This window comes from Neptuniibacter sp. QD37_11, assembly GCF_047778105.1.
In the GTDB taxonomy this organism is placed as follows: domain Bacteria; phylum Pseudomonadota; class Gammaproteobacteria; order Pseudomonadales; family Balneatricaceae; genus Neptuniibacter.
The window spans coordinates 2,536,172-2,593,842 of record NZ_CP180552.1; the positions used below are offsets into that span (position 1 = coordinate 2,536,172).

At 43.7% G+C, this 57,671-nt stretch carries 49 protein-coding genes and 1 riboswitch (1 of these 50 cut by a window edge); of the genes, 20 read left to right on the forward strand and 29 right to left on the reverse strand.

Going from position 1 to position 57,671, the window contains the following annotated elements:
• Both cbiM and ACMXYT_RS11770 read right to left on the reverse strand, forming a co-directional pair.
• Positions 1-283, reverse strand: the 5' end (the start) of a protein-coding gene (cbiM, locus tag ACMXYT_RS11765; protein WP_415898831.1) for a cobalt transporter CbiM. Its footprint begins 338 nt before the window's first position; only the first 283 of its 621 coding nucleotides appear in the window; the start codon lies at positions 281-283; its stop codon lies off the left edge, out of view.
• A gap of 15 nt (positions 284-298) precedes the next feature.
• Positions 299-1,099, reverse strand: coding sequence for a DUF4198 domain-containing protein (locus tag ACMXYT_RS11770; protein WP_415893796.1), 801 nt, complete (start codon positions 1,097-1,099; stop codon positions 299-301).
• Positions 1,100-1,192: 93 nt separating this feature from the next.
• A riboswitch (cobalamin riboswitch) is annotated at positions 1,193-1,416 on the reverse strand.
• A gap of 187 nt (positions 1,417-1,603) precedes the next feature.
• Here ACMXYT_RS11770 and ACMXYT_RS11775 point away from each other — a divergent pair.
• The gene (locus ACMXYT_RS11775; RefSeq protein ID WP_415898832.1) at positions 1,604-2,299 is read left to right on the forward strand and encodes a hypothetical protein; all 696 of its coding nucleotides are present in this window, start codon (positions 1,604-1,606) and stop codon (positions 2,297-2,299) included.
• Between the two features lie 50 nt (positions 2,300-2,349).
• Entirely contained in the window at positions 2,350-2,760 is a 411-nt protein-coding gene (locus ACMXYT_RS11780) for an STAS/SEC14 domain-containing protein (protein WP_415911465.1), read from the forward strand.
• A 57-nt stretch (positions 2,761-2,817) separates the two neighbouring features.
• Here ACMXYT_RS11780 and ACMXYT_RS11785 read toward each other — a convergent pair whose 3' ends face one another.
• From ACMXYT_RS11785 to ACMXYT_RS11795, 3 genes are all read right to left on the reverse strand, one after another.
• Complete coding sequence (locus tag ACMXYT_RS11785; protein WP_415898834.1) at positions 2,818-3,039, reverse strand: hypothetical protein; 222 nt, start codon at positions 3,037-3,039, stop codon at positions 2,818-2,820.
• A 124-nt stretch (positions 3,040-3,163) separates the two neighbouring features.
• A complete protein-coding gene (locus ACMXYT_RS11790) occupies positions 3,164-4,537 on the reverse strand; it encodes an alanine/glycine:cation symporter family protein (RefSeq protein ID WP_415884641.1) in 1,374 nt (457 codons plus the stop codon).
• 485 nt (positions 4,538-5,022) lie between these two features.
• Positions 5,023-5,517, reverse strand: a complete 495-nt coding sequence (locus ACMXYT_RS11795; protein ID WP_415883856.1) for an Lrp/AsnC ligand binding domain-containing protein — start codon at positions 5,515-5,517, stop codon at positions 5,023-5,025.
• A 140-nt stretch (positions 5,518-5,657) separates the two neighbouring features.
• Between ACMXYT_RS11795 and ACMXYT_RS11800 the strand changes: the two genes are divergently transcribed.
• The 4 genes from ACMXYT_RS11800 (at position 5,658) to ACMXYT_RS11815 (ending at position 8,857) form a co-directional block, all read left to right on the forward strand.
• On the forward strand, positions 5,658-6,914 hold the full coding sequence (locus tag ACMXYT_RS11800; protein ID WP_415883855.1) for a D-amino acid dehydrogenase: 1,257 nt from the start codon (positions 5,658-5,660) through the stop codon (positions 6,912-6,914).
• Between the two features lie 86 nt (positions 6,915-7,000).
• Positions 7,001-7,381 (forward strand): Rid family detoxifying hydrolase, encoded by a 381-nt coding sequence (locus ACMXYT_RS11805; RefSeq protein WP_415898835.1) that lies wholly within the window; start codon positions 7,001-7,003, stop codon positions 7,379-7,381.
• A 44-nt stretch (positions 7,382-7,425) separates the two neighbouring features.
• On the forward strand, positions 7,426-8,502 hold the full coding sequence (alr, locus tag ACMXYT_RS11810; protein ID WP_415898836.1) for an alanine racemase: 1,077 nt from the start codon (positions 7,426-7,428) through the stop codon (positions 8,500-8,502).
• Between the two features lie 7 nt (positions 8,503-8,509).
• Positions 8,510-8,857: a RidA family protein gene (locus ACMXYT_RS11815; protein WP_415883852.1), complete on the forward strand. Its 348-nt coding sequence runs from the start codon at positions 8,510-8,512 to the stop codon at positions 8,855-8,857.
• A 96-nt stretch (positions 8,858-8,953) separates the two neighbouring features.
• Here the strand turns inward: ACMXYT_RS11815 and ACMXYT_RS11820 are convergent, their stop codons facing one another.
• Positions 8,954-10,333: a class II fumarate hydratase gene (locus tag ACMXYT_RS11820; protein ID WP_415898837.1), complete on the reverse strand. Its 1,380-nt coding sequence runs from the start codon at positions 10,331-10,333 to the stop codon at positions 8,954-8,956.
• 30 nt (positions 10,334-10,363) lie between these two features.
• Positions 10,364-10,738, reverse strand: a complete 375-nt coding sequence (locus tag ACMXYT_RS11825) for a hypothetical protein (protein ID WP_415911466.1) — start codon at positions 10,736-10,738, stop codon at positions 10,364-10,366.
• Positions 10,739-10,892: 154 nt separating this feature from the next.
• Here ACMXYT_RS11825 and ACMXYT_RS11830 point away from each other — a divergent pair, with 154 nt between their 5' ends.
• The 3 genes from ACMXYT_RS11830 (at position 10,893) to ACMXYT_RS11840 (ending at position 12,295) form a co-directional block, all read left to right on the forward strand.
• Positions 10,893-11,144: a type B 50S ribosomal protein L31 gene (locus ACMXYT_RS11830; RefSeq protein ID WP_415890608.1), complete on the forward strand. Its 252-nt coding sequence runs from the start codon at positions 10,893-10,895 to the stop codon at positions 11,142-11,144.
• Positions 11,145-11,161: 17 nt separating this feature from the next.
• The gene (ykgO, locus tag ACMXYT_RS11835; protein WP_415885360.1) at positions 11,162-11,305 is read left to right on the forward strand and encodes a type B 50S ribosomal protein L36; all 144 of its coding nucleotides are present in this window, start codon (positions 11,162-11,164) and stop codon (positions 11,303-11,305) included.
• Between the two features lie 78 nt (positions 11,306-11,383).
• Positions 11,384-12,295: a substrate-binding periplasmic protein gene (locus ACMXYT_RS11840; RefSeq protein WP_415911467.1), complete on the forward strand. Its 912-nt coding sequence runs from the start codon at positions 11,384-11,386 to the stop codon at positions 12,293-12,295.
• Positions 12,296-12,631: 336 nt separating this feature from the next.
• Here the strand turns inward: ACMXYT_RS11840 and ACMXYT_RS11845 are convergent, their stop codons facing one another.
• From ACMXYT_RS11845 to ACMXYT_RS11860, 4 genes are all read right to left on the reverse strand, one after another.
• Positions 12,632-13,087 carry a DUF6515 family protein gene (locus ACMXYT_RS11845; protein ID WP_415898840.1) on the reverse strand — a complete coding sequence of 152 codons (456 nt, stop codon included), beginning with the start codon at positions 13,085-13,087 and terminating at the stop codon, positions 12,632-12,634.
• A gap of 134 nt (positions 13,088-13,221) precedes the next feature.
• On the reverse strand, positions 13,222-13,914 hold the full coding sequence (locus ACMXYT_RS11850) for a hypothetical protein (protein WP_415898841.1): 693 nt from the start codon (positions 13,912-13,914) through the stop codon (positions 13,222-13,224).
• 66 nt (positions 13,915-13,980) lie between these two features.
• On the reverse strand, positions 13,981-14,607 hold the full coding sequence (locus ACMXYT_RS11855) for a response regulator transcription factor (RefSeq protein WP_415898842.1): 627 nt from the start codon (positions 14,605-14,607) through the stop codon (positions 13,981-13,983).
• 6 nt (positions 14,608-14,613) lie between these two features.
• Entirely contained in the window at positions 14,614-15,954 is a 1,341-nt protein-coding gene (locus ACMXYT_RS11860) for an ATP-binding protein (RefSeq protein ID WP_415898843.1), read from the reverse strand.
• Between the two features lie 474 nt (positions 15,955-16,428).
• Here ACMXYT_RS11860 and ACMXYT_RS11865 point away from each other — a divergent pair, with 474 nt between their 5' ends.
• Positions 16,429-16,740 carry a hypothetical protein gene (locus tag ACMXYT_RS11865; RefSeq protein ID WP_415898844.1) on the forward strand — a complete coding sequence of 104 codons (312 nt, stop codon included), beginning with the start codon at positions 16,429-16,431 and terminating at the stop codon, positions 16,738-16,740.
• Here the strand turns inward: ACMXYT_RS11865 and ACMXYT_RS11870 are convergent.
• The 7 genes from ACMXYT_RS11870 to ACMXYT_RS11900 form a co-directional block, all read right to left on the reverse strand.
• Positions 16,737-17,543 (reverse strand): hypothetical protein, encoded by an 807-nt coding sequence (locus ACMXYT_RS11870; RefSeq protein WP_415898845.1) that lies wholly within the window; start codon positions 17,541-17,543, stop codon positions 16,737-16,739. The genes ACMXYT_RS11865 and ACMXYT_RS11870 overlap by 4 nt on opposite strands.
• A gap of 240 nt (positions 17,544-17,783) precedes the next feature.
• Positions 17,784-18,428, reverse strand: a complete 645-nt coding sequence (locus ACMXYT_RS11875; protein WP_415898846.1) for a hypothetical protein — start codon at positions 18,426-18,428, stop codon at positions 17,784-17,786.
• A gap of 34 nt (positions 18,429-18,462) precedes the next feature.
• Positions 18,463-19,029: a dCTP deaminase gene (dcd, locus tag ACMXYT_RS11880; protein WP_415885367.1), complete on the reverse strand. Its 567-nt coding sequence runs from the start codon at positions 19,027-19,029 to the stop codon at positions 18,463-18,465.
• A 141-nt stretch (positions 19,030-19,170) separates the two neighbouring features.
• Entirely contained in the window at positions 19,171-19,350 is a 180-nt protein-coding gene (locus ACMXYT_RS11885; RefSeq protein WP_415881890.1) for a hypothetical protein, read from the reverse strand.
• Between the two features lie 229 nt (positions 19,351-19,579).
• The gene (gene apbC / locus ACMXYT_RS11890) at positions 19,580-20,674 is read right to left on the reverse strand and encodes an iron-sulfur cluster carrier protein ApbC (protein WP_415898847.1); all 1,095 of its coding nucleotides are present in this window, start codon (positions 20,672-20,674) and stop codon (positions 19,580-19,582) included.
• A gap of 203 nt (positions 20,675-20,877) precedes the next feature.
• Positions 20,878-24,330 (reverse strand): acyl-[ACP]--phospholipid O-acyltransferase, encoded by a 3,453-nt coding sequence (locus ACMXYT_RS11895; protein ID WP_415898848.1) that lies wholly within the window; start codon positions 24,328-24,330, stop codon positions 20,878-20,880.
• Positions 24,314-24,691: a hypothetical protein gene (locus tag ACMXYT_RS11900; protein WP_415898849.1), complete on the reverse strand. Its 378-nt coding sequence runs from the start codon at positions 24,689-24,691 to the stop codon at positions 24,314-24,316. The genes ACMXYT_RS11895 and ACMXYT_RS11900 overlap by 17 nt, the downstream gene beginning before the upstream one ends.
• A gap of 28 nt (positions 24,692-24,719) precedes the next feature.
• Between ACMXYT_RS11900 and ACMXYT_RS11905 the strand changes: the two genes are divergently transcribed.
• Together ACMXYT_RS11905 and ACMXYT_RS11910 are read left to right on the forward strand one after the other, a co-directional pair.
• Entirely contained in the window at positions 24,720-25,766 is a 1,047-nt protein-coding gene (locus tag ACMXYT_RS11905) for an ABC transporter substrate-binding protein (RefSeq protein WP_415898850.1), read from the forward strand.
• A gap of 14 nt (positions 25,767-25,780) precedes the next feature.
• Positions 25,781-28,162 (forward strand): EAL domain-containing protein, encoded by a 2,382-nt coding sequence (locus tag ACMXYT_RS11910; protein WP_415898851.1) that lies wholly within the window; start codon positions 25,781-25,783, stop codon positions 28,160-28,162.
• 19 nt (positions 28,163-28,181) lie between these two features.
• Here ACMXYT_RS11910 and trmA read toward each other — a convergent pair whose 3' ends face one another.
• Both trmA and ACMXYT_RS11920 read right to left on the reverse strand, forming a co-directional pair.
• Positions 28,182-29,270 carry a tRNA (uridine(54)-C5)-methyltransferase TrmA gene (trmA, locus tag ACMXYT_RS11915; protein WP_415911468.1) on the reverse strand — a complete coding sequence of 363 codons (1,089 nt, stop codon included), beginning with the start codon at positions 29,268-29,270 and terminating at the stop codon, positions 28,182-28,184.
• Positions 29,271-29,355: 85 nt separating this feature from the next.
• The gene (locus ACMXYT_RS11920; protein WP_415911469.1) at positions 29,356-30,615 is read right to left on the reverse strand and encodes an HDOD domain-containing protein; all 1,260 of its coding nucleotides are present in this window, start codon (positions 30,613-30,615) and stop codon (positions 29,356-29,358) included.
• 412 nt (positions 30,616-31,027) lie between these two features.
• Here ACMXYT_RS11920 and metG point away from each other — a divergent pair, with 412 nt between their 5' ends.
• Positions 31,028-33,073: a methionine--tRNA ligase gene (gene metG / locus ACMXYT_RS11925; protein WP_415911470.1), complete on the forward strand. Its 2,046-nt coding sequence runs from the start codon at positions 31,028-31,030 to the stop codon at positions 33,071-33,073.
• Positions 33,074-33,321: 248 nt separating this feature from the next.
• The gene (locus ACMXYT_RS11930) at positions 33,322-33,567 is read left to right on the forward strand and encodes a TIGR02647 family protein (protein ID WP_415881899.1); all 246 of its coding nucleotides are present in this window, start codon (positions 33,322-33,324) and stop codon (positions 33,565-33,567) included.
• Positions 33,568-33,615: 48 nt separating this feature from the next.
• Here the strand turns inward: ACMXYT_RS11930 and ACMXYT_RS11935 are convergent, their stop codons facing one another.
• Positions 33,616-33,879 carry a hypothetical protein gene (locus tag ACMXYT_RS11935; protein WP_415885375.1) on the reverse strand — a complete coding sequence of 88 codons (264 nt, stop codon included), beginning with the start codon at positions 33,877-33,879 and terminating at the stop codon, positions 33,616-33,618.
• A gap of 221 nt (positions 33,880-34,100) precedes the next feature.
• Here ACMXYT_RS11935 and ACMXYT_RS11940 point away from each other — a divergent pair, with 221 nt between their 5' ends.
• Entirely contained in the window at positions 34,101-34,433 is a 333-nt protein-coding gene (locus tag ACMXYT_RS11940) for a HopJ type III effector protein (RefSeq protein WP_415911471.1), read from the forward strand.
• A 56-nt stretch (positions 34,434-34,489) separates the two neighbouring features.
• Here the strand turns inward: ACMXYT_RS11940 and ACMXYT_RS11945 are convergent, their stop codons facing one another.
• The 4 genes from ACMXYT_RS11945 to dinB form a co-directional block, all read right to left on the reverse strand.
• Positions 34,490-43,855: a retention module-containing protein gene (locus ACMXYT_RS11945; RefSeq protein ID WP_415911472.1), complete on the reverse strand. Its 9,366-nt coding sequence runs from the start codon at positions 43,853-43,855 to the stop codon at positions 34,490-34,492.
• Between the two features lie 274 nt (positions 43,856-44,129).
• The gene (locus tag ACMXYT_RS11950; RefSeq protein ID WP_415898857.1) at positions 44,130-45,683 is read right to left on the reverse strand and encodes a SulP family inorganic anion transporter; all 1,554 of its coding nucleotides are present in this window, start codon (positions 45,681-45,683) and stop codon (positions 44,130-44,132) included.
• A gap of 88 nt (positions 45,684-45,771) precedes the next feature.
• Entirely contained in the window at positions 45,772-46,338 is a 567-nt protein-coding gene (locus tag ACMXYT_RS11955; protein WP_415911473.1) for a nucleoside deaminase, read from the reverse strand.
• A gap of 71 nt (positions 46,339-46,409) precedes the next feature.
• Positions 46,410-47,474: a DNA polymerase IV gene (dinB, locus tag ACMXYT_RS11960; RefSeq protein ID WP_415911474.1), complete on the reverse strand. Its 1,065-nt coding sequence runs from the start codon at positions 47,472-47,474 to the stop codon at positions 46,410-46,412.
• A 421-nt stretch (positions 47,475-47,895) separates the two neighbouring features.
• Here dinB and ACMXYT_RS11965 point away from each other — a divergent pair, with 421 nt between their 5' ends.
• Entirely contained in the window at positions 47,896-49,644 is a 1,749-nt protein-coding gene (locus tag ACMXYT_RS11965) for a lysophospholipid acyltransferase family protein (RefSeq protein ID WP_415911475.1), read from the forward strand.
• A gap of 72 nt (positions 49,645-49,716) precedes the next feature.
• Here ACMXYT_RS11965 and ACMXYT_RS11970 read toward each other — a convergent pair whose 3' ends face one another.
• Both ACMXYT_RS11970 and ACMXYT_RS11975 read right to left on the reverse strand, forming a co-directional pair.
• Entirely contained in the window at positions 49,717-50,466 is a 750-nt protein-coding gene (locus tag ACMXYT_RS11970) for a substrate-binding periplasmic protein (RefSeq protein WP_415911476.1), read from the reverse strand.
• Positions 50,467-50,780: 314 nt separating this feature from the next.
• Positions 50,781-52,520, reverse strand: a complete 1,740-nt coding sequence (locus ACMXYT_RS11975) for a hypothetical protein (RefSeq protein WP_415911477.1) — start codon at positions 52,518-52,520, stop codon at positions 50,781-50,783.
• Positions 52,521-52,688: 168 nt separating this feature from the next.
• On the opposite strand from ACMXYT_RS11975, the gene ACMXYT_RS11980 reads away from it, so the two are divergent.
• Complete coding sequence (locus ACMXYT_RS11980; RefSeq protein ID WP_415911478.1) at positions 52,689-53,390, forward strand: VWA domain-containing protein; 702 nt, start codon at positions 52,689-52,691, stop codon at positions 53,388-53,390.
• Positions 53,391-53,440: 50 nt separating this feature from the next.
• On the forward strand, positions 53,441-54,172 hold the full coding sequence (locus tag ACMXYT_RS11985; RefSeq protein ID WP_415911479.1) for a DnaJ domain-containing protein: 732 nt from the start codon (positions 53,441-53,443) through the stop codon (positions 54,170-54,172).
• Here ACMXYT_RS11985 and ACMXYT_RS11990 read toward each other — a convergent pair.
• Positions 54,162-55,031: a hypothetical protein gene (locus tag ACMXYT_RS11990; protein ID WP_415911480.1), complete on the reverse strand. Its 870-nt coding sequence runs from the start codon at positions 55,029-55,031 to the stop codon at positions 54,162-54,164. The two genes, ACMXYT_RS11985 and ACMXYT_RS11990, sit on opposite strands and share 11 nt — an antisense overlap.
• Positions 55,032-55,233: 202 nt before the next feature.
• Between ACMXYT_RS11990 and ACMXYT_RS11995 the strand changes: the two genes are divergently transcribed.
• Positions 55,234-55,827 (forward strand): TetR/AcrR family transcriptional regulator, encoded by a 594-nt coding sequence (locus ACMXYT_RS11995; protein ID WP_415911481.1) that lies wholly within the window; start codon positions 55,234-55,236, stop codon positions 55,825-55,827.
• A 60-nt stretch (positions 55,828-55,887) separates the two neighbouring features.
• Here the strand turns inward: ACMXYT_RS11995 and ACMXYT_RS12000 are convergent, their stop codons facing one another.
• The gene (locus ACMXYT_RS12000) at positions 55,888-56,700 is read right to left on the reverse strand and encodes a formylglycine-generating enzyme family protein (RefSeq protein ID WP_415911482.1); all 813 of its coding nucleotides are present in this window, start codon (positions 56,698-56,700) and stop codon (positions 55,888-55,890) included.
• Positions 56,701-57,108: 408 nt separating this feature from the next.
• Between ACMXYT_RS12000 and ACMXYT_RS12005 the strand changes: the two genes are divergently transcribed.
• The gene (locus tag ACMXYT_RS12005; RefSeq protein WP_415911483.1) at positions 57,109-57,438 is read left to right on the forward strand and encodes a hypothetical protein; all 330 of its coding nucleotides are present in this window, start codon (positions 57,109-57,111) and stop codon (positions 57,436-57,438) included.
• Positions 57,439-57,671: the final 233 nt, after the last annotated feature.

Genomic DNA, 57,671 nt, shown 5'->3' on the forward strand with positions numbered 1-57,671 from the left:
CGAAACCAAAGAACACCGCCTGTAGAAACAGGGCAACTAATAGCGCAGGGAAAGCGGCCCAGCCAAGCGCTAAGCCGATCAATCCGTTCAGGATAAGATGCACACTGGAGAAACCAATAGGCAGGTGGATATAAGAAGCGATAAAAAAGGCGGCTGAAAGTACGCCTACCTGAGGAAGATGATCATAATCCATCTTCTTCAAGCCTAAGCCTACCCCAGCTACTGTCAAAGCAGCACCTGTTGCTAATACCGAACCCGACAAAGCGCCATCTACAATGTGCATCTTGGTATACCTAAATTATTTAACTGAGTGAGCCTGAACCCAAATTACAGCATCTTGGGATAGCTCTTTGCCTTTATGCTCTTTATCAGAGCCAACACCCAAGGCACAGAAACCCCACTGGCCCGCTTTAGGGATACCAAAAGTAAAGGTACCGTTCGCGTCAGCAAAGATTGTTTGTGTGATAAATGCGTCAGCTGGAACTTCCATATTAGCCTCTTTTGCGAAAGCGTTAGCTTTCATATCAGGCTCATAGTTTACGTATTCCACTTCAATCTCGGCGAATGGAACTGGCTTACCTTCACTTTTAACAACGCCGGTAAACGTACCGCCTTCATAGATCGCGTAAGGCTTAGTCAAAGGAACAATCTCGGCCTTCAAACCAAAATCTTCATTCCAATCTGTTGGCAAGCTGCCGACGTTCACGATGGACTTCGTGATCTGCTGAATATAGATATCTTCAGATTCTTCAAAATAAGGTGCCATTTGATGAACAAATACGTAGTCACCTAGACCGCGTAGCTTCACATCAGCTTCGAAAGAGGTACCGGTATTATCAGCGCTGGTCCACTGAGATGGTTTAACAGAATCTAGCAACTCTGTTTTCTTACCTTTTTTGATTACATAGAACTGTTCAGGCGCTTCAACCTGCATCACATGGCCACTTTCCGCAGGGTGTGTAAATGGCATTTTTAGGTTGATCTGACCACCACGCTCACGCAGTAATTCTGGCGTATAAACCATTTGGAAGTGAGCTGATGCAATAGAAGAATAGAGCGCAGCGCCTGCTGCTACTGAAAACGCTAATTTTTTAAGCACAAAAAAATCTCCAACATAAAATATTGTCGGAGTTGGGAGGATAAGTATGTTTAGACAAACCAAACAATTACTCGGTGAAGCCCTCCGCAACACCACGGTAAACACTCATTAGGCTGGTATCCGGACTCATCAGCGAAGAACTTAACCTTCAATCAACTTACCTTCCCATATCCAAGATACAGTGGCATAAAAGCTGATATAACCAATTTACCGTTGCGGGGGCAGTGTTGGGATCGCCATTGAATCCTGACTCATAAGCTCACCAACTTCCCGGGCTATCAAAATTGCTACCCGTGACCTCATTTGGGCATCAATTTCAGCCTGTACAAATGTACGACCTAATAAGCGCACAACTCTACCCGCCATACCCCTCATTTGCAATTGAGTTCTATTCCAGTGGTCATGAATAACGTAAATATTTAAATCCCAACTACACTAGGGATTAAGCACCTTCTTTTCGGAACTAAAAATAAGAACGCCAAGCATTAAAGAGGGCTCCACTATATGTTTGCTCATAAACCCTTCTCTCTCATTGCTCTAGCCGCTTTGCTTACTTCCTTATCTTTACAAACACAAGCTGACTGGTACGCCAGTTTTTCTACCGAGTACCAGCCCGAAGCCCAAAGTGGCCACTATGCTTACAAACCTTTACTGCAATTCACTGAAGGCAATTTTGGTACTTACCTAGAGTACGTATATGTTCCAAGGAATGGGCTGGATAATGGTCAAAATCTAACTTGGCAAGTTGAATACACATGGCAGCTAAATGAAAACAGCATTTTTAAACTAGTTCATGAATTTGACCGTGCTATAGATAGTGACACCAATAGCGCCGAGCTCACTCCCATGTACTACACCACGTTTGATAATGGCTTAAAGGCAGGATTTGAACTGGAGATCGATTACTACCTCGATGGTGATTTTGATATCTATGAGATCGAGATTGAACCCACACTAAAATGGAGCCGAAACCTAGGCGAAGGCAAACTCAACCTGGAGTTAGAAGCCCCAACAATGCGTCTATATAGCAGCGATGATTCGATTAAGGATTTTGAATTCGAAGAGGTACTCCCTATTATCGGCTACGATCACCCTCTTTCTAAAAACTTAACCCTACATACCCTGCTAGAACTTCCTTACGACCTTCAGGAAGATGATTTCGACACCATAATCACAATTGGGCTTGGAGTTACCTTCTAGCCCTATTTGCCTTTATAATCCGTTTTTTTGATCTGGATAAGGCATCTTCCATGCTCTATGTACTTCCTGAAACAACAGGCGACATCATCGTCCTGCAAGCGAATGATACTCTGACAGCAAGCGATTACACCGAAACATTCCTACCGCTGTTTGAGCATGTAAAGAACACCCACCCTGAAGTTCGCCTGCTGATCACTTTTGCTCCAGATTTTTCAGGCTTTGAAGCCGGTGCATTATGGGAAGATCTAAAATTCGGCTCAGAACACGCCAATGATTTTTACCGTATAGCAATCGTTGGTGATCCTAAATGGACCGAATGGATGACTAAGGTAGGCGACCTGCTAACCCAAGGTAAAATGCGCCACTATAGAATGACTCAACTACTTGAAGCACTTCGTTGGATTAACGATGAAGATGAAGACGATGAGGAAGAAGAAACACTTTACCCTTTCGGCGGATAACGAAGCAGCTTGAACAATAAGGGCCATCTCATAACGGCCCTTTTTTAAGCTTAAGAACTAGTGCACCGTCAGCATGCCACTAGAAACCATTTGCGAATACAGAGCATCGCGCAGCTCTTGCGGCATATCGACAAAGTCCAGATTCCCGTACAGGAACACCTCTTCTAAATCTATTTCGATCACTTGGGTATCAGGCGCTACCTCAGCTTGAGGTTCGGCATCGTCTAATCCAGAGGCTTTTATAATTTTATATATGGTTTTACCGTCTTTCTTTTCCATCTTGGCCTCACTTACTACATAGAACTACTCACACAGTATACGCCCATAGGGCAAAAGCCAAACGCTATAAAGCAAAAGACCGGGCAATGCCCGGTCTTTTTAGTTACAAAATAAAGAGCCTGACTTATTTTGTTTCTAACGATGAAGCCACTTGTGCTTCAAAGTATTCGCGAGTCAACTTGAATACAACTGGGCTCAATAGCGCCAGAGCAATCAAGTTTGGAATAGCCATCATCGCGTTTAGTGTATCTGCTAGTAGCCATACGAAATCCAAGCTAATCATCGTGCCTACAGGTACAGCAATGATCCATAGGATGCGGAAAGGCATAATTACTTTCACACCAAATAGGTATTCAGCACAACGCTCGCCATAAACACTCCAACCTAGAATTGTAGTGAAAGCAAAGATCGCTAGAGAGATAGCAACAATGTAGTTACCTACACCCGGCAGGGCATCAGCGAAAGCGGCAGATGTTAGTGCTGCGCCTGATACACCGTCAGTCCATACACCAGAAGTGATGATAACCAAACCAGTGATAGAACAGATGATAATTGTATCTAGGAATGTACCTAGCATTGCGATTAGACCCTGACGAACTGGATCCTTAGTTTGAGATGCAGCGTGAGCAATCGGAGCGGAACCAAGACCAGCTTCGTTAGAGAATACACCACGTGCCACACCGAACTGGATCGCAGCCCAAACAGCAGCACCTGCGAAACCACCTTCAGCAGCGTGCTCAGTAAATGCATAAGTAAAGATAAGATCTAGAGCAGCAGGGATCGCATCAACGTTAATTGTTAGAACAACTAGACCTGCAACAAGGTAGCTGATTGCCATCAATGGCACCAGAGCACCCGCAACCGCACCGATACGCTTAATACCACCCAGCAATACAGCTGCAGTAAGTACCATTAGGATTACACCAGTCACCCATGCTGGCATCTGGAAGTTTGCTTCTAGAACATCAGCTACAGAGTTAGACTGTACAGTGTTACCAATACCGAAGCCTGCAATCGTACCGAAGACCGCGAAAGTCGTACCCATCCAAGCCCATTTTTTACCTAGGCCATTTTTGATGTAGTACATTGGACCACCAACGTGGTTGCCATTCTCATCAACCTCACGGTATTTAACCGCCAATACAGCCTCAGAGAACTTAGTCGCCATACCTACTAGCGCAGTACACCACATCCAGAACAGAGCACCCGGGCCACCTAGGAATACAGCCGTAGCAACACCGGCAATATTACCAGTACCTACCGTTGCAGACATTGCTGTCATCAAGGCTTGGAAAGGTGAGATTTCACCGGAGCCTTTTTCGGACTCAGCCGTATTTCGGCCGCTCCACATTAATTTAAAACCAGTGCCCAATTTTAAAATTGGCATTAGTCTCAAACCTAGCTGTAGGAATAAACCTACACCTAAAATTAGTACCAGCATCATTGGACCCCAAACGATGCCGTTAACCGCACTTATAAATCCGGTCAATGCTTCCATCATGATTCCTCTATATTGTTTTTTTCTACGAGGGAAAATAACTGCTCTGTTATTTTTAATTTTCAGTTCGCTAATTCCCAAAGGCGTTAGCGATTTCTTAAACACAGCAACCTGCTCTTATTCTTTTCGCAGCGAGACGGGGCTTAGTGTGCTCGCCTGGCTCTTTGATACAGAGGAGATGTATACACACCTGGCCAAAGATCAAACAACCTTATCCTGCCAAGGGTAAGTAGCCCAGCAGCCCCCGCCTCCATGCTACGAATAGAACTGCGCACTACGATATTAGAAAGAAGCCAGAAAATGGCTTTGAATTAAAAAAATATTCAGTGATAAAAACTGCTTAATTGAATATTTGCAGTGGAATAAACTAAAAAAGAGACAAGAAGGGCTATCAGGGCCGTATACCCATAGAAAACGGCATAAAAAAAGGTGCAAATCAGATCACTGATATTGCACCTTCTTTAAGAGGTTACGAAAAACTTAAGTTAACGATTAACATTAAACTTAATTGGCAGCTCCAGTGTTTCTCTTACCTCTTCCATCACGATATAACTCTTAGAGTTCTTAACTCCTGGAAGAGTCAAAAGCATATCACCCAATAAAGCACGGTATTCAGACATGTCATTAATACGCGCCTTTAGAAGGTAGTCTGCATCACCCGAAACTAGGTGGCACTCCAATATATAAGGCAGCTGTTCAACCGCCTTATTAAACGTCTGGAATGCATCTGGTGTTTGATAAGAGAGAGATATCTCTACAAATACCAACATATTGTATTCAAGCAACTGTGGGTTTAAGCGGGCATAGTATCCTTCTATATACCCTTCTTTTTCCAATCGCTTCACACGCTCTATGCAGGGCGTCGAACTTAAGCCGACTTTCTCTGCAAGATCAACGTAACTAATTCGCCCATCGTTTTGCAAAGTACGCAAAATGCTTACATCTAAGCGATCTAGCGTACGCTTCTTACTATTTGTCATGCATTGATATCCACTATGAAAGTAAAATATGCAGGTTATTATTCTGTATTATAGCCAAACTTTAGCGCCTTACACTGGCAAAAACCAAATAAACTAGTGTTTTCTCATTAACATAAAAAATACGAAAATGAGGTCACATTATGCAGGTACTGGTTTTAGGTGCAGGAGTGGTTGGCGTAACGAGCGCTTGGTATTTAGCCAAGGCTGGCCATAAGGTAACTATAATCGATCGACAGGTCGATGTCGCGTTAGAAACAAGCTACGCCAACGCTGGCCAGATCTCTCCTGGCTACTCTGCTCCTTGGGCCGGACCCGGTATTCCCCTAAAAGCTGTTAAGTGGCTAATGCAAGATTTAGCTCCATTTATGATCAGCGGACGCGATGTTGATACCCAAACACTCGCGTGGATGACCAAAATGTTATCCAACTGCACAGAAAGCGCTTACCACACTAATAAAGCCCGCATGGTTCGCCTAGCTGAATACAGCCGTGATTGCTTTATCGATCTGCGCAATGAATTAAATATAGACTACGACCAGCGCACTAAAGGTACCTTGCAAGTGTTTAGAACAGATAAACAGATGCAAGATGCCCAGAAAGATATCTCTGTTCTAGAAGAGAGCGGCGTAGATTTCCAAAGCTTAGATCGCGATGGCTGTATCGAATATGAACCTGCCCTCGCGAATGTTAAGGAAAAAATCGTAGGTGGCCTTCGCTTACCAGGTGATGAAACAGGCGATTGCTTCAAGTTCACCAACGCCTTGGCTGATGAGTGTAAAAAGATGGGTGTCGAATTCATTATGAAAACCGACATTCTGAATATAAACACTGAAGGCGATCAGGTTGTAAGCGTTTCCACTTCGCGCGGCACCATGACAGCCGATTCTTATCTTGTTGCACTAGGCAGCTACTCTACCCCTGTGCTGTCTAAGATCGGTCTAAAAGTGCCTGTATACCCAATAAAAGGTTACTCACTAACCTTGCCGATCATTGACGAAAGCAAAGCACCAACATCCACAGTGATGGATGAAACTTACAAAGTTGCGGTGACCCGTTTTGATGATCGTATCCGTGTTGGCGGTACTGCCGAGATCGCGTCCTACAACAAAGAGCTGGAAGAGAAGCGTAAAGCCAATGTGGAATTTGTGGTTAACGATCTATTCCCGGGCGGCGGCTGCACAGAGAATGCTGAATTCTGGACAGGCTTACGCCCAATGACACCGGACGGCACACCAATTTTAGGTGAGACTCAATTTGAGAACCTATTCCTTAATACGGGTCACGGCACACTAGGCTGGACCATGTCGCTAGGCTCGGGCAAATACGTGTCTGACATCATCAGCAACACCGCTCCAGATATTGACAAAGAAGGCCTATCGCTAGCGCGCTACGCCTAAATACTTATCACCCTATAACAACTATTTTCGGAGAACCGGCTGCTCCCACTGTCCGGTATCTCCTTTTTTATTACAGGAATAAAATCATGCAGAAAGTTACAGTTTGCACAGACAAAGCACCTGCTGCGATTGGCACTTATTCACAAGCAGTTAAAGCGGGTAACACTGTTTATATCTCTGGCCAGATCCCGTTGAACCCAGCAACAATGGAGATGGTAACTGAGTCATTTGAAAGCCAAGCGGTTCAAGTTTTCGAAAACCTTAAAGCTGTTGCAGAGGCTGCTGGCGGTAACTTAAACGACTTCGTAAAGATCACTGTTTTGCTTTCCGACCTAGAATATTTCGCGCAAGTTAATGAAATCATGGCGAAATACTTTGAAGCCCCTTATCCTGCTCGCGCAGCTTATGCAGTAAAAGCGTTACCAAAAGACGCTGACATAGAAATTGAAGCTGTTATGGTTGTATAAAACCAACCAAACGAAACTATCTGAACCAACAGTCCGGAGTGAGTATGGCTAGAGCAGCCACAGCAACCATTAACTTAGATGCTATTCGACATAACTATCGCTTAGCTAAATCCGCAGCCCCAGATCAAGGAGCATTAGCCATTATCAAGGCTGATGCCTACGGTCACGGCGCAGTTAAAGTTGCACAGGCCCTAGAAGATGAAGCCGATGGTTTTGGTGTTGCATGTATTGAAGAAGCAATAGAGCTTCGCGAAGCGGGCATCAACAAACCAATCCTTCTATTAGAAGGCTTCTTCTCAGCCGATGAACTGAACTATATCTCTGATAAAGAGCTATGGTGCGCTATTCATAGCGTGGAACAGATCGATATTCTGGCTAAAGCTGACATAGATAAACCTATTAACGCTTGGCTAAAAATGGATAGTGGCATGCACCGCTTAGGTGTGAAGCCAGAAGATTACGCTGCTGCGTTTGAAAAACTGTCTCAGCTAGATCAGGTCAAAGAGGTAGTTCTGATGAGCCACTTCTCATCTGCTGACGAACCTGAGCTTTCAGCCACCAATGAACAGATCCAACGCTTTGATGCAGTAGCCGCAACTCTCGATGCAGCGGTTAGCTTAGCAAACTCTGCAGGCACGCTCGCACATGAAGATGCCCGCAGAGATTGGCAGCGTCCCGGCATTATGCTGTACGGCGCAACGCCATTTGCTGAGTCACAACCACTGGCCGATCAACTGCAACCAGCGATGACCCTAAGCTCTGAAGTGATCGCAGTGCGTGAGCTTGAGGTGGGCGAACCCGTTGGCTACAGCCAAACCTGGAGATGCAGCCGCCCAAGTAAGATCGGCACAGTTGCGATCGGTTATGCCGATGGTTATCCACGTCATGCTAAAAGTGGCACACCAGTTTTAGTCGATGGACATAAAACGCAAATCGTTGGTCGCGTTTCGATGGATATGCTGGCAGTAGATCTGACAGATATCCCGACGGCTAATGTCGGCAGCCATGTGGAACTGTGGGGAGAAAACCTTCCTGCGACTGATATAGCCAAGTGCAGCGATACTATCCCTTACACCCTATTTACCGGCATTACCCGCCGCGTACATAAGAAATATATTTGAGAACACAATGAGTATTGAACGTATTGAATCTACTGATCGCATGAGCCGTATTGTTAAGCACAACGGTACCGTTTACCTATGCGGTCAAACTGCTGGCGAAGCACAATGGGATATTGCAGAACAAACACAACGCTGCCTAGATAAGGTTGATGACCTACTTGCTAAAGCTGGCAGCAGCCGTAATCAAATCCTTTCTGTAACCGTTTATATCCGAGACATGAAAGACTTCGCAGCAATGAACGCTGTATGGGATGCATGGGTTGCTGACGTAGAAAAACCAGCACGTGCATGTGTTGAAGCGCGAATGGCCCGCCCAGAAATTCTAGTAGAGCTATCTGTTACGGCGGCTTACTAATACGCCATAAAAAAGGGGATCAAATGATCCCCAAAATTCGCCAGAAAACTCTACTCCAGCTACTACTTTTTTATTTTCGATCTACTTAACTGTTATCTATAAACCGCCTTGGGTTAACTTGGCTGGATCGAGTAATTTCTGTAACTCTTCAACCGATAGATCTGTGTTTTCTGCCGCGACTTCGACAACAGGTCGTCCCTCGTTATAAGCCTGCTTCGCAATCTCAGCTGCTTTCATATAGCCAATAATAGGGTTTAGGGCTGTCACCAAGATTGGGTTGCGAGACAGCGCATTGTTTAGCTGTTCTTCATTCACCTTGAAGCTGGCAATTGCTTTATCCGCTAGTAGACGACTTACGTTGCTTAGCAGCTTGATGCTGCTCAGCAAATTACTCGCCACTAGAGGTAACATAACATTCAACTCGAAGTTGCCAGACTGACCCGCTACGGTAATAGCAGCATCGTTACCAATTACCTGAGCTGACACCATCGCTGCTGCTTCTGGAATAACGGGATTCACTTTACCCGGCATGATGGAAGAGCCAGGCTGAAGCGCTTCCAATTCGATCTCCCCTAAACCAGCTAGAGGACCAGAGTTCATCCAACGTAGGTCATTAGCGATTTTCATCACGGAAACAGCCGTCGCTTTCAATTGACCAGACAGTGCAACCGCGACATCTTGTGAAGCGATATGCGCAAAGAAATCATCTGCTGGCGTAAATTCCACACCGGTAAGTTGGCTTAGCTCAGCATTAAAGTTTTTAGCAAACTCAGGATGGGCATTAATACCGGTACCTACAGCAGTGCCGCCCTGTGCAAGACTCTGCAAAGTTGGCTGAATCTGTTTTAGATGATGAATATTTTGCTTAATTTGAGTCGCCCAACCATTAAGTGGCTGACTCATCCGAACCGGCATCGCATCCATCAGGTGAGTACGCCCCGTCTTCACAAAACCATCAACGGCTGCAGCTTTATCTTCAATCGCTTTCTGTAGATATTCCAACGCCGGCAACAGCTGCTCTGATAGTTCAACTGCGGCACTGATATGAATACTGGAAGGGATAATGTCGTTACTACTTTGACCACAGTTGATGTGATCGTTTGCACTTACATTGTCGCCATAAATATCTGAGGCAATTGCAGCCAATACTTCGTTAGCATTCATATTGGAGCTTGTACCAGAACCTGTCTGGAACACATCTACCGGGAAGTGACGCATCAGGTCATCTTCATTTAGCAATTGCTCAACCGCTTGAGCAATCGCACTACCCATCTTCTCTGGAATTTGATCCAGCGTGACATTGGCTTTCGCTGCCGCAGCTTTCGCTTGTAACAAAGCGCGAATAAATGCCTCTGGCATCGGCTGACCACTCACAGGAAAGTTATTCACCGCACGCTGCGTTTGGGCTGCATACAAAGCATCAACAGGTACTTCTAGCTCACCCATACTGTCTTTAGCTATACGTGTCTTACTCATCTTATTTATCCTTATTTTTCCTGACTGTGGTTAACGGCTTAGACCTGAGAGTACGTAATGGCAGGTCATGTTCAGCTCATACTTAAGCTTGCATAGGTAAGCCTGCCCATCTTGATTATTTGCAAACAGCCGCGCCAATTGGCCAAGAGGCTTATTGATGTTATCTAGGCAGCAACAACGCCAATGACTAGGTATGAGTTCATCCGCTACCGTATCTAACAATAGACGGAACTGACGTTCATAGTGCTGCTTCAGCGATTCCACACTCTTCTGCCGGCATGTATCTATATCCAAGTAATGACTGATCAAACTTGGATTGTCCGGTTCTTTTGCAAAACGTATCTGCTTCTGGACATGTTGCAGATAGTCGTTAATTGGCGAATCAAACTGAGCTGTTAGCGACATAAAAACAACCAAATCTAAATGATAATTACTATCACTATACATTAGATTTATTTCTCTTCAAGACAGACGCAGTAATAAATTAAAGAAAATGAGATTGAAAATGATTCTCAATAATATATTATGTTATGTCATAACACTTAAGAGATAGACAAAAATGAAAAAAGGTATTCACCCTGATTATGACTACGTTATCTTCCGCGACACTAGCTGTGGACAAGATTTTCGTATCCGCTCAACTGTTAAATCATCTCAAACTGTTGTTTGGGAGGATGGCAATACTTACCCGCTTGTCACACTAGATATCTCTAGTGCATCGCACCCTGTTTATACCGGTGAGAAACGTCAGGCGAAATCTGAAGGCCGTATTGCACAGTTCAATAAACGTTTCGGCAAACATGCTCGCTGAGTTAATAAGGAGCCCCCATGCAAGTATTAAGCTCTTTAAAAACAGCTAAAAACCGTCATCCTGATTGTCAGGTGGTAAAGCGTCGCGGCAAGCTTTACGTGATCTGTAAATCTAACCCGCGCTTTAAAGCCCGCCAAGGCAGTGCTAAAAAGAAACGCTAACCTCGAGTTAGCGTTTCTTGTGTATCTAGATCAAGCTAACTATCTTTTTAAGGAACCCCTTAAAAAATAGATGGTTAAATGATCGTTCGCTGTGCGCTTCTATTAATAGCCCTGTTTTTATCTAATCCTCTCTTCGCTGCTGGCCTGCCTGTTGTAAAGTACATGATTGACGGACAACAGATGCAGTTTAAAGGTCAAAAAGTAGCTGAAGGAGGCGGCTATGTTTTTAACCCACTCGCTGATAAATCCGTTGTTATCTCCACGACGAACTGGCCACCCTATATCAGTGACGAGTCCTGCAGCAAAGGCTGGGCGTTCGACCTAGCGATTTCAGTACTCACTAGCCGCGGTTATAAAGTCACCATCAAATTTTTACCTTGGTCTCGCGCAGTGATGACCGTGGAAAGCGGTTGGGCTGATATTCTCTATCCTGAATATTTCATTGAAGATTCAGCCCCCTCAGATCACTTCAAAAACACCTTTAGAAAAAGTCTAGTCGTGCTATCCAACCCTTTCCCTGGTGGAAATATCTCATTAATGAAGCGACGCGGGGAGCCAAAACTATTTTTTGGTGATCTTCAGTACTTAAGCGGAACGAAAATAGGCGTGGTCAGAGGTTATCAAAACTCCCCTGAATTTGATGCAATGATGGACGAAGGACTATTTGAAGTATTTGAAGCTAACAATGATCTACAGCTGGTAAAGCTTCTCTTGGCGAAGCGTGTAGATCTCATTCTTGGAGACCCAAAAGTATTTCGCTACTCGGTAGCCACATCGAATCTACCCTTTCATATCAAACAACAGGCAAATGAGGTCATGGAAGAGATTGTGCCTGCTGTCAGCTATAACCCACTCCATTTTGCGGTTAGTCGTCAAAATACAAACTGGGAGCAACTCTTAAAGGATATCAATGAAGGATTAAATGAACTACAAGCCAATGGCGAATTGGAGCACTTAATCAATCGAGAATCAGACTGCAGCGATCGATAGAACAAAAGAATGGCATTATAGTTAAGAGAACCTTGTTTACTACTCAGAAAGAAGACAGATCCATAGCAAACAGCTAGTCATAACGTTTTAGCGTTTATTTATGACTTAAAACTACAAACTGAATCCTCTTAAATTTCTATTAAACCCCAAAAAAATTTAAAGTATACGCACGCAAAGCATATCAATTTAGGCAGACCTATTAACAAGCTTAACTCTTCTCAATTCCATGTTGAAAACAACGTCTAAATGAATGAAAACCAGCAGCTAAGGCAGTCTATTTTGAACAAAAAAATTGATCTTGAATAGCTAGTTATAAACGAAATCCTTTTATAAATATTACTGTAATTGATAAACAGTCGATCCATTCATCACAACAGCTTTGTAGACTTGGGCTCCGCATTCGAAAAACATCGAGTTACCCAATGTTTTAGATATACACCCCGCTGGTAGAGCATTTAAGATCCCAGCCGGTTGAACCACAACGTAACTGACCTGCCCCGGGACTTGCTGATAGATAACACCATTACAGTTTTGGTAAGCAATACCCGAAATAATTTGTGTATAACAACCACCTGGCAGTACATTAACTTGTTGCGCATCTCGAGCATCATCTCGACGATCCATTCTTCGTGCTGTTCTTCTGGCAGCTTGGCGTGCTTCGTCATTATCATCCCAATCAGCCTGAGCAGATCCGCCTAAATTTACCCCATCAACATTTGCATCTATCACAGGTAACGCTGCGGTAAACACAGTAGCTGTTAGAGCAATTACAAGATAACTTTTGATGTTCATGATCTTTCTCCAACTCAGTAAATGATTAAGTTAGAAAAATGATAATTGTTGAAGAGGAGTGGGGATATACCGGAAAGTATATACAACGGCCAGCACCGCTGACCGTTATAGAGTTTAATATGCTCTTAAGATCGTTATTCAACCATATTGGCTTTCTTTCGTAACTTTAAAAGGTTCTCTTGAAATCGATCAGCCCACATTTGTAAAAGTGCATCTATATCGTGAAAATCACGCTGATCCCCCGACCAAGTTTCAACGTCACCTTCTAATCTATCCTCAATTGAGAGCAACATTTGATCAGAGGCTCCATCATATAAATCCAGCCTGATTCCCGCGACAAAGATAGTCTCTTCGTTTCCGGCAATACCGTTATAAGCTTCCTTTCCTGCCTTATAGATCAAACGAATAGGGATAAAATCTCTGGCAGTCATTCCAGGTTCAAGACGCTGAGCATCCAGTAAAGTCACCTTCACATTCAATTTTTCTCCAACGTTGAGTACCGACTTTCCAGAAGAGTTTGAGGTTTGAATGTAATTCAATTTTTGGTTTATAAGTTTAGGAAAGAAATTTTGAACCTTAGATATGTCATCTGCTGTCACACCCACAAATTCGCCTCTTCGATCCACCTCAACACCCACAACCTCTATCTGGTAGTAGCCAGCAAGTTGCTCTTCCGTCACCTGTGGGTGTCGCCAAATTTTAGCTGTATCTACCCATGGATGCGGTTTATACATTCCTTCAGAAGAAGGCTTAGATTGCTGTACACCGCAACCAGCTAGAGCCAAAAGACATAAAGGTAAAAGCAAAAGCCTTTTATTAATGTGCATCAGAAAATCCACTTATCAAATAAACCTACTTAAGATTTGTAAATCGTTACCTAGAAAAACCAATGATTAACGATCTTCTAGCAGTCCTGCGACGAGTAACAAGCGCATTAACTGGGCCACACTTCTTACGCCCAATTTATGCATTACTCTAGAGCGATGAATCTCAACTGTACCTTGAGCAATCCCAAGATCGATAGCAATCACTTTATTAGCGCAGCCCTGAGCGACAAGGTGCATTATCTCTTTTTCTCTTGCCGTCAGTGAATCTAAGCGCTGCTGTACTAAAGATTTCTCAGCTAGCTCTTCTCTAGATTGCTGATCACTTAGAATCGCTTGCTCGATTTTCTCTAGTAACTTCGCTTCTCGGAAAGGCTTTTCAAGAAAATCCAAAGCGCCTTTTTGAATACACTCTACCGCCATTTCAACATCACCATGACCAGTGATAAAGATAATTGGGATCAGAGCCTTTCGTTTGATCAATGCATCTTGCAAAGCAAGTCCGCTCATACCCGGCATTCGGATATCTAAAACCAAACATCCAGGCTGCTCAGCATCAAAAGCATCGAGAAAACTAGTCGCATCGATAAAGTCACGCACCTCGTAACCATCGGATTCAGCCATCATGCGAATCATATCCCTAAGCGTGGCATCATCGTCGACTACAAACACTGTACCTTTCTGATTTTCTGTCATAGCGCTCTACTCAACTTCCTTTTCTTCAACAACGGGTAAACGGATAATAAACTCCGCTCCTTTTAGCGAATGGTTCCCGGCTGTCAACTTACCTTTAGCCGCTTCAATTAAGTTTCTACAAATAACTAGCCCTAATCCCAAACCACTTTCCTTGGTGGTTCTAAAGGGTTCAAACAAGTGCGCTTGTATTTCTGTATCAAAACCCGGGCCATTATCTAGTACGGATAAGCAGATATGCCCATCTTCCTTATACAGGGTCAACTCAATTCTGGCATCCGCTTGATTCTCTAACACCTCTACAGCATTGTTAATCAGGTTGACCAACACTTGTTGCATCTGCGTTCGGCTCATTTGAATCCAAGCCGTTTCTGTCTGATTAAATTCCACTTCAACACCAGCTTGCAACGCTCGATGGGACATAATATCCATACTCTCTTGGATAACGTCGGTGAAATTAATGATGTCTTCTTTGGCTGGCTCTCGACGGATAAAAGACCGTGTACGCTGAATAATTTTGGCGGATCGTTCTGCTTCATCGCCAATTTTAGTAAGACATTCAAGTAATTTTGGATCAGCCTTACCCTGCTTACTTAAGCGCAAGGCGATATCAGAGTATCCCATAATGCCAGCTAGAGGTTGATTCAGTTCATGAGCTAACCCAGTAGCCAGCTGGCCCATAGTGCCCACTCGCTCTAAATGCACAATTTGGCTTTCAGCTTCCTGTCTTTGATTAATCTCATGAAGCCTAGCTCTATTTTCCTCTTCTATACGCTGGATCAACTGGTTAAATGCATCGGCGAGTTCATCTAGCTCATCCTCTTGTTCATTCTGAGTTCGATCTAGATTCAAAACAGGTTGATCAGTCCCCTCTTGCTGCTGCTTCATAAAGTTGATCATCCTCAAAAGGTGTTGACCGACAAGACTGCGAAAAAGGATAAACATAAAGAAAACAACAAATGCTGTTTTAAAACCATTTTTGATAAGAATGATATAGAGCTGACCAAGCATATGACTGAAGATTGCGTCGATACTAACGACTAACTCTATAGTCCCAAGTTGTTTCTCTTCACGCTGGATATTTATGGGGTAGCTTCTGGAATTTATAGATTCATTGGCAACATACTCCAAACGCTCACCATCAGCCAAATGCAGTTTATTGGCATCTACAAATTCTAACTGATTGATCCCCTGAAGCAGCTTATGCAGCTGTGCCCTATCATCTTTCCAGATTGATTCTGCAATCGCTGGAGACATGGTTGTTTCAATAAATTGCGGTACTTGATCCAACTTACGAGTCAGTTGACGAAATTCAAAGCCAAACTGAATAGCCGTGAGAATTAATGTCACTAAGGAGCTAAACAGTACCACCCGTAGGACAAGCTTTCGGCCCAACTTATATTGAAAAAATCCTATTTCTGAATTCTTTACCACGACTTTGACTCTACTTTTGCAAACCCCATATGGGTATATGCATATTTTCGGTTTAGATCCTATTTCCTACTATAAAAATAAATATTAAGCAGAGGGAACCTGCGAATAAGTCTCATACTTTCTCAGTGGGTTATAAAACGACCAGATACGCGAAAGCCAGCGCAGTGAAATGTCTAGACCTTTTCAAGTTAGCTGACAAAGTAGATGGTCGTTTTAGACCCCACCCTCTGGGGCTTGCAGAGCAACTGAATCACTTTGTTAATGATTTTCGACAGGCAACCAGCATGCCTGTAATCATTGCCTCGTGCTTCAATTGCTCTGTAAGCCTGTACCCATGGGGCATAGCAAAGTCGTATAGGACTTGTTCGCAGGTTCCCAAGGATCAGTCTTGTGAAAATAGCATTGTCTACCCAGCAGATAGCCCCTGTCTATCCCAGCAAACCCGTACATGCTGAGAACAGGCATATTAGTATTCCGGAAAAAAGAGAGAACGCAGAATTCAAGGCTGTTTTACTTAATGCTCATCAAGTAACACAAGGAAAAGAACTTGTGGAGATATATCGTCATGTCACCGAACGGGCATCGGAACTGAACAACGGAGAGGCAAAACCAAGCGAGTTAGAGATTTACCAGTATGATGGTAAGCGCGAACTAAATATCAAACATCATTCAGCCGCGCATAGATTACATATAACAGTCTAATGGAGGGTTGGCGGCTCTTTAGGTTCATCTGGAACGATGATATGGCCACTACTATCAAGTACTAATACACCATGTTCTACACCTAACTCCAACATCTGCTGTAGCATCATCTGAGTAAGGTGAGCGCTAATGATCAAGCCTGCTGGTGGATCACCTTCGAACAGATCTTCGTCGATTAGATCTTCTGGTCGAAGCCCCAATAACAACGGGTTTTCTGCAACTAAGGGTGCTATCTCTTCAGGAGCAAAGACAGAGTAATCAGAGGAGATGTCTAGCGCTTGTTGATAGGCATCTTTATTACGGGAGTTTTCCTGCAAGGCATCTAAAAATGCTGATTCCGCTGCAGAAAAAATGCCGGATAGTTTACTCGCACCACCTAAAGCGATATTTCGAGTAGCAACCTCAGAAGTGCTGTAGTCCACATCGATTGAGTATTGGGAGTCTTGATTCAACTCCTCTTCGTCTACCAAGACATTTCCCTCTTCATCAATATCAAGCCACTCTCGCTCAACAGCAACAGCTAACAATCCCTCTAACGCTGCCGCTAAAATATTGCAGCAAATAATGACTCCGACAGAAGGGTTTTCGCTTTCTTGACGATTCATGATCAGATCACCTGCGCGTGCAGCAAGTAAGGTCGGATCTTGTTCGATGATCTCAGCTAGCCTATCCGCTTCAATAAATAGCACCTCATGACACAAACGTTCTGCTGTAAGGTAAGGTTCTGAACAACCGTTTGCCTGCATTCGTGACACATATTCTGCACGTACATCTTCCAGCAAGGCTGTCAGTAATCCACTCATAAGGCACCTGATTTATAAATTAATTTGCAAGATTAGCATTTAACACTAAGGTTACTATGACAATGGTCGATTGTTACTAAGGAAGCAACAAAAAAACTTAAGGAAATCAAAAAATGCGCGCATGGAAACAAGGCTCTGACAAACCGACCGAAGAGGAAGAAGGCAGTATCTACATTTTGTCGGACAATTAGAGCAAAGAAAGCAGCCTGTCATATTGGGTAGTTATCGACAGGCTTTCTTCTAGTGAAGCGTCATACCTATAGGTGCAACACCTTTCTTAACCTCATCAAAACGCTCACGCAGATCAACTAGCTTAGTTAAACCGTAGTCCTCTGGCGACTTTGGCAGTTCAAACCAATCCAATGCCCAAACACGCGTCATCAGCTCATACTCACCGATCAAGGCATCTAGGTAGATCATCACGGCTTCAACTCGTGGATCCATATCCAGAACTTTAGGCGCATCTTCCAAATAGATTTCTAAATGCAGACGCTTTTCCACAATGACTATACGGAACCAAAAATCCGACAGCTCACAAAACTCTTCGCCAATATTGATCGTCAGTGGTACTGGGTCATAACGATTATTAAACGCTTTGAACTCAATACCCGATAGGTCTGGCGCAGCACCAATCAGGCTCAATACTGACTGAATAGACTCAGGAAAGCCGTCACAACCGAATACCATTTCGATTGCTCCATCCTGATCTTCATCACTTTGAAAATGAAACGTCAGGTTACGATCAATTTTCTGCAACTGCTCGCGATACTGAGTTAATAGAGGCTCAGCATCAAAACGGTCGTCACTACGGCTAGACAGCAACTGCTCAATTGTATCCTGCAGTTGCTCCCAGAACGAGCTTATCTGTTTTCGATCTAAAATCATTAGCGGGTGTGCTTATTACTTCGTGCGGTAAATCTTATGTGCGTGGTACAACAACACCTGTTTGACCTTGATATTTACCATCTCGGTCTTTGTATGATGTCTCACAGACTTCATCACCTTGAAGGAATAACATCTGTGCAACACCTTCATTGGCATAAATTTTTGCAGGTAGTGGCGTAGTATTAGAGAACTCTAACGTTACATGGCCTTCCCACTCAGGCTCTAAAGGTGTGACGTTCACGATGATACCACAACGAGCGTAAGTGCTTTTACCTAGGCAGATAGTTAAGACATCACGTGGGATTTTGAAATACTCAACAGTGCGCGCTAGCGCGAAAGAGTTAGGCGGGATTATGCAAACATCCGATTGGATATCAACAAAGCTGCCCTCATCAAAGTCTTTAGGGTCAACAATCGATGAATTGATGTTGGTAAAGACCTTAAATTCATTTGCACAACGAACATCATAACCATAACTGGAAGTACCATAAGATACGATGCGTGAGCCATCCACTTCGCGAACCTGACCAGGCTCAAACGGTGAAATCATATCTTTCTCTTCCGCCATACGACGAATCCAGCTATCTGCTTTAATGCCCATATTGGCTTTCCATCCGGGTGATAATTTCGAGCCGGCAATTGTACCTTTTTTACGCATAAGGAACAAAAAAAACGGCCTCAATTGAGGCCGTTTTTGATTGAAGGGGGGGATTCAATTCAATTTTTATAGGTTTTACTATTTCTAGTTGAGAAGATTAGCAGTCTTCTCATATTGCTCAGCTAACCAAAACTCTGCTGCAGTTTGTCCTTCGTCACGCAGTGTATTTGCCTGACGACGAAGCTCTGCAGCCATCTCACGCCGAGTTAAAGCAGAGGGTTTTGGCTTCATCATTTTTATATTTGCAGTTGCTCTATAATCCATCGTTCATCCCTTTACTTATTTTTATAGTGTTTGTTATTTATACAACTTGAACCTTAAATTGTAGACCCCTTTACTGAATCCACCTAAATAAATGTTCAATATTTGATCAAAATCAATTTATAGATCAAGTATGAAAACGATGTTACACGACCAAACTAAAAAGGAACGCCAGGAACAAATAAAGCCCTATTAAGGGCTTTATTAAGAGTAAAAGAGCGATCAGTATTGCTTAATCATCTTCAACGATAATAGAAGGCACGCGGATATCATTTTCAGCGTTATGCTTTGCCAGTCTCGCAGCAAGCGTACGCGCAACCGTACGATAGATCTGCGCATGTTCACCTTCAGGGTCTGCAGCAACCGTAGGCGCACCTGAGTCAGCTTGTTTACGAATAGTCAGTGCTAAAGGTAACTTCCCTAACAATTCTGTGTCGTAAAGTTCAGCAATTTCAGCTCCACCGCCATCACCAAAAATAGCTTCAGTATGACCGCACTGGCTACAAATATGAGTGCTCATATTTTCCACAACGCCTAACACATTGATATCGACCTTACGGAACATCTCGATACCTTTTTTGGCATCAAGCAAAGCAATGTCTTGCGGTGTTGTAACGATAACGGCACCAGAAACAGGCACCTTTTGCGACAGTGTTAATTGAATATCACCTGTACCCGGCGGCATATCGATAAATAGATAATCAAGATCCTGCCAACGCGTCTGTGTTAACAATTGCTGAAGTGCGCCTGCGGCCATAGGGCCACGCCAAACCATAGCGGTGTTATCTTCGATCAGATAACTCATGGACATAGATTGAAGGCCATGGGCTTCTACAGGGTTAAATGTCTTTTCATCATAAGGCTGCGGACGAACGCCTTCTGCAACACCGAGCATCATACCTTGGCTAGGGCCATAGATATCAGCATCCAGAACACCGACTTTAGCCCCCTCTGCAGCCATTGCTAGCGCCAAGTTAACCGTAGTCGTTGATTTACCAACACCACCTTTACCTGAGGCAACCGCAATAACGTTTTTCACGCCTTCCATCACTGGAATGCTATTTTGGCTAGGGCTCGCCGATATGTTGTGACCAACAATTACATCGCATTTATCTAAACCATCAATCTCTAATAATTTAGCCTGCAGATCCGCTTGCAGTTTCGAAGCAACACCTTTAGATGGATAGCTTAATACTAGCTCTACGCTAGCTGATGATCCTTCTGCTTTAATTGCATTTACAAAACCAGCAGATACCAGATCTGTTGCTGCAACCTCATCCTGATACCGACCTAAAACTTGGTTAATTTGCGCTTCAATATTTGACACTTTTATACCGCCTAAAAATTTCTTACTTAACTCGGAAGAAGCCTAATGCGATGCTTTTTGATAATAACCGAGTAATTTAGTGGGAATAATGCATTTTAATACTTGGGCTGTCCAGACTTTTCCCTGCTACGCCTCCCTTCTTTAGAAGTAAGAAAGGAGACGCTTTCCATAAATACCTATAAACAACATCGAGAATATTTACACTAGGCCGCACATTGTTCTGCCAGTGTTTTCGCACTACAAAAATCTGTTTTACCGCTACCAAGCACTGGTACTTCGGGTACTGCATAAATTTCTGAAGGAAGCGTTAATGGAGGCATCCCCCCTTCTATTAACTGATTTCTCATTTCAGAAGCATCATGCTCACCCTCAACTAGCAAAATAACTTTTTCACCTTTCTTAGCATCAGCCAAATTCACTGCCACTAATGGCAATTCAGGTGCATTCAGCAACTCTCTAACTTGGCCTTCGATAGAGGTTAAGCTCACCATTTCTCCGCCAATTTTGGCAAAGCGACTATAACGATCAACAATAGTCAGGAAGCCGTCTTCATCAACATGACCTTTGTCGCCACTTCGGTACCAGCGCAGGCCATCCATCTCGATGACTGCAGCTTCGGTCTTCTGTGGATTATTAAGATAACCTTGCATGATCTGAGTACCACCAATCAAGATCAAGCCATCTTCACCTGTTGGCAGTTCTTTAAGTGTATCAGGGTCAACAATACGAAACGTTGATCCAGGTAGCGCCATTCCGACTGTTCCCGGCTTATTACCTACCTGAACAGACCACCAATCCGTATCTAATGAATCAGGCAAGTTTGTACTGGCAACCGGTGTTGTTTCTGTCGAACCATAGCCTTCAACGACTGGTACATGGAATTTACTCTCAAATAGATCACGTACTTTCGGATCTAGCTTCTCAGCACCTGCAACCACAGTTCGCAGTGACTGAAACATCAATGGGTGAACACGTTTATTACGCGCGTAAATACGCATAAATGTTGACGTTGCACACATAAGCGTGGCTTTGTAGCGCGCTACTCCTTTACCAATTTTCACAGCATCGGTTGGATCTGGGTGGCACACAACCGGCATGTCTTCAATCAGTGGCATAAAGCAGGTCACAGTCAAACCAAATGCATGGAATAACGGCAAGGTTGCCATTATGCAGTCGTCATCTCGCACATTAAGAACATCTGCGGTCTGTCGTAGGTTAGCCATAATATTCCGATGGCTAAGCATAACGCCCTTCGGAGCGCCTTCACTGCCGGATGAAAACAAAATCGCTGCCGTATCTTCAAGCTGGGAGGGCTTGCATAACAGAGCCTGCAATATAAAGGTCGGGGCAACGCTAACGAAACCTAGTGTGAATATCGCCTCTGCTTTACTTATTTCAGCTTTAATATCTTCCATGTAAAGCACTCGACGGCCTTCAAATAAGCTATCTAGATCGATACCTCGCGCTTTAAGCTTTTTCACAAACTTTTTCGCCGTAACAATTGTTTGTACCTCAGCTTGCTCCAACGCGGACTGGATAGCTGGCATAGGGGCTGTGAAGTTAAGATTTACAACCGTTTTACCTGCCATCAATGAAGCAATATTCGCAATGGCACCGGCACTGGATGTTGGCACCAACAAACCTATATTTTTACCTTCAGTTCGGGCAATACGCTTTTTAAACAAAGCACAGGCGGTTAATAACTTGGTTTGACTAACCGGATCACCATCAACATCTGCAATAGCGTAACCTGAACGAAACGACTTCATACTACGAATAAAGGCTTGTGGGATTGTCTCCAAAGTCTGTGTGTATTGATCCCATGTATGAATCGACAGCTCGAAAACTTTTTTCTTCACTTCAGCAGCGGTACTACTGATAGGCATCTGGGCACCAAACGCCACAGTGACATCACGCTTTCCAGATTCGTTACGAATCACTTTCATTTTGTCGGTTGAGCGAGAGAAACGACTCCCCCACAAACCACGCATATAGAAAGGTACAATCACACCTTTAGCATCAACACAGGCTCTTTCAAAACCGCGCTTAAACTCACCTAACTGACCTAAGTGGCTAATAGCGCCTTCAGGGAAAAGACAAACTACTTCGCCAGCACTGATAAGTTCGCCTACCTGCTCCAATGCCTGACGGCTCTTACCCTTGGAGATAGGAATAACTTTATAGATATCCAAGAACCAACGTAGATACCAACGCTCATAGATACTACGCTCCATCACAAAGTGGATATGGCGTGGACAAGCCATCTGGATAATTGCCCAATCCAACCAACTGATATGGTTACCTAGTAAAAGCGTGCCTTTACCAGATTCAGGCAAATTTTCGAAACCTAAAACCTGAAGTTTGTACTTACGACGGAACAACATCATCACCAGAAGACGGATAAAAGCCTGTGGTAACGTAACAATCGCAAACACCGCTCCTGCAACACCAATTGCAGCCAGAAGGAATAACAGCCATACACCATCAACACTGTTCCAGGCGAAGATAACTGTCATCACAAGGAAACCAAGCATCATCAGGTTTTGAATAAAGTTACTACCTGCTAAAACACGCCCACTTTCTGATTCACTGGCATGAAACTGAATCAAAGCATTCAATGGCACACACATTAACGCGCCAAACAAACCAATTGCGAAAAATACAGCCGATTGCATCAACATAGTGTCAAGCTGAGGCAATAAGATTAAGCCTATGGCTACGCCGACAGCACCCACAGGGATTAAACCAACATTGATATAGTGTTTAGAAAAGCGGCCAACCAAGATTGAACCAAACAATATGCCCACCCCCGCAAGCGCCATAGTGCCTTGAATCACAAATGTATTGCTCTGTTGTAGATGCTCTTCTGCAAATGCAGGGAATACAGCCAACATAACTTGACTAATCGACCAGAACAGGGACAAGCCAATAATTGCAAGCCAGATCGGGCGCTTGCCTTGTAACAACTGAATGTTGTTTTTAAGCGTTTTTCCTTTTAGATAAGCCGATCTGTCAAACTTTGCTGTTTGATCAGTTTCACGTAACTGCGGTAATTGATAGGCAAGATAGAGCTCAATCAACGCACCCGCGACTAAGATCCAACCCAATGGCGCATTTTTAATAAGGCTCTGTTCTGGCGTAATTTCGGTTAAACCTGCTAAGCGCATCTCGAAAAGCAACGAGAACACGACAATTCCACTCAGAATAGCGATCATCGTAACCGCCTGAACCCACGCATTACCTTCACTTAGATTATTTGTCCCCACCATCTCTTTGATATAGCCATATTTAGCAGGTGAGTAGAAAGCACTTTGCAAAGCAAGAATAAAGGTCAGCGCAAATGCTGGGATAAACAAGCCCATGTAATAACAAGCGGTTATTAACAAGGTGATGCCAACCGCACCCCAAGCGGACAACCGCATGACGTTATTCTTAGGATATTTATCAGCAAAGAAACCAGAGGGGGTAAACAGCATAATAAATGGCAATAGAATTAAGCCATTCACAACTGCTGTCAGTAAGATTTGAAGATCACCATCATAGGCTTTGAACAGGGTATTTTGGATAACAATTTTATGCCCTAAATCCACAAATGCATTGATAAATGCAATGCAGATAAAGGCAATAAAGCCGGTTATTTTAAGTAAGTCTTTCATGTTGTTCTCCAACCCGCCCCTGCATGCTGTCTTGCAGAATACAGTAGACATCTGCTATATCATTTACTAACGGCTGACCTGAGCCAACTGAGATAGCAAAAATATATAGGATCCGCTTTCTAAAACTAGGAACTACAATATAAGTTGCAATATTTAATACTTTTGGTGAAAGTAACCGAAAATTCCTAACCGTATCTACTAAAAAAATTACTTTTATTGACATAACACTGCCTACCAAAGTACCACCATAAAATAATTGTATTAACCTTACTTTTAAAGGCAGAATAGATTCACATTGATATATTGAACGGTAAATAAAAATGATAACTTCGTTCATTAAATCTCTAACAATCATATACATAGCCTTCTGCTCATTTCAGGCTTCTGCAATGAACGTAACCTTCATCAATCCTGGTAAACAGGGCGAAAGGTTTTGGGATATGGTTACGGAGACGATGCAAGCGGCAGCACATGACTTTAATATTAATCTTGAAGTCATATACGCTGAACGCAACCGCGTACATATGGCTGCTTTAGGAATTAAAGCCACTCAGCGAAAAATCCCCCCCGATTATCTAATTCTGGTTAATGAAGAGCAGGCAGCTGAAAAAATTCTACTAGCAGCTGCAAAAAAAAACATAAAAACACTTATGTTGCTAAGCGACTTTTTACCAACGCAAAGAGATCGCGTAGGTTTTCCCGGCGGTAAGTACTCAAACCTCTTAGGCGCCATCACCCCCGACTACTTTGCTGCAGGAAAGCGCATGATGACTGCGCTATTACACTGTGCAGAACAAAAACAGCATACGAAACCCTTCCATGTTCTAGCGATTGGCGGTGATCAGCTAACACCGGCCTCAATTGGGCGTAATGAAGGAGCACTCTCTGTTATTAAACAACACAATGAATTAAAACTGGATCGTTTTCTGTATGCTAATTGGAACCAAAAAGATGCTGAGCGGCTAACTCGGAAGTATCTACAATGGGCGCAACAAAATCAGATAACCCCCTCTGTGATCTGGGCTGCAAATGATCCTATCGCTTTTGGTGCTAAGGCTGCATTAGAGGCACACAATTTGAACGCTGGAGAAGACGTATGCTTAGTCGGGCTTAACTGGTCCTCAGAAGGCCTTAAGCTCGTAAAAAGCGGGGAAATGCTTTTAACTGATGGAGGGCATTTCCTTGGTGGCGCCTGGTCCATGGTGTTACTAAATGATTACCATCAACAGCAACTCAAAGGAGTTTATACGCCTATAGGTGATATACGCTTTCAGATGCAAAGCATTGATAAAAGCAATATCGATCTATACTTATCTCATCTCGGCAATGAACAATGGAATAAAATTGATTTCACCCAATTTTCCATTTTCAATAAAGAGGGATCTAGCAACTATGACTTTTCCTTAGAAAAAGTATTCAGTTCTATTACACAATAAAAATAAGGTCGTACATGCTATCTCACTTACGATCACTGCAAGTTAAATTACTTCTGGTATTAATACCTGGAGCATTGATCGCCTTAATAATTTCCTTTGGCTTTTCTGCATACAAAACTTCACAGCAGCTTGAACAGCAGCTACAAGAGAAAAAAGACAGCCTTCAAAGTTTACCCGCCAGTTTAGCGGTACCCCTATGGAATTTTAATACTAAAATCCTGCAAAATATTGTTGGTTCAATGATGCTCGACCCAGATTTGCTGAAAGTCGAAGTACGAGATGAAAGTAATAACATTGTATATGCACAACAGTCTGATGAATTGGAGCATGTGGATATCGCCTTTACCCTAGAAGCCCCAATCATTTATAGCAATGCCCATATCACTCAACAAGCAGGCACAATGGTAATTATGGTTGGTAATACCCGTTTACAAGCCAACCAACAACGCGCTTTAAACGAAACCCTAACCACCTTATTAGTAATGGTTGTAACGCTGCTAACCACCGTATGGTTTATTTACTATAAATTATTAGGCGGACCTATTCAGGCCATACTACAAGCTATAAAAAGCAGCAAAGGCGATGATTTTTTCGCGAAGGTGCAACACACATCTAATGATGAGTTAGGTGAAATTGCCAGTGCGTTTAACGATATGCAAAATAACATTGAAGGGAATCATCTGCGACTGAAAAATAGTGAGTTACGCCTGAGAACCCTATACCACTCAACACCATCGTTAATTTTCAGTTTTGATCAGCAAGGTATGATCAAAGATGCCAGTGATTATTTTCTGCAGAATTTAGGTTATGAACGAAGAGAAATAGTCGGCCATATGTTCAGCCACCTTCTCTATGATCAAAAAGATACAAACCAAATAAAAGACTGTATTCATACTCTGTGGCTGAAAGGTAACTTAACCGAATACCCTATCAATATAAAAACCAAGTCAGGACAAAAAATGGAAGTCCTGATGAATGCAACTCTTTCAGCAAGTGACTCTTATCCAGGAGCATTAGCCGTCATAACCGATGTCACCAGCCTAAATAAAGCTAGGAGCGAACTGGAATATCAAGCAAATACAGACGCTCTATCTGGTATAGCAAATCGGAACCAATTCCAGAAGCATCTACAATCACTTTTTGAAAACCGGCAAGAAAGCCAAACACCTTTTGCACTATTTTTTATAGACTTAGATCATTTTAAGTCGGTCAACGACACCTTCGGTCACCAAGTCGGTGACAAACTAATATGTGCAGCAACTAAACGCATTAGCTCTCAATTACGTAATGATGATCATATCGCTCGATTAGGTGGAGACGAGTTTGCAGTAATATTGCAAAACCTCCAGTCACCAGAAAAAGCTGAAGAAATAGCCAGTCGGATAGTTAGCAAACTGGAAGAAAGCTTCAATTTAGCGGCAAGTGATATCTACATTTCTGCATCAGTAGGTATATCCATGTTCCCTTCCGATGCCGATAATCCAACCAAGTTAGTACAAAATGCAGATATCGCCATGTACCGTGCCAAAGAGGGGGGACGTTGCCGTTATGCCTTTTACACACAAGAGCATAATCAACAAATTCAACAACGGGCTAAGATAGAAGCACTATTACGCAGAGCTATTGATGATCAATTACTGGAACTGCATTACCAGCCTATCTTCAATCTTAAAAATGCCCAAATCACCGGTGCAGAAGCATTACTAAGACTACGAAACGGTACAGAGCTTATCTCCCCAAGCGAGTTTATACCCATTGCCGAAGAAACTGGTTTGATAGTCCCTATCGGAGAATGGTGCATACAACAAGCTTGCCAACAACAGGCCCTATGGCGTGAAAAGTTAAAGCCGAATTTTTACTTATCTGTAAATGTATCCATACAGCAATTTCAATCCAGCCAATTTATCCACTGTATTAAAACTGCAATCGAAGAACATCGAATACCTCCAGCAAATCTTTTAATCGAGATTACTGAAAGCCTGTTACTGCTTGATAACCAGGCGAACCAACGCATATTCAGAGAACTTGGTTCAATTGGTTGTAAAATTGCCATAGATGACTTTGGTACCGGTTTTTCTGCTTTAAGCTATCTGATGAAATTCCCACTAGATATACTTAAAATAGATCGCTCTTTTATCAGCAATTGTACTGATAAAGGAGCATACCGCGGCTTGGTCGAAGCAATTATTCAGATGAGTAAAAGTATGCAGCTAAAGGTCATTGCAGAAGGCATTGAAACTCAAGAGCAATTAAATGCGCTTCGCCAGATAGAAAGTAAAGTGTACGCTCAAGGGTACTACTTTTCTAAACCCCTTAACGTAGAAGAGCTCGAGGAAAAGTGGGCCTCCCTTCAACAGGAGGCCCATGAGAAAATTGTGGTTTCACCTAAACGTTAAGAACGTTTACATTAGCTCTTTAACGGCGACTTAAATACACACCACACTCAAGATGATCGGTATAAGGGAACTGATCAAATATCGCAAAACGTTGTAACTCATGAGTTTGCGTGATGACTTTTAAGTTCTCAGCCAATGTATCGGGGTTACAAGAGATATAAAGAATATTGTCGTACTCTTGAACTTGTTTAACCGTATCATCGTCTAGACCAGAGCGAGGGGGATCAACTAGAACCGTTGTGAAGTTACACTCTTTCAAACCAAGGTCTTTGGTACGTCGTTTCTCTACGGCACCACTTAATACTTGAGAAAACTCTTCTGAGCTAATGCGAACAACATCAACGTTATCGATGTTGTTCTCTTCAATATTAAACTGAGCTGCACGTACAGATGTCTTAGAAATTTCAGTCGCCACAACACGCCGGAAGTTTTGCGCCATAGGCAGCGTAAAGTTGCCGTTACCGCAATATAGCTCAACCATATCTCCACCCGCAGTTTGGGTAGCATCTAATGCCCAGGAGATCATGTGACGACACACTTCGCCGTTTGGTTGAGAAAAACTATTTTCGACCTGCTTGTAGATATAATCTCGGCCGTTAATATCGAGTTTCTCGATTACAAAATCTTGATCTAATAGGATCTTAGTTTTACGCGAGCGACCAATGAGTTGAATGTTATATTTCTCTTTAAGCTCACGCGCAGCTTCCGTCCATGTTTCATCAATAGGACGATGGTAAAGTAGCGTTACCAGTAGCTCGCCGCTTAACGTGCTTAGAAAATCGATCTGAAACAGTTTTCTACGTAACACTTCATTCGGGCGAATATCTTCAAGAAGGTTAAACATCACCTCTTCGATTCGCTTAGACACCATTGGGCAGTGATCTATGCGAATACGGGCATGTTTATTGCCCTTTTCAAACATCACATAGTAAAGGTCATCATCTTCGTGCCAAACACGAAACTCACAACGCATACGATAGTGACTTTTTGGCGATTCAAACACCTCTATCTCTGGCAAATCAAAATCAGCAAACTGTTCAGCAGTTGCTGCTTTTTTAACTGTTAATTGCGCTTGGTACTTTTCGGGTTCAACAACAGAGATAGACATTCATGCCTCAAACAAAGAACTTAAAACAGAGAAAAGGGGGATAAATCCCCCTTATTAAAGATGCGTATTCTAGCAGGATGATAAGTTAGGCAAAACTACTCTTCACCCCTCCGCAACCTGGATGAGAAAATTTATAGCGACTCGCCAATTGCTGCCAATGATTTACTTTATCTTCCAACCCCAAACGCTCCAAATAGTGATAACTCAGACGACTAGAAATCTGACATCCAAGCACGTTGGTCACATTAGGTAAAATAGCGTCCGCAACATGCACAGCGGTTAGTGCCGAAAAATCATCAGATTTGCTAGATGAAGGGAAATGATGAAACAGAACAGTTTCAATGACGGCAGGAGAAATATTCCAAAGCGATAACAAATATGCACCCGCTTCTGTATGGCTGACACCCATACGCATTTTTTCCACAGCATATAGAGGCTGGTTAAGATCTGTCGCCTCCTGCATAACCTTTTGATAGCCTTCTGGATCATGGGTTGCGAAGATCAACATACCAAAATCTTGTAATAGAGCAGCCAAAAATGCTTGATCAGTTACAACTGGTGACGCTTTTACTGTACGACAGATCTCACGTGCTAAGCCGGCAACGAGAACAGAGCGGTCCCGAATATGGTCAAATGCAAAACTACTCCAACGTCCATCCTGAGGAAAATGTTCGAATACCTTGTTAGTTAGCACCAAATCCCGAACTTCACGCACACCAAGCAAAGACACCGCTTCTTGCAGGCTACTTATATTGCGCTCTAAAACAAAACACGCCGAATTAACCAATTGTAAGATTTTGGCAGCCATCGCCATATCTTTTTCGATAATCCCTGCAATTATACGAGCATTACTTTTTGGAGAAGATAAGGCCTCGTTGAGCTCCACATAGATATCAGGCAGAGAAGGTAAAACCTTAACACTCCCCACAAGTTCACGCACTTTATCTTGCCCTAGAATTCGTTGTGCTCTCGCACTCTCAGATATTCCTTCACCTAATTGCGCTGGCTCGATGTCTAAGGGATAAAGTCGATGACAACATTCAGAAAATGCGACTCGTGTAGACATACTCATAGGCTTATAAAGACCCACTCTCATTGAGCCTGGTTGTATATCGATAAGGGTTCTAAGGTGAGCTAATTCATCTTCTGCTTCAAGGCTACCTAGATTCAGCAAGATAATGGCGTAGGTTTCCTTCTGTGCAAATGTAAGCAACTGCTCCCAATCCGGGACCAATGTGACTGCGTAATTTAAAAACCCTTTTAGTTCGCTTAAATAAGCTTCAGCATCCGATTTGTCAGAACAGAGAAACAGAGCCTTATCCAGCTCTGCATTATTTGTATTCATAAAATCACTTTTGGCTGAACACGGGATCTGAACATTAATGACCCTGTGTTCCTAAGAGTTTACACCTCCCTTAACCAACACCGCCTGCTAAAACTCCATCTATCCCTGCAGACCGAACAGTCGATACAGCTTACTTAAGTATGAACATTTTTCCTAATTTTTGTAGGGTTATATTTATTTCAACAACACTGCTTGTAGCCTGATGTTCTAAAGTAGTTCATTGTTAGCAGAAAATTGTTGTTCACAAGTCTATTTTTCAATGCTCCGAGCAGGTAAATCTCCCAGAATTTTCGACTATTCTTAAAAAACACTCCTTCTACAGTTAACAGAACTTTAACTGTTCATAAAATCATCCAAAACGCGTAGAATCTGCGGTCTATTTTTTTAATGATTTTAGGTTTTCAGGCAGATCATGACTGACAGCAAACGCAAAATTCTTGTAACAAGCGCCCTTCCGTATGCTAATGGCCCTATCCATCTTGGTCATTTGGTGGAATATATCCAGACTGATATCTGGGTTCGCTTCCAGAAGCAACGTGGCCATCAATGTACATATGTTTGTGCTGATGATGCTCACGGCACGCCAATTATGCTTAAAGCTGATCAGATGGGTATTTCACCGCAAGAATTGATCGATAAAGTAAGCGAAGAGCACCAGCGTGACTTCTCTGGCTTTATGGTTGGTTTTGATAACTATCACTCTACCCATTCACCTGAAAACCAACATTTCTCCTCGAAGATCTACACGGCTTTACGTGATGGCGGTCATATTGCCAAAAAGACCATCACTCAGGCGTATGACCCAGAAAAAGAGATGTTTCTTCCTGATCGTTTCGTTAAGGGTGATTGCCCTAAGTGCGGCGAACCAGATCAGTATGGCGATTCCTGTGAAAAATGTGGTGCCACCTACAGCCCTGTTGAATTGAAAAATGCATACTCCGCTGTTTCTGGTGCGAAACCAATTGAAAAAGAGTCCGAACACTACTTCTTCAAACTAGGTGATTTCGAATCGTTCTTACGTAACTGGGTAGACAACCACGTTCAGGAACAGATGATTCATAAACTGAATGAGTGGTTCGAGTCCGGCTTACAAAACTGGGATATTTCCCGTGATGCACCTTACTGGGGTTTCGAAATACCAGACGCTCCAGGCAAATACTTCTACGTATGGCTTGATGCACCTATCGGTTACATGGCCAGCTTTAAAAACTGGTGTGATAAGAACGGTGTCGACTTTGATGAGTACTGGTCTGAGTCTTCAGAAACTGAGCTATACCACTTTATCGGCAAAGATATCGCTTACTTCCACACCCTATTCTGGCCAGCAATGCTAGAAGGTGCAGGTTTCCGTAAGCCAACAGGAGTTTTCTGTCACGGATTCTTAACCGTTGATGGTCAAAAGATGTCTAAGTCTCGCGGCACGTTCATCATGGCTGAGACTTACCTTAAGCATCTCCGCCCTGAATACCTGCGTTACTACTTTGCAGCTAAGTTAAGCTCAGGCATCGATGATATCGACCTTAACCTTGAAGACTTCCGTATGCGTGTAAACGCAGACTTGGTCAACAAAGTTATCAACATCGCTTCTCGCTGTGCCGGCTTTATCAAGAAGAAGTTCGATGGTGAAATGGCACCTGCTCTATCTGAGCCTGCGCTATACCAAGAAGCGGTTGCTGCTGGCGAAAGCATTGCCAACGCTTATGAAAATCGCGAATTCGGCAAAGCGATGCGTGAAATTATGGCGCTTGCTGATAAAGCTAACCAATACATCGATAACGCTGAACCTTGGGTACTTGCTAAACAAGAAGGTCAAGAACAAGCGGTTCAAGATTGCTGTTCAATGGGCATCAACTTGTTCCGTGTCATTCTGACTTACCTTGCGCCTGTACTTCCGCAAGTTGCAGAAGAAGCTCAAACTTTCCTTAATGTTGAGAATATGGCGTGGGATGCTATTGAAGCACCTCTACTTAGCCATAAGATCAATAAGTTCAAACCGTTGATGCAGCGTGTAGAAGAAGACAAAGTAAACGTAATTATCGAAGAGACTAAAGAAGTCTTGGCCGCACTTGCTGCTGCGACTGAGCAAAGCGCCAAAGCAGATAAAGGTCCATTAGCTGATGAGCCAATTGCCGATACAATTGAGTTCCCAGACTTTGCTAAAGTCGATCTTCGTGTTGTGCGCATTGCCAAAGCGGAACATGTAAAAGGCGCGAATAAGCTTCTACAGCTCACACTAGATCTAGGCGGTGAAACGCGTAATGTCTTTGCAGGTATTAAGTCCGCATATGCACCTGAAGATCTAGAAGGCAAACTAACCGTGATGGTTGCTAACCTTGCTCCTAGAAAGATGAAGTTCGGTGTTTCCGAAGGTATGGTTCTGGCAGCAGGTCCAGGAGGTGAAGATCTATGGATCCTCAACCCAGACGAAGGCGCACAACCAGGTATGCGCATTAAGTAATTCAATAAGGGGCAGGTTTTCTGCCCCTTTTTCTTTCCGCTCTCAATACGCTTCCTCCGCCCTTTAATCTTCAATCTCTTCAAGCTTTATCACTTCACAACAACTTAGCTACCCAATTTCTTTTTCATTGAAATTAAAGGGTTATATTTCAAAGCAAGAAGGTCTATGCTGTTGGATAAGGTCTTTTGCTAACCATTAAAGATTGGCTAACACACCTTAGATACCGACGATTTTTTTCAGGAGCAAATATGCCGTATAACGAAGAGATCATGCAAGAATTGAATGTATTGAATATGTTTAACCTCGATACAACGCAAGAAGGTATTAAAGTTCACTCCTCCGCTAAACCCGAGATTATTGCTGCTACACAGCGCCTGTTTGATAAAGGTTTAGTCACGCAAACCGATGGTGGATATTTAACACCATTAGGGCACGACGCAGCTGAAAACAGCCAAACGCTATTGACCATACTATTGACCGAAAGTCGCTTATAGTTCACAAAAATAAAGGGCTTTCCGGCCCTTTATCTATTTGTTAATGCCTCAGAGACCAGCATCTGGATGAGTAGCTATAAAGTGCTCCATAACTCTACGTAGCAAAGCTGCATGTTCATCATCACCTTTCCTTTCAGCCTTAGTGATGTCATCCAAAATAATACGCTTAATAAGCTTCTCACCTTGGTGTTCTACCAAATAGTTACCCATCGCCATAGCTATGATAGGGTCAACATGTTCATGCTCAGCAATCGCGTCTACTTCAGATGCAGATAGGCCGCTCATTTCCAAACACTCTTGATAAGTTAACATGGCTAAACACCTCTTCCTCATTGAAACCTAAGTACATTCTTGTACATCCTTGCCTAAAGGTTTTTCTAACCTTGGCACTTTCAGTGTAAATCAAATAGCCAGTTCCGGTATTCGTGAATGAATAAAGATCAAGCAAGGCTGATTGAGATCAAACTATTGCAAAAATTAAACAGCACTCTAATATCCAACTGCAGATAACACTTGAATTAGAAGGCATAAAAATGACCCTAAATGAATTTCTTCAGCAACTGGGTAACAACCCTGAACTTGATTTTGAAGACACTATGCAAGTGATCTCAGATAACTATGAATTTTCGCCGACAGCTTTCTCTAATGGCCATGTTCAGAATGAGGTCGGGCAAAATGAAGGTAGCTGTAAGATCTTTGCATTTGCACAATTAAACAATTTAGACAAAGAACAAACGTTACGCTGCTTCGGCCGTTTTTATCAGGACGTATTAAATACACCCGAAGGCAATGATCATGGAAATATTCGTAACTTTATGAAAACGGGTTGGGAAGGTATTTCATTCAGCGGATCAGCTCTATCATAAAGTTAAAAAAGCACCCCTGAATGGGGTGCTTAATTGGGTTTAAAATTTAAACACAACTATGGATTATCAACATCTAGATTATCATTAGCGAGTAACCCACCCAAATCAGCAGAAATATCGCCATTAATCTCTATTGAGTGGTCCACAGTACCGCCACTATTCGCATCCCCTCCAACATAAACATCTACAGTCGTATTGCCTGTATTAGCATCAAAGGTAGCTTTGAGGTAATCATCGATATTGCCTGAATTGATAACATTAGAACCTGACGGATCAAGTAGATCGGAAAGATCCAACACATCATTTTCAGCATTCGAGTCAACAAGATCGTAGTTAAAGTCAGTGACCACATCTGTGCCGCCATCTGCATCCCCGTCGTTCCATTTGAAGATATCATCACCATCCCCACCCGTGAGGATATCATTACCAAGACCACCAATAAGCGTATCGTTACCGGCACCGCCGTAGACCAAGTCATCCCCCGCTGTACCCAACAGATTATCGTCACCACTAGTACCAACAATGGAGCTTGCTGGAGTGAACGTCACATCAATAGTACCAGATGAAGTATCTCCATCAGCATCAGTTAAGGTAGTTGCGAAACTTTCATCAACAGGGTCACCGGCGTTAGTACTCTGTACCTGAAGGTTATCAAGGGAGAATTTACCATCCGTACCTGCCGTTTCATCGTTCCAGACCTGAATACTGTCATAGCCATCATCCGTAAATGTAGCAACATTATAGCCAACTAAAAGACCGGAAACGCTGACTGTGCCATCGCCATTATCAACAAACGAAATCGACCCAACAGTGCTATTTCCATCACCATCTTCCCAAACAGCAATCGGGGTCATGCTGTCATCTGTTGAATACACTTCTATTCGGTCGACATCATCAATGATGTCATTACTGAGGTCTTGGTCAAAAGGACTTTCTGCATCATAAGTTGCTATTAGGACTGTGGCAGTCGTACCCCCAGAAATCTGATTAATACCAAACCGGAAGCCATTGATTGTAGATTTATCATTAATGACCGGTACATCATCCTTACCTGTTCCGGTGCCTTGAGTATTATTAGAGAACTCACCAAAATCGACTCTTAAGCCATCGCCATCAACGATGAACTGTGAGCCAACCCCTACATCATCGCTATCACTGTTTACAGAGGTTGCTGTACCCAAAGGAGTAAACAGTATTTCCAACGTATCAGCTGTAGTAGATTCAACAATTTTGAAACCAGGGTTACCTGCTTCACCGGTACCACTCAAATCACCAAAACTGGAACCTGAATTATTATCCAAGGTACCAACCATGGTAACTGTGTAATTATCAGATGAATCATCAATACTCACAGTAAATACCGTATTCGCACCACTTACCCCTCCTTCAGTAACAGAAGTTGAAGCTGTAAGAGTTTTGCCATCCTCAGACACGTAGTAGTAAACATCTAAACCACCGGATGTATGTGATGTAATTCCTTCTTGTGATACATCAAAGGTGACATTGGTATCCCCTGAATAGTTATCAGCACCAATACCAGATACAGAGTTTATCGATTCCGTAATGCTATCGGATCCATCATTAAGCAATACGCCACTTGTAGGAGAATAAGAATCAGGAACATCATCGGATACAGCAACATTCACCGTTCCTGTCGCCGTATCACCATCGGTATCGGTTGCGACAACACCTACTGAACCCAGCGCCTGCAGATCATCCGCGGTAAACGTAGGATGGGCCGCAAAGTTATCATTCAACGTCGCGGTCACTGTCGCTGTCGTATCTGTGACTGAAAGATCCAACGTGACGATTGTACTATCTGAGCCATCTTTACCCACTATCTGGGTATCCGATACGCGCTCCCAAGTCAGCACATTCGATAGGGAAGTTAAATCTGAGCTGAAGACTATGGTGTCTATATCATCCGTTCCGGCTGTAAACACAATACTGTCTTCATCGAAGTCATCACCTGCCGGCGTTGAACCGTCTGCCAAATTCTGATCATCCAAGGTCAACGTGATGGCATCCCCTGCACTTGGATCAGTGCCATCACCAACACTGATGGTTTTACCCGCTTCTGAGATATCACCATCCGCATCAGTAATCCGATAGCTAAAGGAGCCATCCACATCCACATCACCGGTATTATCAACACTGTCTGCTGGCGTGAAGCTCCAGCTACCATCGGCGTGGAAGCTATAATCACCTACGCCTGTCACACTAAATCCGTAGGTGCCTCCACCAAGATCACTACCGCTGGTGATCGCTACAAAACCACTGCCCAAATCAACATGGGTCAAGCTCGCACCATCAGCACCTTGGGTATCGTTATCCAGAAGGTTACCGCTATCTCCTGCTCCACCTTCTGTAAGATTAGATGCGGCTACTTCATCTACGGCTGTTGGGACATCATCGGATACAGCAACATTCACCGTTCCTGTCGCCGTATCACCATCGGTATCGGTTGCGACAACACCTACTGAACCCAGCGCCTGCAGATCATCCGCGGTAAACGTAGGATGGGCCGCAAAGTTATCATTCAACGTCGCGGTCACTGTCGCTGTCGTATCTGTGACTGAAAGATCCAACGTGACGATTGTATTATCTGAGCCATCTTTACCCACTATCTGGGTATCCGATACGCGCTCCCAAGTCAGCACATTCGATAGGGAAGTTAAATCTGAGCTGAAGACTATGGTGTCTATATCATCCGTTCCGGCTGTAAACACAATACTGTCTTCATCGAAGTCATCACCTGCCGGCGTTGAACCGTCCGCCAAATTCTGATCATCCAAGGTCAACGTGATGGCATCCCCTGCACTTGGATCAGTGCCATCACCAACACTGATGGTTTTACCCGCTTCTGAGATATCACCATCCGCATCAGTAATCCGATAGCTAAAGGAGCCATCCACATCCACATCACCGGTATTATCAACACTGTCTGCTGGCGTGAAGCTCCAGCTACCATCGGCGTGGAAGCTATAATCACCTACGCCTGTCACACTAAATCCGTAGGTGCCTCCACCAAGATCACTACCGCTGGTGATCGCTACAAAACCACTGCCCAAATCAACATGGGTCAAGCTCGCACCATCAGCACCTTGGGTATCGTTATCCAGAAGGTTACCGCTATCTCCTGCTCCACCTTCTGTAAGATTAGATGCGGCTACTTCATCTACGGCTGTTGGGACATCATCGGATACAGCAACATTCACCGTTCCTGTCGCCGTATCACCATCGGTATCGGTTGCGACAACACCTACTGAACCCAGCGCCTGCAGATCATCCGCGGTAAACGTAGGATGGGCCGCAAAGTTATCATTCAACGTCGCGGTCACTGTCGCTGTCGTATCTGTGACTGAAAGATCCAACGTGACGATTGTATTATCTGAGCCATCTTTACCCACTATCTGGGTATCCGATACGCGCTCCCAAGTCAGCACATTCGATAGGGAAGTTAAATCTGAGCTGAAGACTATGGTGTCTATATCATCCGTTCCGGCTGTAAACACAATACTGTCTTCATCGAAGTCATCACCTGCCGGCGTTGAACCGTCTGCCAAATTCTGATCATCCAAGGTCAACGTGATGGCATCCCCTGCACTTGGATCAGTGCCATCACCAACACTGATGGTTTTACCCGCTTCTGAGATATCACCATCCGCATCAGTAATCCGATAGCTAAAGGAGCCATCCACATCCACATCACCGGTATTATCAACACTGTCTGCTGGCGTGAAGCTCCAGCTACCATCGGCGTGGAAGCTATAATCACCTACGCCTGTCACACTAAATCCGTAGGTGCCTCCACCAAGATCACTACCGCTGGTGATCGCTACAAAACCACTGCCCAAATCAACATGGGTCAAGCTCGCACCATCAGCACCTTGGGTATCGTTATCCAGAAGGTTACCGCTATCTCCTGCTCCACCTTCTGTAAGATTAGATGCGGCTACTTCATCTACGGCTGTTGGGACATCATCGGATACAGCAACATTCACCGTTCCTGTCGCCGTATCACCATCGGTATCGGTTGCGACAACACCTACTGAACCCAGCGCCTGCAGATCATCCGCGGTAAACGTAGGATGGGCCGCAAAGTTATCATTCAACGTCGCGGTCACTGTCGCTGTCGTATCTGTGACTGAAAGATCCAACGTGACGATTGTACTATCTGAGCCATCTTTACCCACTATCTGGGTATCCGATACGCGCTCCCAAGTCAGCACATTCGATAGGGAAGTTAAATCTGAGCTGAAGACTATGGTGTCTATATCATCCGTTCCGGCTGTAAACACAATACTGTCTTCATCGAAGTCATCACCTGCCGGCGTTGAACCGTCTGCCAAATTCTGATCATCCAAGGTCAACGTGATGGCATCCCCTGCACTTGGATCAGTGCCATCACCAACACTGATGGTTTTACCCGCTTCTGAGATATCACCATCCGCATCAGTAATCCGATAGCTAAAGGAGCCATCCACATCCACATCACCGGTATTATCAACACTGTCTGCTGGCGTGAAGCTCCAGCTACCATCGGCGTGGAAGCTATAATCACCTACGCCTGTCACACTAAATCCGTAGGTGCCTCCACCAAGATCACTACCGCTGGTGATCGCTACAAAACCACTGCCCAAATCAACATGGGTCAAGCTCGCACCATCAGCACCTTGGGTATCGTTATCCAGAAGGTTACCGCTATCTCCTGCTCCACCTTCTGTAAGATTAGATGCGGCTACTTCATCTACGGCTGTTGGGACATCATCGGATACAGCAACATTCACCGTTCCTGTCGCCGTATCACCATCGGTATCGGTTGCGACAACACCTACTGAACCCAGCGCCTGCAGATCATCCGCGGTAAACGTAGGATGGGCCGCAAAGTTATCATTCAACGTCGCGGTCACTGTCGCTGTCGTATCTGTGACTGAAAGATCCAACGTGACGATTGTATTATCTGAGCCATCTTTACCCACTATCTGGGTATCCGATACGCGCTCCCAAGTCAGCACATTCGATAGGGAAGTTAAATCTGAGCTGAAGACTATGGTGTCTATATCATCCGTTCCGGCTGTAAACACAATACTGTCTTCATCGAAGTCATCACCTGCCGGCGTTGAACCGTCCGCCAAATTCTGATCATCCAAGGTCAACGTGATGGCATCCCCTGCACTTGGATCAGTGCCATCACCAACACTGATGGTTTTACCCGCTTCTGAGATATCACCATCCGCATCAGTAATCCGATAGCTAAAGGAGCCATCCACATCCACATCACCGGTATTATCAACACTGTCTGCTGGCGTGAAGCTCCAGCTACCATCGGCGTGGAAGCTATAATCACCTACGCCTGTCACACTAAATCCGTAGGTGCCTCCACCAAGATCACTACCGCTGGTGATCGCTACAAAACCACTGCCCAAATCAACATGGGTCAAGCTCGCACCATCAGCACCTTGGGTATCGTTATCCAGAAGGTTACCGCCATCTCCTGCTCCACCTTCTGTAAGATTAGATGCGGCTACTTCATCTACGGCTGTTGGGACATCATCGGATACAGCAACATTCACCGTTCCTGTCGCCGTATCACCATCGGTATCGGTTGCAACAACACCTACTGAACCCAGCGCCTGCAGATCATCCGCGGTAAACGTAGGATGGGCCGCAAAGTTATCATTCAACGTCGCGGTCACTGTCGCTGTCGTATCTGTGACTGAAAGATCCAACGTGACGATTGTATTATCTGAGCCATCTTTACCCACTATCTGGGTATCCGATACGCGCTCCCAAGTCAGCACATTCGATAGGGAAGTTAAATCTGAGCTGAAGACTATGGTGTCTATATCATCCGTTCCGGCTGTAAACACAATACTGTCTTCATCGAAGTCATCACCTGCCGGCGTTGAACCGTCTGCCAAATTCTGATCATCCAAGGTCAACGTGATGGCATCCCCTGCACTTGGATCAGTGCCATCACCAACACTGATGGTTTTACCCGCTTCTGAGATATCACCATCCGCATCAGTAATCCGATAGCTAAAGGAGCCATCCACATCCACATCACCGGTATTATCAACACTGTCTGCTGGCGTGAAGCTCCAGCTACCATCGGCGTGGAAGCTATAATCACCTACGCCTGTCACACTAAATCCGTAGGTGCCTCCACCAAGATCACTACCGCTGGTGATCGCTACAAAACCACTGCCCAAATCAACATGGGTCAAGCTCGCACCATCAGCACCTTGGGTATCGTTATCCAGAAGGTTACCGCTATCTCCTGCTCCACCTTCTGTAAGATTAGATGCGGCTACTTCATCTACGGCTGTTGGGACATCATCGGATACAGCAACATTCACCGTTCCTGTCGCCGTATCACCATCGGTATCGGTTGCGACAACACCTACTGAACCCAGCGCCTGCAGATCATCCGCGGTAAACGTAGGATGGGCCGCAAAGTTATCATTCAACGTCGCGGTCACTGTCGCTGTCGTATCTGTGACTGAAAGATCCAACGTGACGATTGTATTATCTGAGCCATCTTTACCCACTATCTGGGTATCCGATACGCGCTCCCAAGTCAGCACATTCGATAGGGAAGTTAAATCTGAGCTGAAGACTATGGTGTCTATATCATCCGTTCCGGCTGTAAACACAATACTGTCTTCATCGAAGTCATCACCTGCCGGCGTTGAACCGTCCGCCAAATTCTGATCATCCAAGGTCAACGTGATGGCATCCCCTGCACTTGGATCAGTGCCATCACCAACACTGATGGTTTTACCCGCTTCTGAGATATCACCATCCGCATCAGTAATCCGATAGCTAAAGGAGCCATCCACATCCACATCACCGGTATTATCAACACTGTCTGCTGGCGTGAAGCTCCAGCTACCATCGGCGTGGAAGCTATAATCACCTACGCCTGTCACACTAAATCCGTAGGTGCCTCCACCAAGATCACTACCGCTGGTGATCGCTACAAAACCACTGCCCAAATCAACATGGGTCAAGCTCGCACCATCAGCACCTTGGATATCGTTATCCAGAAGGTTACCGCCATCTCCTGCTCCACCTTCTGTAAGATTAGATGCGGCTACTTCATCTACGGCTGTTGGGACATCATCGGATACAGCAACATTCACCGTTCCTGTCGCCGTATCACCATCGGTATCGGTTGCAACAACACCTACTGAACCCAGCGCCTGCAGATCATCCGCGGTAAACGTAGGATGGGCCGCAAAGTTATCATTCAACGTCGCGGTCACTGTCGCTGTCGTATCTGTGACTGAAAGATCCAACGTGACGATTGTATTATCTGAGCCATCTTTACCCACTATCTGGGTATCCGATACGCGCTCCCAAGTCAGCACATTGGATAGGGAAGTTAAATCTGAGCTGAAGACTATGGTGTCTATATCATCCGTTCCGGCTGTAAACACAATACTGTCTTCATCGAAGTCATCACCTGCCGGCGTTGAACCGTCCGCCAAATTCTGATCATCCAAGGTCAACGTGATGGCATCCCCTGCACTTGGATCAGTGCCATCACCAACACTGATGGTTTTACCCGCTTCTGAGATATCACCATCCGCATCAGTAATCCGATAACTAAAGGAGCCATCCACATCCACATCACCGGTATTATCAACACTGTCTGCTGGCGTGAAGCTCCAGCTACCATCGGCGTGGAAGCTATAATCACCTACGCCTGTCACACTAAATCCGTAGGTGCCTCCACCAAGATCACTACCGCTGGTGATCGCTACAAAACCACTGCCCAAATCAACATGGGTCAAGCTCGCACCATCAGCACCTTGGGTATCGTTATCCAGAAGGTTACCGCCATCTCCTGCTCCACCTTCTGTAAGATTAGATGCGGCTACTTCATCTACGGCTGTTGGGACATCATCTACTATATCTATTGTTATGGAGGACTCAGCCGATGTATCTACACCATCAAAAACGGTCATAGTGAAGATATCTTTCTCAACTTCGGTTTTCACTCCATCGTCTATAGCAGGGTCAGTAGTAAATTCACTAGTCAGTTCATATTGATACTCTGCGTCACCAGTCAGATTATCGTATGAAGTAACGGTTAAAGTGCCGTAATCACCGTCAATTTCATAACCGTTGAGATCACCAATAGCTATCACTTCCCCATTAATAGTTATTGATTGGATTTCACTTAAGCCATCTGCATCACTAATAGTGAAAGTGCCATATGCAAATTCAGAATCATCTAATGAACTCGTTCCTGATGCGAGACCTGATTCATTCACTACATCAAGGCTTTGATCAATGCCTAGCTCATTAACTTCTACAACAGGTACCGTATTATCATCATCAACAATAGTAATCGTCGCTGCATTGGAGCCTGGGTCAATTGAAGCCCCAACAGCATCGGTTATAACTACAGCAAAGACACCGTCATCTTCTGGAATATCATCCATTACGATTTCGACTGTCACTGGGAATGTATCTTCACCAGGAGGAATAACAACGGTATTAACTAAGTCGCCATTAAACCAATCATCTGGGTAGTCAGCAGCATCACCACTACTCACCTCAGAGAATGTATATGTGACTTCAACAGGGGAGGTTGAGACTTTATCTAACTTGAGATAGAACGTGACTTCTCGTGTATCGTACCCTTCCTCTAGTGGCGCTGTACCTTCTAGAACCCTTACTCCTTGCGAACTGACTACTACTGGATTATCGGGAGTTGGATCAGGATCAGGATCAGGGTCAGAACCAGGAACAAGCTCAACAACAATACTGACTATAGGCTCTACTGGAGCTGGTAATTCTTCTTCTACAGGGTCCTCAAAGGAATCTTCAATACCTACAGTGTCATAACCCGCGGTAGGGTCAACTTCTTCAGCTGTACGAGTAATATTTACGGTAGAAGAACCTTCATTACCACCATCACCACCTGCTGCAGGCTGACCACCTGCTGCAGTTGCTTCACCTACTTGAGTAGGGTCAACACCGGCTAAAATTGCTGCTTGAATAGCTTCGGCTTCAGCTTCGGCGTCAGCATTTGCTTGATCAAAGAATGTTTCCCCTGCCGCTGCAGCTGCCTCTTCTCTTGCTAGTTCAGCAGCTTCTTCAGCATTCTCAGCGACTTCTGCAGCTAGCGCTGAATCAAGAAATTCAGGGTTTACTACGTACTCACTAGGGTCAATATTCTCAATTACTGAAAAAGTTTCACTCGACACCAACCAAACTTGCCCTGATTCTAATGCAACTGATTCAGCATTATTTACATCTATTTCAATAGAGCCATCTTGTGAAACTTTGATTAAATCATCTTCATAGACAGGATCACCTAAGGCGAGGATTCGCTCCGAACCATCTGGACTTATCGCTACAACCTTACCTGATATTTGAGATACAGAACCTATAACTACACTCATGACCACCACTCCCTTTAAGTATTGTGGTATCCATCAATGCGTACTGAGAACTAGCAAAATATAACAGCCGCCGAAATAAGAATTTTTAAATTCCTATGTATCAACGTAGTAACAGATATTAAATCTGCCTATTGTACCGATGTACAATAGATCAAAAAACAACCAGCAACTTACTGTTTTAAATAGTTTTAAGGTAAGTAATTTTTTACAATATTTAGAATATAAACAAAAAAACGCCGACATAAGCCGGCGTTTTTTAATGTACATATTAAGCTTACGCAAGACTGTCGTCGGCAACCTTATACTTAGGATCTTCAATCACATTAACTTCAACCAGACTACCCGCTTTTTTCATTAGCGCACGGCATTCTGGGCTTAGGTGACGTAGGTGAAGTTCTTTACCTGCTTTTTCATAACGCTCAGCTAAGGAATCAATTGCTTCGATACCTGAGTGATCCATAACTCGGCAATTAGCAAAATCGACGATTACCTCAGGTGGATCCATTTTTGGATTAAACTGATCTCGGAATGTCTGAATTGATGCAAAGAATAGCGGGCCGTTAGGCAGATAAACCTTTGTGTCGTACTCTTCACGTACTTCAAATGCCATGTTACTTGCGTGTTTCCAAGCAAATACTAGTGCAGAAATAATCACACCAACAATTACCGCAACCGCTAGGTCCTGCCAAACAGTTACGCCTGTTACCGCGATCACAACGATCAAGTCAGAACGAGGAATCTTGCCCCATAGACGCAAACTCGCCCACTCAAAGGTACCGATTACAACGATAAACATAACGCCGACAAGCGCTGCTACCGGAATAATTTCGATCAAGCTTGAGCCAACCAAAATAAATGCCAATAGGAATAATGCCGCGGAGATACCCGAAGCACGGCCTAAACCACCCGAGTTGATGTTAATCATACTCTGACCGATCATGGCACAACCGCCCATACCACCAAAGAAACCAGTTGCTACGTTAGCAACACCTTGGCCAATACACTCTTTGTTACCACGACCACGCGTTTCTGTAATCTCGTCGATCAAAGTCAAGGTTAGTAGAGACTCAATCAGACCGATTGCAGCTAAGATCAAAGCGTAAGGAACGATAATCTTAAGGGTTTCCAAATTGATCGGAACCATAGGGATATGGAACTCAGGGAAGCCACCCGCGATGGTTGCAGCTGGGTTACCCGTCATATCAGCAAGTACATCTTGTACCGTACGGGCATCTAGATCCAAGCCAATAACCAACAGTGTAACTGTGACAATCGCAGCAAGCGAGGAAGGAATAATTCGAGTAATCTTAGGCAAGAAGTGAATTATTGCCATAGTCAGGGCAATCAATCCCAGCATTAACATCATCTGCTCACCCTGCAACCACTGCAGATTACCTTCAGCATCGGTGAACTGGAACTGTTTCATCTGAGCAAGGAAAATAACAATTGCTAAGCCATTTACAAAACCCAGCATTACCGGATGAGGAACCAAGCGGATAAACTTACCCAAGCGGAAGATTCCAGCCAGAATCTGGAAGATCCCCATAAGCACGACTGTGGCAAAGAGATATTCAACCCCATGCATTGCCACAAGGCTCACCATTACTACCGCCAAAGCGCCAGTAGCCCCAGAAATCATACCTGGTCGACCACCAATAGTGGCAGTAATCAGTCCGACCATAAACGCTGCATATAAGCCAACTAATGGCTCAACACCAGCTACAAACGCAAAAGCTACAGCTTCAGGTACCAGCGCCAAAGCCACTGTCAAACCTGAAAGTAGGTCGCTTTTTAGCGATTGTGTCTTAGACACAAGCAATTGGATCATTTATCACCTCGGGTAGACACTGGTTCTTTTTTGACCAGACCGTGTAAAAGCGCGCGAGTATAGCAAAAGCAATGGCTAATTTCAGGGATCAGGGGCGAATAATCCCTAATAGTTTCTTTCTCAATAAAGAAATGTTCGCAGATGCAATATCACCCGCCAATTTGGAAAGTTCCGGAAGATCTTTAACCTCTTGAATATCAATCAATTCAGACAGGTTTTTCCAAGCATAAGGCAAATTATCGCAATGCGACATCATGCCGCCATCTTTATCTATCGCCAGATACCTTACTCGACCAATGCCAGCAGCGAGTATTCGGGCACAGCACATAGGGCAAGGTTCTAAGGATGTCAGTAACATTAAACCTGATCTAGCGGAATAATCAGGATATAGTAGTTCAAACTCATCGATCACACACATCTCAGCATGGGCAGAAGAGTTAAAGCCATTAGAGAAAACCTGATTTCCAGCTTCTGCCAAAATATCGCCTTCTCGACTGATCAGTAGAGCCCCAACACCATAGTTACCTTTGTCAGTGGCATCCATAGCTAATTGGCAACAACGTAACGCCCAACCTTCTATGCCACATCTGTATTCATGGCTATAAGTAGCTAAACGTACCCTTAAATTATCGATGCTTACTTCACTATCAGACATATCGCCCCTAGGCATATCCATCTACTGAATAATGTTGCCTAGTATGGATTAAATTAAAGCAAAAGGTCTAATTACGAAAAGTCGAGAAGATTTAATTGCTTAGGTTGCTGATCTAGTAGAGGTTTTAATTTATAACCGACACCGAGTAATCGCACAGGTCGCCCTCCCCGATTAAATGCATCAATCAGTAGTTGGCGAAAATGAGCTAAATCCGGGATTGCGACGGCATGCTCCGCCGTAGTTTGGATGAAATCAAAAAATTTAACTTTAACAATCACGCCTGTGATTTGTTTATCCTTGCCGTGCTTTGCAAACCTTTCAGCTAACTCCTCTAATAAGGTCGGTAGCTTTTCTAAGCAAGCTTCTACATCACCTAGATCATTTGCATAAGTATGCTCAACACTGATCGATTTTCTTATACGGCTGGTCTGCACAGGCCTATCATCAATACCTCTAGCTAGCTCAAACAAACGCTTTCCAAACTTTCCAAAGCGCTCAACCAACTCAGCCAATGAACGTTTTCGAAGATCCAAACAGGTAGAAATACCCATCGACCCGAGTTTCTCTGCAGTTTTCTTGCCTACACCGGAAATTTTATCTACCGATAAGTCATCTAGAAATGCTGTGATTTGAGCAGGTTTGACAACATATAAACCATCAGGCTTATTCCAATCACTGGCAATTTTGGCAATAAATTTATTCGGGGCAACGCCTGCAGAGATAGTAATACCTACTGTTTCTTTCACCCTCTGGCGGATCTCTTCCGCAATATAAGTCGCACTTCCCTGGCAAAGATCAGTTCCCGTCACATCTAAGAAAGCCTCATCAAGAGATAACGGTTCAATGATATCGGTATAGTCTCGAAAGATATCCATAATCTGTCGAGAAGCTTCGCGGTACTTATCCATGTTGCCATGTATGACGGTGAGATCAGGGCACAACTTAAGGGCCTGAGCGGTCGCCATAGCCGAGCGCACTCCATATTCACGGGCGGGATAATTACAGGTTGCGATGACTCCACGACGAGAGGGATCACCGCCAATCGCCATAGGTATTTGCTTTAGTGCTGGGTTATCTCTCATCTCAACCGCAGCAAAAAAGCAATCACAGTCACAATGAATGATTTTTCGTTGCATAAAAACAAATACTGTTTATTTATACAGTTATATTATTTTCATTTGATCGAAAAATCAAAATTCTTTGCTAAGCTGAAGATTAAAGGCTTTAGGAATTCTGGGTAGCTCTCTCTCTTCCTCTATTCAACTACCCAGAATTCCTCCTTAAACTAAACCCGAGAATTCCTATGGACAACGATCCTCACGGTTCCAATACCCGTTCAGGAAAAGACAGACGAGAACTCAAGGACAGGCGAGCCGAAATCAGGTTTGAACCTGATAATCCCAATCGTCGCCAAAATCCAGGACGCAGACAGGAGGATGGTGATCTTTGGACTAAAGCCTTGAAAGAGAATGACACTAGTGGCGATTAGCAACCTGTCATAAAATCGTAAAGCAATCGTCAAAGGTTGGTCATACTCCCTCCCTATATTTTTACGTTATGAACATACGTGAAAATACTTCCCAGCCAGAAACGCCTGTCCTAAACGTAGAACAAGCGGTCATTAATAAATTTCCTGATTTCGACACAAAACCAACACCTTTTAAGCGTTCAGCACTGCATATGCTGCGTAAGTTGGTTCATGAAAAAGAGATCAATACCTTCTTAGCCAAAAATAAAGATGCCCATGGTTTTGAATTTATTGATCGCGTCTTGGATTACTTTAATTTTGGTTACAGTATCAGTAATCACGATCGAGCCAACATTCCCTCATCTGGACGAGTAGTAATCATTGCTAATCACCCACTAGGTGCACTCGATGGTTTATCACTGCTAAAACTGGTTGGTGAGGTTCGTAGAGATGTAAAAATTGTCGCTAACGATGTTCTAATGAACTTTGACCCTATCAGCAATCTATTTCTACCTGTTGATAACTTAAATGGGAATACACGTAAAAAGAACATAGAGGGTATTGTTGATGCCCTAAGGCAAGAACAAGCTGTTATCGTCTTCCCTGCCGGTGAAGTTTCACGTGCAGGGATTACAGGCATCAAAGACGATAAATGGAACAGTGGTTTTCTACGTATTGCTCGCAAAGCCAATGCACCAATCCTACCGGTGTTTATTGGGGGTAAGAACTCACCACTTTTCTATAGCGTTTCTTATTTGAACAAGAACTTCTCCACCATCATGCTGGCCCGAGAAATGTTCAAGCAATACTCAGTGACGATCCAGATAAAAGTTGGTGAAGCGATTCCTTACAGCCAAATCGATGCCGTTCCAGTATCCACAGCAGAAAAAACCAAGCTGCTTAAAAAGCATCTCTACAGGATTGCCAAAAATAAGAAACCGCTTTTTATCACAGAGAAAACCATAGCACACCCTCAAGACCGCCAAAGCATCAAACAAGAACTGCGCGATGCTGAACTACTCGGTGAAACCGCTGACGGCAAGAAGATCTACTTATTCGACTTTATTAAAGATTCGGCAGTGATGCATGAACTTGGTCGTTTAAGAGAGATAGCCTTCCGCTGCGTTGGTGAAGGCACAGGCACAAAAAAAGATCTCGATCACTATGATCAGTACTACCGCCACATCATCCTCTGGGATGAAGAAGAGTTGGAAATTGTTGGAGCTTATCGATTGGCAGAAGCAGCTAAGCTGAAAGAGCAACCTGAAAAGGCACTCTACAGCAGCGACCTTTTCCAATATAACGATGAGATGCAGCCCTATTTCTCACAAGGTATCGAACTTGGTCGTAGTTTTGTACAACCCAAATATTGGGGAAAGCGTAGTTTAGATTATCTCTGGTATGGGATTGGTGCGTACCTTCGCAAACACCCCGAAATTCGCTATATGTTTGGCCCAGTCAGCCTAAGCAATAATTATCCTAAGGCTGCAAAAGATATGTTGGTTTGGTTTTATCGTCATTACTTTGAGGATAGTGAGAACCTCGCTAGTTCCGTTTCCCCATATGGAATCGACGACGTTACTGAAGAGCATATGAGAAGCCTCTTCTGTGGAAACAATTACAAAAGTGACTTCAGTATCCTAAAAGAGCAATTAGAGTTTATGGGTGTAAACGTCCCAACACTTTATAAGCAATACAGCGAACTGTGCACTGAAGGCGGTGTTCGTTTCCTAGATTTCGGTGTAGATCCAGACTTTAACTACTGCATCGATGGTCTAGTTTTAGTGGATATAAGCTACGTCAAAGAAAAGAAGCATAAACGCTATATTGGTGTGTAAGACAAAACCTGAATGGTTTGGTTTACGCTCTTTAAACTTTAAGGGTGTAAACCACAATTAAGCTTCGCCCCTCTAACGTCTAGCCTTTAGGTCATCAGGTCTTATCCAATAGCGGCTATTTTTGATAGGCGTGTCTCTCGGAAGCAAAGGATTGCTGATAGCGATGATATTTTTTTCCCCCCACTGAGTTAATGGGAATAAAGTAGACGTAATAGGGTGCTTCTCGAGCAGTAGATCAAACTCTCCAGAATCTATAGCCCTTTCCAGCCCCAATTCTAACCGTTCAGCTAACTCAATATTGCCTTTGCGGACAAAAAAGTACATTGGGAATGGATAATAAACAATCGTATCAGAGAACAAACGTAGATTAGGATATTTCTCACGGCGAGCCATTAACTCAGGACCTCCCTCGTGAATACCCCTAGGGAAAAAATCACAACGCCCCGCTGCTAATTGACCAAACATAAGTTCATAAATTGGCCCTCTTCTGACCTCAATACCAGCACTTTCCAAAATATAAGAGTCCGGCCAATGTCTTCCTTGGCAAGCGGTATACCTCCTCAGATCCTTTAAATGTTTTATGCTTTGAAACTTAGATTTGGAATCTTCTCGAATAATACTAAGGCGATAACCTAGTAACCCCTTTAGAAGGGGAATTCTAATGGCGGTGAATTCTTCTTCTCGATCAATAGAGGTGCCCGCCCAATATACATCTATGATTTTTCCCCTTTTCAACTCGTAAAAAGCTCGGCCTTGCTCCATTCTCACTACATGTGCCACATTGCTTTGGCCGTACTCAGAAGCAGTGTTATCCAGCATCATTTGTAACAAAGTCACAAAATAGTTATGGCTGACATCAAAGTCAGACTGAGGTGGGATTGTGCGTAATTCTGTGGACGCAAAGCTTACGGAGCAATAGAGATTTCCAATGGATATCGCGGTGATAATTAAAATCTGACTTAATAACTTTTGTAGAGATACCCGCATCCTACATAACTCTCTCAAAAATATACTCAGTAAAATCCAAAGGCCTAACTTTGATGGTTTAAAACTAAGTCTAGCTGGATAAACAAAAAAAACCGCTTAGTAGAAGCTACTAAGCGGTTTTTAGTTAGATTAAAGCTAAAGGTTTGAAGCTACTTTTGAGAAGGTGCTTTAATATCCATCTCAGTATTCAATTCAATACCTTGAGACTGAAGGTTCAACGCCAATTTAACTTTCATATCCATATTTTTAAGCGTTTCCATCTGCTCAGTTAGTTCTGGGTCAGCAGCCATTTCCATAACTGGTAGAAGCGGCGTAAGCATCTTTTTATAGTCCATTGAGAAATTCAACAAGCCATTACCCGAGATCTGTTCTGAACCCAATGTATCTGCCAGAGCCTGACCACTTTCTCCTGCAAAGATAACCAAGTGCTGCCCCTTCAACGCTAGCATAGGCTTCACGTTTACTTCAGGAGGCATCGGTACCATAGTAGATAGATCAATAGCAGTACCATCTTGAGGTAGCTGAATAGCCGCTAGAGGCGGAGCAAATGACTTCGCCATATCAAACAGCACTTTTGGATTATCAGCAGAGAGAGAAACAATTCCTTGCAAAGATTCAAGTTGCGGTGCAAAACCTTCTGTCTTCAAGCTGAAGTCCTGAATAGCAGCACCGATACCTTTGACACCTTGAGCCATACCCGTAAACATCGCTAAAGCTGCGGGGTTAGCCTGTTGAACACCCGCTTGCATCTCAGCTAATGGCGCACATTTGTAGGTAGGTTCTAGCATGTTACTCCAAATAGAAGACAACCCAGTACCTAGCTTGTTGGCATCCAGACCTATACCCAAACCAAATACCTGTGCATCGTTTAGGTATGATGGGATATAACCTTGAAGAGAAGCTAACGCATCCATCACGACTTTATTCTTGCTTTCAACAACAGTTGAAACACGCATAAAGCTGCGTTCTGGTGTAATTTGAATATCATCAGCGCTACGAGCACCGATTACAGTACGTGGCCAATTAGCCGCAATAGCAGCCATTTCAGACTGACATTCAGGATTACGCACATCAGCCAAACCGTCAGGATCGCCTGACGCAGTCATCGCTTGAGTCAACATGCTAGCCAATGTATTACCGTTTTCAGTGGTAAAGGCTGTCACTAACTGCTGATGATCGATATAAGAGATATAGTTCTTAATAAAGCCGTGTTGCGTTGTAATCTGCTCGACTGTACCCGCCTGTTGAAGTGACTTTGCAGGTTTTGCTTGAGCTAAAGCAATATCAATTGTTTGAGCATCATTTACATGCGTATTGATGGTCCACGTAGCCCAACCATCTTCAAAGGCTACAAGTACTTCGAACTTCTCGCCCTTATCATTATTTTCTAACGTATAAGCACGGTATTGTAGATCGCCAGATGTGCGCAGTTCGTGTTTAAAACCGCTGTCTTGTTCTGCTTTGTCTAACGCAGCCCACAAACCTTGAGCATCAGTAACTTCATAACGGATAACAGGAATGAAGCCTACTGCGTAGACATACATTCTCAATTCATCTGGTAAACCAAATGTTTTTTGAAATTCAGCAGGCGAACCTGCGGCTTCAAAATAAGCTTTGATTAGGCTAGTGAAGAAACGTTTTTTCGGATCAGTTTCATCATCTAATGCATCTAGCAGTTCTTGAGGTGCTTTTGCCTGAAGAGAGCTCGTGGACTGAAGGTAGTTTTTAAGCGGAAACGGTTCTAGCTGACCAGAGAAGAAAACCGTGTCGGCAGGCACATATGCCAATGGGGATTTAGATGTGGCAGTAATACCACCATCTTGTTGGGTTAGGATGTAGCCAACTGCACCGGCTGCTACAACTGCACCGGCTATAATGACATTACGCACCTTACAAAACTCCTTTTATAAATTTATCTAGATCTTAACTGAACTGATTCAAACTGTCGTTAGTCACAGAAGAAAATAGGAATAATTCTTACTAAGAATTAGATCAAGCTAATGATATAGCCAGATTTGGTATTGAATGTATTATTTAACCGTAAAATCAGCATGCATATGAAGAAAGATAAAGACCTAACAACACTCTCTTCTAGAAAAGAACTGGATGAATTTATTCAGCTCGCCAACGAACTCGCTCCTGCCAATACTAACGCTCAGGGTCGTATTTTGTTTGCATTAGATGCAACAGCTAGCCGCCAAGCGACATGGGATCATGCCTGCCATCTGCAAAACCAAATGTTTTCAGCCACCAGCGAAGTCGGAAACCTTGCAGTTATGCTTTGTTACTTTCGGGGTTATCAAGAGTTCCAGCATAGTAAATGGCTTAACCAGCCTATTCAGCTTAGACAGATTATGGAGAAAGTCTCATGTGCTGCTGGTCATACCCAAATACAGAAGGTACTTCAGTTAGGTATAAACGAAACCCGAAAACAAGAGGTCAAAGCGATCATATTTATCGGCGATAGCCAGGAGGAAAGTACCGACAAGTTAACTTCTCTCGCAGGTCAACTTGGGTTACTCAAAACGCCTGTCTTTATTTTTCAGGAAGGCGCTGACTGCCGTGCTCGGCAAGCGTTTACCGCCATCGCCCATCTATCGGGAGGTGCTTATCACCACTTCGATCATCATAGCTCCGAACTGTTAAAGCAACTTTTGACTGCTGTTGCCATCTATGCCAGTCAAGGTAAGCCAGCATTTCAACGCTATATAGAAAATAAAGGGCACGCAGCAAAACATCTACTTGAGCAGTTACGGTAACATAGACAACTTAGTCATTGTGAATTGTTAAACATCAGTATAGGTACAATGTGAATCCAATTAGTCTAGTAGTTTTAGCCGGATTAGGTTTTCTGGTTTTCTTTTGGCTGAAGACTCTTAAACCGGCAACACGCACTCGAGCAGTTATCGCTATTATTTTAGTTATTGCCTCAACATTCGTTCTGTTGATGGCTTTGACGGGACGCCTTCACTGGATTGCAGCCGTGGCAGCAGGTTTATTGCCCTTTGCCCGCAGACTTTTCCCTCTCTTCGTACGTTTTCTGCCGTTCTTAAATTACCTGTATAAAAAACGACATAGCCAAGCGAGCTCAGGCAACGTTTCGAAAGTGGAAACAAAAATTTTGTCTATGCGTTTAGATCATGATTCAGGCGTGATGTATGGCACAGTTAAGCAAGGGCCGCTGCAAGGAAAAGAACTAGGCGATTTAAGCGAGCAAGAGTTTATGCAATTGCTGCAATACTGCCGTGAGCATGATGAAGAATCGACTCGTTTATTAACAACCTACTTAGATAAACGTTTTGGCGATAGTTGGCGCGAAGATGATATCCAGCATAACGAAAGTGCTAACAATCACTCTCATCATGGGACGATGAGCCGCCAAGAAGCATTCGATATTTTAGGTATTTCACCTAATAGCAGTAAGGAAGAGATTATCGCAACACATCGTAAGTTAATGCAGAAGCTGCACCCGGACCGCGGTGGTAGCGATTATCTTGCAGCCCAGATCAATCGGGCCAAAGATATTCTGATTAACGATTAAATTTTCGATACAGACGCTCGGGGCCGGCTCTTTCTAACCGAAACCCCGAATGTCCGAACGTAGGACTATATCCCTTTAACAATAAACCGCCCTTTTTATCCTTTTCAAAGACGAGAATTTCATTATCTTCGAGGCCGTCAATATCTACAAAATGAATTACAACTCGTCCATTTTTCATCAATTGCCAGGAGCCCGTTTGAACGATTAACGGCTGACGATTACGATAATCTTGAGTTAAAACCGCTTGCTGATCGCTCGATAACTCTAAAGAGATATAACGTCCTTGTGACCTTAATCCAGGTAGCTCTATTCCATACAAACCAGGAAGAGTTCTTAGATCTAACTTTCCTTGTCGTGCACAGCCCTCAAAGACAGTACCATTTAACACCATCCGAGCCGTATGTTCGTATTCGATTCCATAACGATCCTGACATCGTAAACGTTCGACATTTAAACTCAGACTATAGTTCTTTAAACCTTTTAGCTGGCTACTCCACTCAAGACTACTTCCAAACTTAATAGGATCGAATAGGGGGAAAATCAACTGTTTTAAACGATCGAACCTTTGAACATAAATGCCATCATCCCGAACATCCGCTATCCATAAGGGGCGCTCACCTGCAGCGCGGTATTCATTACCTGAAAGTTCATAATTACAGGTTGATTGATTACCACCAATCAGGTGTACCTGATAAACCTCCCAAGGCTCGCCTGGCGCAAGATGAGAGCCACTCATCTCCGCATAAAAAGCGGGCTCCATTGAATCATCTAATTTTCGCTCTAATCGACCGGTATGATCATTAATCAATTCGCGTTTATTAACGTAACAGGGCTTAAAGCTGAGCCCTTGGTCTGTCATGTTCACAACCCCACGGCGAAATAGGGGACCTTCCTCAGAACTGAATTCTGAAGGCTTTTTCTGACAACCTGTTAGAGTAATGATAATAAAAAAAACTACAAAAAAAGGCAGAAACGAGAAGCATTTACCGGTTATCATATTAACTATTGCGAGATGCGGATCGAATAATGATAATAAGCGAATAGAACAAGGAGGGCAAAATATGGCGAGGCCAGCAGAGTTTGATCGTACTGATGTCTTAGAGAAGGCTATGAATGTTTTCTGGAGAACAGGTTACAGCGCAACATCGGTAACCGACCTCGTGAACGCGACCAAATTAAAACCAGGATCACTTTACGGTGCATTTCAAAGCAAACGGGGTTTGTTTTTAGAGGTTATAGACACCTATGCTGAGCGCAGTCTAAATAGAGTTTCAAGCGTAATGGAAAATGCTGAAACTCCTCTGAAAGGAATCGAGCAGTTTTTTAAATGTTTCTGCGATGATCTAGTACATGATCGCCTTGGTAAAGGCTGCCTAATGGTTAATACCATGCTAGAACTTGCTACAGAAGATGATGAGATTAGAGAACGCGTAGGAGGCTACTTAAGCCAAGTAGAAACCTATTTTACTAATGCGCTCATTCAAGCCCAAGAACAAGGATTGTTAGATAGAAAGCAGTCCCCCGAAGATCTTTCAACATACCTAATGACAAATATTTGGGGACTTCGCGTATTAAGTAGCAAGCGTCCACACCAGTCTAAATATGATGCAGTTATTACGAATATGCTTAAGGCGCTTCACAGTCCGTGCCATTAACAGTAATTGACAACAAAAAGCACCGATCTGCGGTGCTTTTTTATTTGTATGGAGCTTCGATTATTTTACATCGTAAGCACAACGAAAACCTATCGAGCCATAAACGCTTCTGCCACTTATCGGTGGTTTCACATTACGGAATGAACTACGCAAATTGGCTTTATGCTCATCCCAAGAGCCACCACGAACCACGCGTTGACGCCCCTGGTCTGGGCCAAACAGATCTCCATTCGCGTAGCGTTCAAGGCCGTTTTTAGCATACCAATTCATCGTCCATTCACCGGTATTACCATGCATATCGTGTAAGCCATAAGCATTTTCAGCATGACTACCTATGGGCCAAGTACGATCTTCACCGCAACCATCAGGTTCATTAGGGACCGATCCCATCGTTTTTCCATCATCAAGAATAGCTTGTTTACAACTTACTTCTTGGCCCCACGGATAGCGCGTAAGCGTATTGGCCCGCGCTGCTTTTTCCCATTCCGCTTCAAAAGGTAAACGGCCACCTTTAGTTTGACAGAAATCTAAAGCCTGCTGCCAATCTACACAGTTAATCGGATGATTACCCCGCCCCTCTGCACCTAAATTACAATACTTGTTTCGTTTATGGTCTTTTGGCCGTTGGCAATTCCCAGCCTCAATACATGCTTGATACTCAGCAACCGTTACTTCATGTTTATCAATCAAGAAAGTTGGCACGTGAACAGCTGTGCCTCCGGGCTCTCCTTCATCGTTTTCACAGTCTTTATCTCCCTGTGAACACCCCATCTGAAACTTACCTGCATCAATCTGGATTTTACTGGATTCTGCGAATACCCCAGAAGTAAAACCACTGAGCAACACTGCTACACAGCACACTTTCTTGTTCATGCCCTTTCCCCTGCTTATATGCATTCTTATCTTTATCAAGCACCAAAGGTATCTAACCTTCTAAAGGTAGAGCAAAAACTCATCAGATAGTTTCAACAAGAGCAGAATTATTTTCTCCGACATAGTACTGACTACATACTTTTATCACTCACTGTCGCTAAAAAGAAACCACATAACCCATTGATTTTATTATGTTTGAATAATTAACAACCAGCCCACTGTCTCTTATTGGCGACAGATAGCACTCCTTTTCGGATCTTTTTTTAGCAGCCACAAGACAAAATCCACAAAAATACACATAACCCATTGTTTTAATTGAGTTTTAAAAAACTGGCACATCACTTGATATATCCCTAGCGAATTTAAAATTTTTGTTATTACCCGATCTATTTCGTTAAGGAGAAAAATATGAAATCTGCAGCACTTACTCTAGCGTCCATGCTTTGTGTTTCTACAATTGCTTTTGCTGAAGAAACAAAACCTGCTGAAGTTGTTAAGGACGTTCAACCAGAAGTGATGACTCAAGAAGCACCAAAAGCAACAAGCATTTTCGAAAAACTAGATGAAAACAAAGATGGCAAAGTTAGCCCTCAGGAAGCGCAGGTTTCTCCAGCGCTGGTAAAAGGCTTCAATAAAATTGATGCCAACAAAGATGGTTTTCTAAGCCCGGATGAGTTTTCTCAACTACAAGTTGAGGCGACAACGTCTTACGTAGCTTCTAAGAAACTATTCGTTTAAAGGGTTCACTTGTTGGTATAAGACTAGCCCCACTGATTCCGAGACAGCCTCAGCTCAGTTAGTTGAGTACCAGCAGGTAACAAGTTGATTCAGAGCATCCATGTCCACAAACATAGCCGCCAGCTCTGTTTTAACACGGCCGGTGATCAGGATGATCCCGGCCAGCCCTATAACTCTAATCCGTCTATCCACAGATAATGGAGACTACCCATTTAAGGCGTAATTGATGGATA

Excerpts from the sequence above, each read along its gene's own strand:
- ACMXYT_RS11840 (WP_415911467.1), top strand. The coding sequence starts at position 11,384 with ATGATCGTTCGCTGTGCGCTTCTATTAATAGCCCTGTTTTTATCTAAT.
- ACMXYT_RS11845 (WP_415898840.1), bottom strand. The coding sequence starts at position 13,087 with ATGAACATCAAAAGTTATCTTGTAATTGCTCTAACAGCTACTGTGTTT.
- ACMXYT_RS11935 (WP_415885375.1), bottom strand. The coding sequence starts at position 33,879 with ATGTTAACTTATCAAGAGTGTTTGGAAATGAGCGGCCTATCTGCATCT.
- ACMXYT_RS11780 (WP_415911465.1), top strand. The coding sequence starts at position 2,350 with ATGCTCTATGTACTTCCTGAAACAACAGGCGACATCATCGTCCTGCAA.
- ACMXYT_RS11830 (WP_415890608.1), top strand. The coding sequence starts at position 10,893 with ATGAAAAAAGGTATTCACCCTGATTATGACTACGTTATCTTCCGCGAC.
- ACMXYT_RS11940 (WP_415911471.1), top strand. The coding sequence starts at position 34,101 with ATGACCCTAAATGAATTTCTTCAGCAACTGGGTAACAACCCTGAACTT.
- ACMXYT_RS11850 (WP_415898841.1), bottom strand. The coding sequence starts at position 13,914 with ATGCACATTAATAAAAGGCTTTTGCTTTTACCTTTATGTCTTTTGGCT.
- ACMXYT_RS11815 (WP_415883852.1), top strand. The coding sequence starts at position 8,510 with ATGAGTATTGAACGTATTGAATCTACTGATCGCATGAGCCGTATTGTT.
- ACMXYT_RS11905 (WP_415898850.1), top strand. The coding sequence starts at position 24,720 with ATGAACGTAACCTTCATCAATCCTGGTAAACAGGGCGAAAGGTTTTGG.
- ACMXYT_RS11900 (WP_415898849.1), bottom strand. The coding sequence starts at position 24,691 with ATGTATATGATTGTTAGAGATTTAATGAACGAAGTTATCATTTTTATT.
- ACMXYT_RS11855 (WP_415898842.1), bottom strand. The coding sequence starts at position 14,607 with ATGACAGAAAATCAGAAAGGTACAGTGTTTGTAGTCGACGATGATGCC.
- ACMXYT_RS11870 (WP_415898845.1), bottom strand. The coding sequence starts at position 17,543 with ATGAGTGGATTACTGACAGCCTTGCTGGAAGATGTACGTGCAGAATAT.
- ACMXYT_RS11795 (WP_415883856.1), bottom strand. The coding sequence starts at position 5,517 with ATGACAAATAGTAAGAAGCGTACGCTAGATCGCTTAGATGTAAGCATT.
- ACMXYT_RS11910 (WP_415898851.1), top strand. The coding sequence starts at position 25,781 with ATGCTATCTCACTTACGATCACTGCAAGTTAAATTACTTCTGGTATTA.
- ACMXYT_RS11800 (WP_415883855.1), top strand. The coding sequence starts at position 5,658 with ATGCAGGTACTGGTTTTAGGTGCAGGAGTGGTTGGCGTAACGAGCGCT.
- ACMXYT_RS11790 (WP_415884641.1), bottom strand. The coding sequence starts at position 4,537 with ATGGAAGCATTGACCGGATTTATAAGTGCGGTTAACGGCATCGTTTGG.
- ACMXYT_RS11950 (WP_415898857.1), bottom strand. The coding sequence starts at position 45,683 with ATGATCCAATTGCTTGTGTCTAAGACACAATCGCTAAAAAGCGACCTA.
- ACMXYT_RS11930 (WP_415881899.1), top strand. The coding sequence starts at position 33,322 with ATGCCGTATAACGAAGAGATCATGCAAGAATTGAATGTATTGAATATG.
- trmA (WP_415911468.1), bottom strand. The coding sequence starts at position 29,270 with ATGTCTATCTCTGTTGTTGAACCCGAAAAGTACCAAGCGCAATTAACA.
- ACMXYT_RS11995 (WP_415911481.1), top strand. The coding sequence starts at position 55,234 with ATGGCGAGGCCAGCAGAGTTTGATCGTACTGATGTCTTAGAGAAGGCT.
- ACMXYT_RS11970 (WP_415911476.1), bottom strand. The coding sequence starts at position 50,466 with ATGATGCTGGATAACACTGCTTCTGAGTACGGCCAAAGCAATGTGGCA.
- ACMXYT_RS11775 (WP_415898832.1), top strand. The coding sequence starts at position 1,604 with ATGTTTGCTCATAAACCCTTCTCTCTCATTGCTCTAGCCGCTTTGCTT.
- ACMXYT_RS11965 (WP_415911475.1), top strand. The coding sequence starts at position 47,896 with ATGAACATACGTGAAAATACTTCCCAGCCAGAAACGCCTGTCCTAAAC.
- ACMXYT_RS11920 (WP_415911469.1), bottom strand. The coding sequence starts at position 30,615 with ATGAATACAAATAATGCAGAGCTGGATAAGGCTCTGTTTCTCTGTTCT.
- ACMXYT_RS11895 (WP_415898848.1), bottom strand. The coding sequence starts at position 24,330 with ATGAAAGACTTACTTAAAATAACCGGCTTTATTGCCTTTATCTGCATT.
- ACMXYT_RS11825 (WP_415911466.1), bottom strand. The coding sequence starts at position 10,738 with ATGTCGCTAACAGCTCAGTTTGATTCGCCAATTAACGACTATCTGCAA.
- dinB (WP_415911474.1), bottom strand. The coding sequence starts at position 47,474 with ATGCAACGAAAAATCATTCATTGTGACTGTGATTGCTTTTTTGCTGCG.
- ACMXYT_RS11955 (WP_415911473.1), bottom strand. The coding sequence starts at position 46,338 with ATGTCTGATAGTGAAGTAAGCATCGATAATTTAAGGGTACGTTTAGCT.
- ACMXYT_RS11875 (WP_415898846.1), bottom strand. The coding sequence starts at position 18,428 with ATGATTTTAGATCGAAAACAGATAAGCTCGTTCTGGGAGCAACTGCAG.
- ACMXYT_RS11990 (WP_415911480.1), bottom strand. The coding sequence starts at position 55,031 with ATGACAGACCAAGGGCTCAGCTTTAAGCCCTGTTACGTTAATAAACGC.
- ACMXYT_RS11945 (WP_415911472.1), bottom strand. The coding sequence starts at position 43,855 with ATGAGTGTAGTTATAGGTTCTGTATCTCAAATATCAGGTAAGGTTGTA.
- metG (WP_415911470.1), top strand. The coding sequence starts at position 31,028 with ATGACTGACAGCAAACGCAAAATTCTTGTAACAAGCGCCCTTCCGTAT.
- ACMXYT_RS11980 (WP_415911478.1), top strand. The coding sequence starts at position 52,689 with ATGAAGAAAGATAAAGACCTAACAACACTCTCTTCTAGAAAAGAACTG.
- ACMXYT_RS11885 (WP_415881890.1), bottom strand. The coding sequence starts at position 19,350 with ATGGATTATAGAGCAACTGCAAATATAAAAATGATGAAGCCAAAACCC.
- alr (WP_415898836.1), top strand. The coding sequence starts at position 7,426 with ATGGCTAGAGCAGCCACAGCAACCATTAACTTAGATGCTATTCGACAT.
- ACMXYT_RS11820 (WP_415898837.1), bottom strand. The coding sequence starts at position 10,333 with ATGAGTAAGACACGTATAGCTAAAGACAGTATGGGTGAGCTAGAAGTA.
- ACMXYT_RS11785 (WP_415898834.1), bottom strand. The coding sequence starts at position 3,039 with ATGGAAAAGAAAGACGGTAAAACCATATATAAAATTATAAAAGCCTCT.
- ykgO (WP_415885360.1), top strand. The coding sequence starts at position 11,162 with ATGCAAGTATTAAGCTCTTTAAAAACAGCTAAAAACCGTCATCCTGAT.
- dcd (WP_415885367.1), bottom strand. The coding sequence starts at position 19,029 with ATGGGCATTAAAGCAGATAGCTGGATTCGTCGTATGGCGGAAGAGAAA.
- ACMXYT_RS11805 (WP_415898835.1), top strand. The coding sequence starts at position 7,001 with ATGCAGAAAGTTACAGTTTGCACAGACAAAGCACCTGCTGCGATTGGC.
- ACMXYT_RS12000 (WP_415911482.1), bottom strand. The coding sequence starts at position 56,700 with ATGAACAAGAAAGTGTGCTGTGTAGCAGTGTTGCTCAGTGGTTTTACT.
- ACMXYT_RS12005 (WP_415911483.1), top strand. The coding sequence starts at position 57,109 with ATGAAATCTGCAGCACTTACTCTAGCGTCCATGCTTTGTGTTTCTACA.